Annotated in this window: 52 protein-coding genes and 3 pseudogenes (2 of these 55 running past the window's edge); 30 read left to right on the top strand and 25 right to left on the bottom strand. The window is 72.4% G+C overall.

What is annotated here, in order from left to right:
* The 4 genes from NP777_RS33190 to NP777_RS33175 all read right to left on the bottom strand — a co-directional run.
* Positions 1-9, bottom strand: partial view of a DMT family transporter gene (locus tag NP777_RS33190; protein ID WP_256653872.1) — the beginning only. Its footprint begins 909 nt before the window's first position; 9 of the gene's 918 nt are visible here — the first part of the coding sequence; the start codon lies at positions 7-9; the stop codon falls past the left edge of the window.
* A 258-nt stretch (positions 10-267) separates the two neighbouring features.
* A complete protein-coding gene (locus tag NP777_RS33185; protein WP_308405290.1) occupies positions 268-1,263 on the bottom strand; it encodes a Ppx/GppA phosphatase family protein in 996 nt (331 codons plus the stop codon).
* Positions 1,264-1,384: 121 nt separating this feature from the next.
* On the bottom strand, positions 1,385-1,585 hold the full coding sequence (locus tag NP777_RS33180; protein WP_391858627.1) for a CDGSH iron-sulfur domain-containing protein: 201 nt from the start codon (positions 1,583-1,585) through the stop codon (positions 1,385-1,387).
* A 7-nt stretch (positions 1,586-1,592) separates the two neighbouring features.
* On the bottom strand, positions 1,593-2,252 hold the full coding sequence (locus tag NP777_RS33175) for a HemK2/MTQ2 family protein methyltransferase (RefSeq protein ID WP_256653870.1): 660 nt from the start codon (positions 2,250-2,252) through the stop codon (positions 1,593-1,595).
* A gap of 236 nt (positions 2,253-2,488) precedes the next feature.
* Between NP777_RS33175 and NP777_RS33170 the strand changes: the two genes are divergently transcribed.
* The 9 genes from NP777_RS33170 (at position 2,489) to NP777_RS33125 (ending at position 15,674) form a co-directional block, all read left to right on the top strand.
* Positions 2,489-4,807 carry a WD40 repeat domain-containing serine/threonine protein kinase gene (locus NP777_RS33170; protein ID WP_256653869.1) on the top strand — a complete coding sequence of 773 codons (2,319 nt, stop codon included), beginning with the start codon at positions 2,489-2,491 and terminating at the stop codon, positions 4,805-4,807.
* Positions 4,808-4,873: 66 nt separating this feature from the next.
* Entirely contained in the window at positions 4,874-5,689 is an 816-nt protein-coding gene (locus NP777_RS33165; protein WP_256653868.1) for an alpha/beta fold hydrolase, read from the top strand.
* 24 nt (positions 5,690-5,713) lie between these two features.
* Positions 5,714-6,562, top strand: coding sequence for a MerR family transcriptional regulator (locus tag NP777_RS33160; protein WP_256653867.1), 849 nt, complete (start codon positions 5,714-5,716; stop codon positions 6,560-6,562).
* A 10-nt stretch (positions 6,563-6,572) separates the two neighbouring features.
* Positions 6,573-7,334: a class I SAM-dependent methyltransferase gene (locus NP777_RS33155; RefSeq protein ID WP_256653866.1), complete on the top strand. Its 762-nt coding sequence runs from the start codon at positions 6,573-6,575 to the stop codon at positions 7,332-7,334.
* A 177-nt stretch (positions 7,335-7,511) separates the two neighbouring features.
* Positions 7,512-9,314: a thiamine pyrophosphate-requiring protein gene (locus tag NP777_RS33150; RefSeq protein ID WP_256653865.1), complete on the top strand. Its 1,803-nt coding sequence runs from the start codon at positions 7,512-7,514 to the stop codon at positions 9,312-9,314.
* A gap of 18 nt (positions 9,315-9,332) precedes the next feature.
* Positions 9,333-12,464: an FAD-binding and (Fe-S)-binding domain-containing protein gene (locus NP777_RS33145; protein WP_256653864.1), complete on the top strand. Its 3,132-nt coding sequence runs from the start codon at positions 9,333-9,335 to the stop codon at positions 12,462-12,464.
* Between the two features lie 10 nt (positions 12,465-12,474).
* Entirely contained in the window at positions 12,475-13,608 is a 1,134-nt protein-coding gene (locus NP777_RS33140; RefSeq protein ID WP_256653863.1) for an enolase C-terminal domain-like protein, read from the top strand.
* Between the two features lie 187 nt (positions 13,609-13,795).
* On the top strand, positions 13,796-15,034 hold the full coding sequence (locus NP777_RS33130; RefSeq protein ID WP_308405289.1) for an Acg family FMN-binding oxidoreductase: 1,239 nt from the start codon (positions 13,796-13,798) through the stop codon (positions 15,032-15,034).
* A 79-nt stretch (positions 15,035-15,113) separates the two neighbouring features.
* On the top strand, positions 15,114-15,674 hold the full coding sequence (locus NP777_RS33125; protein ID WP_256653862.1) for a GNAT family N-acetyltransferase: 561 nt from the start codon (positions 15,114-15,116) through the stop codon (positions 15,672-15,674).
* Between the two features lie 131 nt (positions 15,675-15,805).
* On the opposite strand, the gene NP777_RS33120 is transcribed toward NP777_RS33125, so the two are convergent.
* Positions 15,806-16,783 carry an EamA family transporter gene (locus NP777_RS33120; RefSeq protein WP_256653861.1) on the bottom strand — a complete coding sequence of 326 codons (978 nt, stop codon included), beginning with the start codon at positions 16,781-16,783 and terminating at the stop codon, positions 15,806-15,808.
* 80 nt (positions 16,784-16,863) lie between these two features.
* Here NP777_RS33120 and NP777_RS33115 point away from each other — a divergent pair, with 80 nt between their 5' ends.
* The gene (locus NP777_RS33115) at positions 16,864-17,745 is read left to right on the top strand and encodes a LysR family transcriptional regulator (RefSeq protein WP_256653860.1); all 882 of its coding nucleotides are present in this window, start codon (positions 16,864-16,866) and stop codon (positions 17,743-17,745) included.
* Positions 17,746-17,974: 229 nt separating this feature from the next.
* On the opposite strand, the gene NP777_RS33110 is transcribed toward NP777_RS33115, so the two are convergent.
* The gene (locus tag NP777_RS33110) at positions 17,975-18,109 is read right to left on the bottom strand and encodes a hypothetical protein (protein ID WP_256653859.1); all 135 of its coding nucleotides are present in this window, start codon (positions 18,107-18,109) and stop codon (positions 17,975-17,977) included.
* A gap of 119 nt (positions 18,110-18,228) precedes the next feature.
* A pseudogene (locus NP777_RS33105) lies at positions 18,229-18,402 on the bottom strand (hypothetical protein); the annotation flags it as partial.
* On the opposite strand from NP777_RS33105, the gene NP777_RS33100 reads away from it, so the two are divergent.
* Positions 18,386-18,946: an NADPH-dependent FMN reductase gene (locus NP777_RS33100; RefSeq protein WP_256653858.1), complete on the top strand. Its 561-nt coding sequence runs from the start codon at positions 18,386-18,388 to the stop codon at positions 18,944-18,946. The pseudogene NP777_RS33105 and the gene NP777_RS33100 overlap by 17 nt on opposite strands.
* A 34-nt stretch (positions 18,947-18,980) precedes the next feature.
* Here NP777_RS33100 and NP777_RS33095 read toward each other — a convergent pair whose 3' ends face one another.
* Entirely contained in the window at positions 18,981-20,549 is a 1,569-nt protein-coding gene (locus NP777_RS33095) for a sensor histidine kinase (protein ID WP_256653857.1), read from the bottom strand.
* 270 nt (positions 20,550-20,819) lie between these two features.
* Complete coding sequence (locus NP777_RS33090) at positions 20,820-21,494, bottom strand: HAD family hydrolase (protein ID WP_256653856.1); 675 nt, start codon at positions 21,492-21,494, stop codon at positions 20,820-20,822.
* Between the two features lie 138 nt (positions 21,495-21,632).
* Between NP777_RS33090 and NP777_RS33085 the strand changes: the two genes are divergently transcribed.
* From NP777_RS33085 to NP777_RS33065, 5 genes and pseudogenes are all read left to right on the top strand, one after another.
* Positions 21,633-23,030, top strand: a complete 1,398-nt coding sequence (locus tag NP777_RS33085) for an FAD-dependent oxidoreductase (RefSeq protein WP_256653855.1) — start codon at positions 21,633-21,635, stop codon at positions 23,028-23,030.
* A gap of 45 nt (positions 23,031-23,075) precedes the next feature.
* Positions 23,076-25,124 carry a transketolase gene (gene tkt / locus NP777_RS33080; RefSeq protein WP_256653854.1) on the top strand — a complete coding sequence of 683 codons (2,049 nt, stop codon included), beginning with the start codon at positions 23,076-23,078 and terminating at the stop codon, positions 25,122-25,124.
* 27 nt (positions 25,125-25,151) lie between these two features.
* On the top strand, positions 25,152-26,186 hold the full coding sequence (gene gnd / locus NP777_RS33075; RefSeq protein ID WP_256653853.1) for a phosphogluconate dehydrogenase (NAD(+)-dependent, decarboxylating): 1,035 nt from the start codon (positions 25,152-25,154) through the stop codon (positions 26,184-26,186).
* Positions 26,183-27,673, top strand: a complete 1,491-nt coding sequence (zwf, locus tag NP777_RS33070; protein ID WP_256653852.1) for a glucose-6-phosphate dehydrogenase — start codon at positions 26,183-26,185, stop codon at positions 27,671-27,673. The genes gnd and zwf overlap by 4 nt, the downstream gene beginning before the upstream one ends.
* Before the next feature lie 13 nt (positions 27,674-27,686).
* Positions 27,687-27,755 (top strand): annotated as a pseudogene (locus NP777_RS33065) (hypothetical protein); the annotation flags it as partial.
* A gap of 83 nt (positions 27,756-27,838) precedes the next feature.
* Here NP777_RS33065 and kdpC read toward each other — a convergent pair.
* The 6 genes from kdpC to NP777_RS48630 form a co-directional block, all read right to left on the bottom strand.
* Positions 27,839-28,468 (bottom strand): potassium-transporting ATPase subunit KdpC, encoded by a 630-nt coding sequence (kdpC, locus tag NP777_RS33060; protein ID WP_256653851.1) that lies wholly within the window; start codon positions 28,466-28,468, stop codon positions 27,839-27,841.
* A gap of 39 nt (positions 28,469-28,507) precedes the next feature.
* A complete protein-coding gene (kdpB, locus tag NP777_RS33055; protein WP_256653850.1) occupies positions 28,508-30,574 on the bottom strand; it encodes a potassium-transporting ATPase subunit KdpB in 2,067 nt (688 codons plus the stop codon).
* Positions 30,574-32,238 carry a potassium-transporting ATPase subunit KdpA gene (kdpA, locus tag NP777_RS33050; protein WP_256653849.1) on the bottom strand — a complete coding sequence of 555 codons (1,665 nt, stop codon included), beginning with the start codon at positions 32,236-32,238 and terminating at the stop codon, positions 30,574-30,576. The genes kdpB and kdpA overlap by 1 nt, the downstream gene beginning before the upstream one ends.
* On the bottom strand, positions 32,238-32,327 hold the full coding sequence (gene kdpF / locus NP777_RS33045) for a K(+)-transporting ATPase subunit F (protein ID WP_078640107.1): 90 nt from the start codon (positions 32,325-32,327) through the stop codon (positions 32,238-32,240). Before kdpF ends, kdpA begins: the two co-directional genes overlap by 1 nt.
* Positions 32,328-33,101: 774 nt before the next feature.
* Positions 33,102-34,457, bottom strand: coding sequence for a diaminopimelate decarboxylase (gene lysA, locus NP777_RS33040; protein ID WP_256653848.1), 1,356 nt, complete (start codon positions 34,455-34,457; stop codon positions 33,102-33,104).
* 11 nt (positions 34,458-34,468) lie between these two features.
* Positions 34,469-35,137 carry an SAV_915 family protein gene (locus tag NP777_RS48630; RefSeq protein ID WP_391858626.1) on the bottom strand — a complete coding sequence of 223 codons (669 nt, stop codon included), beginning with the start codon at positions 35,135-35,137 and terminating at the stop codon, positions 34,469-34,471.
* A 250-nt stretch (positions 35,138-35,387) separates the two neighbouring features.
* On the opposite strand from NP777_RS48630, the gene NP777_RS33030 reads away from it, so the two are divergent.
* From NP777_RS33030 to NP777_RS32985, 10 genes are all read left to right on the top strand, one after another.
* Positions 35,388-37,865 carry a DUF4118 domain-containing protein gene (locus NP777_RS33030; protein ID WP_256653847.1) on the top strand — a complete coding sequence of 826 codons (2,478 nt, stop codon included), beginning with the start codon at positions 35,388-35,390 and terminating at the stop codon, positions 37,863-37,865.
* Between the two features lie 71 nt (positions 37,866-37,936).
* Positions 37,937-38,263, top strand: coding sequence for a gas vesicle protein GvpO (locus NP777_RS33025; protein WP_256653846.1), 327 nt, complete (start codon positions 37,937-37,939; stop codon positions 38,261-38,263).
* 206 nt (positions 38,264-38,469) lie between these two features.
* Positions 38,470-38,844, top strand: coding sequence for a gas vesicle protein GvpJ (gene gvpJ / locus NP777_RS33020; RefSeq protein ID WP_138917512.1), 375 nt, complete (start codon positions 38,470-38,472; stop codon positions 38,842-38,844).
* Between the two features lie 2 nt (positions 38,845-38,846).
* Positions 38,847-39,608 (top strand): GvpL/GvpF family gas vesicle protein, encoded by a 762-nt coding sequence (locus NP777_RS33015; protein WP_256653845.1) that lies wholly within the window; start codon positions 38,847-38,849, stop codon positions 39,606-39,608.
* Between the two features lie 16 nt (positions 39,609-39,624).
* Positions 39,625-39,888, top strand: coding sequence for a gas vesicle protein GvpG (locus tag NP777_RS33010; protein ID WP_256653844.1), 264 nt, complete (start codon positions 39,625-39,627; stop codon positions 39,886-39,888).
* A complete protein-coding gene (locus NP777_RS33005) occupies positions 39,885-40,304 on the top strand; it encodes a gas vesicle protein (RefSeq protein WP_256653843.1) in 420 nt (139 codons plus the stop codon). Before NP777_RS33010 ends, NP777_RS33005 begins: the two co-directional genes overlap by 4 nt.
* Positions 40,301-41,164, top strand: a complete 864-nt coding sequence (locus tag NP777_RS33000) for a GvpL/GvpF family gas vesicle protein (RefSeq protein WP_256653842.1) — start codon at positions 40,301-40,303, stop codon at positions 41,162-41,164. The genes NP777_RS33005 and NP777_RS33000 overlap by 4 nt, the downstream gene beginning before the upstream one ends.
* Positions 41,161-41,424, top strand: coding sequence for a gas vesicle protein (locus tag NP777_RS32995; RefSeq protein WP_308405288.1), 264 nt, complete (start codon positions 41,161-41,163; stop codon positions 41,422-41,424). The genes NP777_RS33000 and NP777_RS32995 overlap by 4 nt, the downstream gene beginning before the upstream one ends.
* 30 nt (positions 41,425-41,454) lie before the next feature.
* Positions 41,455-41,766: a gas vesicle protein K gene (locus NP777_RS32990; RefSeq protein WP_256653841.1), complete on the top strand. Its 312-nt coding sequence runs from the start codon at positions 41,455-41,457 to the stop codon at positions 41,764-41,766.
* 241 nt (positions 41,767-42,007) lie between these two features.
* Positions 42,008-44,332 (top strand): glycosyl hydrolase family 95 catalytic domain-containing protein, encoded by a 2,325-nt coding sequence (locus NP777_RS32985; protein WP_391858625.1) that lies wholly within the window; start codon positions 42,008-42,010, stop codon positions 44,330-44,332.
* A 16-nt stretch (positions 44,333-44,348) separates the two neighbouring features.
* Here the strand turns inward: NP777_RS32985 and NP777_RS32980 are convergent, their stop codons facing one another.
* On the bottom strand, positions 44,349-44,801 hold the full coding sequence (locus NP777_RS32980) for an ATP-binding protein (protein ID WP_256653839.1): 453 nt from the start codon (positions 44,799-44,801) through the stop codon (positions 44,349-44,351).
* Positions 44,802-44,963: 162 nt separating this feature from the next.
* Here NP777_RS32980 and NP777_RS32975 point away from each other — a divergent pair, with 162 nt between their 5' ends.
* Together NP777_RS32975 and NP777_RS32970 are read left to right on the top strand one after the other, a co-directional pair.
* Positions 44,964-45,821 (top strand): helix-turn-helix domain-containing protein, encoded by an 858-nt coding sequence (locus NP777_RS32975; protein WP_256653838.1) that lies wholly within the window; start codon positions 44,964-44,966, stop codon positions 45,819-45,821.
* The gene (locus NP777_RS32970; protein WP_256653837.1) at positions 45,818-46,003 is read left to right on the top strand and encodes a DUF397 domain-containing protein; all 186 of its coding nucleotides are present in this window, start codon (positions 45,818-45,820) and stop codon (positions 46,001-46,003) included. The genes NP777_RS32975 and NP777_RS32970 overlap by 4 nt, the downstream gene beginning before the upstream one ends.
* Before the next feature lie 51 nt (positions 46,004-46,054).
* On the opposite strand, the gene NP777_RS32965 is transcribed toward NP777_RS32970, so the two are convergent.
* The 4 genes from NP777_RS32965 to sfnG form a co-directional block, all read right to left on the bottom strand.
* On the bottom strand, positions 46,055-47,212 hold the full coding sequence (locus NP777_RS32965) for an LLM class flavin-dependent oxidoreductase (RefSeq protein WP_256653836.1): 1,158 nt from the start codon (positions 47,210-47,212) through the stop codon (positions 46,055-46,057).
* 35 nt (positions 47,213-47,247) lie between these two features.
* Positions 47,248-48,447, bottom strand: coding sequence for an SfnB family sulfur acquisition oxidoreductase (locus tag NP777_RS32960; protein WP_256653835.1), 1,200 nt, complete (start codon positions 48,445-48,447; stop codon positions 47,248-47,250).
* A gap of 2 nt (positions 48,448-48,449) precedes the next feature.
* Positions 48,450-49,004 (bottom strand): NADPH-dependent FMN reductase, encoded by a 555-nt coding sequence (ssuE, locus tag NP777_RS32955; protein ID WP_256653834.1) that lies wholly within the window; start codon positions 49,002-49,004, stop codon positions 48,450-48,452.
* A 110-nt stretch (positions 49,005-49,114) separates the two neighbouring features.
* Positions 49,115-50,224 carry a dimethylsulfone monooxygenase SfnG gene (sfnG, locus tag NP777_RS32950; RefSeq protein WP_256653833.1) on the bottom strand — a complete coding sequence of 370 codons (1,110 nt, stop codon included), beginning with the start codon at positions 50,222-50,224 and terminating at the stop codon, positions 49,115-49,117.
* 521 nt (positions 50,225-50,745) lie between these two features.
* Between sfnG and NP777_RS32945 the strand changes: the two genes are divergently transcribed.
* Positions 50,746-51,675, top strand: coding sequence for a LysR family transcriptional regulator (locus NP777_RS32945; protein WP_256653832.1), 930 nt, complete (start codon positions 50,746-50,748; stop codon positions 51,673-51,675).
* On the opposite strand, the gene NP777_RS32940 is transcribed toward NP777_RS32945, so the two are convergent.
* Both NP777_RS32940 and NP777_RS32935 read right to left on the bottom strand, forming a co-directional pair.
* Positions 51,662-52,627: an LLM class F420-dependent oxidoreductase gene (locus NP777_RS32940; protein ID WP_256653831.1), complete on the bottom strand. Its 966-nt coding sequence runs from the start codon at positions 52,625-52,627 to the stop codon at positions 51,662-51,664. The two genes, NP777_RS32945 and NP777_RS32940, sit on opposite strands and share 14 nt — an antisense overlap.
* 49 nt (positions 52,628-52,676) lie before the next feature.
* Positions 52,677-53,132, bottom strand: a complete 456-nt coding sequence (locus tag NP777_RS32935) for a GDSL-type esterase/lipase family protein (RefSeq protein WP_391858628.1) — start codon at positions 53,130-53,132, stop codon at positions 52,677-52,679.
* Between NP777_RS32935 and NP777_RS48625 the strand changes: the two are divergent.
* A pseudogene (locus NP777_RS48625) lies at positions 53,059-53,322 on the top strand (IclR family transcriptional regulator domain-containing protein); the annotation flags it as partial. The gene NP777_RS32935 and the pseudogene NP777_RS48625 overlap by 74 nt on opposite strands.
* Before the next feature lie 18 nt (positions 53,323-53,340).
* Here the strand turns inward: NP777_RS48625 and NP777_RS32925 are convergent.
* The 3 genes in view from NP777_RS32925 to NP777_RS32915 are tightly spaced (at most 34 nt apart) and all read right to left on the bottom strand, a layout consistent with a single transcriptional unit that may run on beyond the window.
* The gene (locus tag NP777_RS32925; RefSeq protein WP_256653830.1) at positions 53,341-54,891 is read right to left on the bottom strand and encodes a GMC family oxidoreductase; all 1,551 of its coding nucleotides are present in this window, start codon (positions 54,889-54,891) and stop codon (positions 53,341-53,343) included.
* A gap of 34 nt (positions 54,892-54,925) precedes the next feature.
* The gene (locus NP777_RS32920; protein WP_391858624.1) at positions 54,926-56,146 is read right to left on the bottom strand and encodes an APC family permease; all 1,221 of its coding nucleotides are present in this window, start codon (positions 56,144-56,146) and stop codon (positions 54,926-54,928) included.
* Positions 56,134-56,802 carry the end of an aldehyde dehydrogenase family protein gene (locus NP777_RS32915; RefSeq protein ID WP_256653828.1) on the bottom strand. The gene runs 801 nt beyond the window's last position, so 669 of the gene's 1,470 nt are visible here — the last part of the coding sequence; the start codon falls outside the window, past its right edge; its stop codon occupies positions 56,134-56,136. Before NP777_RS32915 ends, NP777_RS32920 begins: the two co-directional genes overlap by 13 nt.

Genomic DNA, 56,802 nt, shown 5'->3' with positions numbered 1-56,802 from the left:
CAACGCCATGGGCACCACTCCCGGGCTCGCGCTTCTTCGTCACGGTGCGCTCCCTCGGACCTTCGGCCAGGCTACGCCTTCCGGGGGAGCGCCCGGGATCGCGCGGGAGCGCCTGGGATCGCGCGGGAGCGCCTGGGAGCGCCTGGGATCGCCCGGGATCGCACGGGGCGCCCGGCCTCCGCCGACAACCGGCGGAGGCCGGGCGCCGTAGCCGCGCTGAGTCAGATCACGCGGCCCCGGCGTCCCGGAGGCCGGCGGCGACGTCCGTTACGAGCGCGGGCTGAGTGCCGGGAATTTCGTCCGGTCATAGGAGGACCCATTGGCGGTCATGAACTCCGGATATCCGCCGTCGAGACGGGAGAGATGGTCGAGCAGAATGCCCTCGCGCAAGGCCCATGGGCAGATGGTGAGTCGTTTCACCGCCATGACCTCCATGGCGGCCTCCGCGACGATGGCACCGGCCAGACATTGATGCGCCCTGGAGGCGGAGATGCCACGCAGCTTCGCCCGCTGCCCGTCCGTCCTGACCGCCAGCCGTGACACCCAGGGCACCAGTTCCTTACGGCTGAGACTGTCGGCCGCGGGCAGACCGTTGCCGGGCCGCGGGGTTCCGGCGAGGCGGGCCAGTTGCGCGAACGTCCTGGACGTGGCGACGCAGGTGAGGGGCGTCGGCTGGGCGCGCAGTTCGGCGGTGGCCTGGCCGAGGGCGGAGCGTACGTGCCGGCGCAGCGCCTTGACGTCCCGCTTCCGCACCGGCGTGGCATCGGGCAGATGGTGGCGGGTGAGCCGGTCGGCTCCCAGCGGCAGGGAGATCGCGAGAGCGGGGTCCGTGCCGCTTCCGCAGGCGATCTCCAGGGAGCCGCCACCGATGTCCAGGAGCAGTATCCGCCCCGCCGACCAGCCGAGCCAGCCGCGTACCGCCCGGAACGTCAGCCGTGCCTCCTCCACGCCGCTCATGTAACCCACGCGGATACCGGTGGCGGCCTCGATCTCGTCGAGCACCGCGTCCCGGTTGGTCGCGTCCCGCACCGCGGAGGTGGCGAAGGGGATCAGGCGGTCGACGCGGTGGGCGGACGCGGCCGCGGCACTCGCGGTGACGGCACCGACCAGGGACCGGATGGCCGCGCGCGGGATCACCCCCTGGCGATCGGTCGCGTCGGCCACGCGGACCGGCTGTTTCCACGAGCTCACCGGCTCCGGAGGGCTACCGGGGAACAGGTCGGCGATCTTGAGATGGACGGTACGGGATCCGATGTCGAGCACTCCACAACGCATCCGTGATGAGTGCCCTGGCCTGACATGTTCCAGACGTCGGATGATCGCTTGCCGTCCGGGGATCCGCGGCGTTCCGCTCCGCCGGGCCCGCCGCCGGCCCGCCCCGCCGCTACTCCGGGCCCGCTCCGCGCCGTGGCCTCGGCGGCCTGCGGCGGTGGCTGGTGTCGCACCACGGATAGCGTGCGCTGCGGCCGCACAGACACACGGCCGCCATGAAGCGGTCGGAGCGCACCACGCTGCCATCGGGCAGGGTGACCTCGACCGGTCCCTCGATCAGCATCGGGCCGTCGGTCCCCAACCGCACGCTCACCGCCTGATCACACCTGTCGTTCGGCACGGATCACCACCAGCTCTTCCTTCGTCTCGCCCGGGGCGATCAGCCCATGGGCCGCCAGCCAGGGGGCCTGCTCGCGCAGCACCGGCCCGAAGGGGATCGTGCGGCGGTCGGCCACGGCCGCCCGCAGTCCCGCCCCCGCCGACTCCAACCGTTCCACCGTACGATCCGGGCCGCACAGCCCCGAGTGCACCAGGAGCAGCACCCCGCCGGGGCGCAGCAGCGGTGGCGCGTCGCGGCAGATCCGGTCGACCACCGCCCGCCCGTCCGCACCGGCCCGCCAGGCCACGCCACGGCCCCGGCGGCTCCGCCGCCCCGCCACCGGCACATACGGCGGATTGGCCACGATGAGATCGAACCTGCGGTCGGCGACCGGTGTCAGCAGATCGCCCTGGAGGACACGCACCGGCAGCCCTTTGAGGCGGGCCCGCAGCCATGTGGCGCCCACGGCGAGCGGCGAGACATCGACCGCGGTCACCTGGGCCGCGCCGCGCCCGGCCGCGGCGAGGGCCAGGGCCCCGCTGCCGGTCCCCACGTCCAGCACCGCCGTCTCGGCCGTGATGTCCTCCCGCAGCAGGGCCTCGGACAGCAGCCATGTGTCGTCCTGCGGGGCGTACACACCTGGAGGCGTCTTGAACATCATCAGCGGCGAGTACCCCCGACGGGCCGTGACGTGCGCGTGGGATGTGATGCGCTGGTACGCCCTGCGGTCCGGCGTCCGGCCCGAAGTCGTCGAAGCGCGGGGTGCCCGCGTCCTCGAGCATCACGGCCCACCGGTCTTCGTGTCGCTTCTCCTCCAGGGGGAGAGCTGTTGGGGGGTTGGTGGGTTCGTTTACGCTGTCGCTCGCTCGAACGGCGAGAGACGGGGTGACGGGGAGCATGTCCCGACCGGACCATGACCGTGGTCGCTTGGCGGTTCCACCCGTTGGGGTGGGGCGGCAACCGGGGTGGCCGACAACTCCGCCACCACACCGCCCCTTGGGGGCCGCCGATCCCGCCACGGCCGGTCCGTACCGGCTGGAGGCGGTGCTGGGCGCGGGGGGAATGGGCCGCGTCTACCTGGCGCGTACGCCGGCCGGCAGCGCGGTGGCGGTCAAGGTCGTGCACCGCGAATACGCGGGCGACGCGTCGTTCCGTAAGCGCTTCGAGCAGGAAGTGGCCGCGGCCCGGCGGGTCCAGGGTCTGTACACGGTGCCGGTGGTGGACGCGGATCTGCGGGCCGAGGAGCCCTGGCTGGCCACGGCGTACGTGCCCGGACCGTCCCTCCAGCACGCGGTCGCCGAGAGCGGGCCGCTGCCGGCCGACGCGGCGCTGGGGCTGATCGCCAGGGTGGCCGAGGCCCTGCAGTCCATCCACGCCGCCGATGTGATCCACCGTGATCTGAAGCCCTCCAACATCATCCTCACCGCCGAGGGACCCAAGGTCATCGACTTCGGCATCGCCCGAGCCGCGGATGTCACCGCGGTGACCGCCACCGGGATGCGCACCGGAACGCCCGCCTATATGGCGCCCGAATACATCAGGGGGCAGGACGTCACCGAAGCCGGTGATGTGTTCGCCCTCGGTGTGATCGCCAGTTTCGCGGCCACCGGACGGCTCGCCTTCGGCGGCGGCTCCGACCACAGCGTCATCTACCGCATCCTGGAGCAGGATCCCGACCTCGACGGCTGCCCCGAGCCCCTCCGGGCCATCGCCGCCCGCTGCCTGGAGAAGGACCCGGCGCGGCGGCCGACCCCGGCCCAGGTCATCGAGCAGTGCGGCCGGGCCGACACGACGGGAGTCGCCGACGCCGTCGCCGACGCCCACACCCGCACCGTGGTGTCGCCGTCAGGGCCCGAGCGCGCGACACCCGGCCCGCCCAGCGCCCCCGGCCCGCTCCACGCCCCCGGCCCGCCCAGCGCTCCCGGCTCGCCCGACGCCGAGACCCGCACATCACCGCCGCCGCGCGGATCCGGGCCCGCCGCCCCCGTACCGCCGCCGTCCGCCCCTGCCGCGCACGACCCGGACCGGGGCGCCGCTCCCGGCGGTCCCGCGACCCCACCGGGCCCGGACACCTCGCCGAACCCGCCGGTCCCGGACCCGCTCACCACACCCGCGCCGGGGCTGCCCGTCCTGCTCAGCGGGGTCGGGATCCTCGTCCTCGCCGTCGTCCTGATCGCCGTCTACCTCCCCGGCTCTTCCCCCGACCGCGGGCCCAGCCTCCCCTACCGCACGATCGGGCCCACGTCCTCCCTCGGCCCCACCGGCAAGTCCAGGACGGCCGAGGGGCTGGCGATCAGCCCGGACGGCAAGACGCTCGCCACCGGCAACGACGAGGGCGAGGTGCGGCTGTGGAATGTCGCCGACCGCAAGCCGGGAGCCACCTTCACCCAGCGCGACAGCGTCGGCAATAAGGGGTTCGCGAACCGCGAAGTGGCGTTCAGCCCCGACGGCAAGCTCCTCGCCGCCACCAATACGACCGGCTGGCTGACCATGTGGGACGTGGCCGAGCACCGGCAGATTCGCTTCCTCGGCACCACGGTCGATGCCGGCGAAAAGGTGGCCTTCAGCCCGGATGGCAAGCTGTTCGCCACCGGCAGTCAGTCCGGCCCGGTGTTCCTGTTCGACACCAACAGCCGCAAGGACAAGATGCTCGCCTACTTCGACCAGGAGGCCGATGTCACGGGCGTGGCCTTCAGCCCGGACGGCCGGACGCTGGCCTCCGCGGGCGACGACTCCGGCAGCAACCTCACCCCGAAACACTCGGTGCGGCTGTGGGACGTGGTACACCGCGATCCGGAACCTTACGGCCAGGGCGATCCACGCGTCACCATCTCCCCCGCGCAAGGAGTCCTGAGCCTGGCCTTCAGCCCGGACGGCAGGACGCTCGCCACCGGCAGCTACGACCGCAAGGTGCGGCTGTGGGACGCGAAGACCGGCCGTCAGCGAGCCACCCTCAGCGACTCCCTCATCGCATCGGAGGTCAACCACCTGGCGTTCAGCCCGGACGGCAGGACGCTCGCCATCCCCTCCGAATACGGACTGCTGCTGTGGAACGTGGCCACCCGCAAACCGCGCGCCTTCCTGTCGACCAGCGAGAAGGGGGCGGCCAACGTGATCCAGGACGTGGCCTTCAGCCAGGACGGCCGGCTCATCGTGGGCAACGACAGCAAGCACCGCAGGGTGTACCTGTGGAAGAACCCGTACCGGGCGCGCTAGGGCCTGTCCGGGGTCGCCCCGCGGCGGTTGACCCTGACGCAGGGGCAACCTCGCAGCATGGCCGGCATGACGACGACGCGCCACTTCACCGTCCACCACGACGGCGTCACGATCCCGGTGTCCCGCGGCGGCCGGGGACGGCCACTGGTCCTGTGCCCCGGCCTCAACTCCACCCAGGCCGATCTGCGCGAGCTGATCGAGCTTCTGCGGCGCGACCACGACGTGGTGACCTTCGACCTCCGGGGCCATGGCCTCGCCTCCGCCGCCGACCGGTACTCCTTCGACGCGTTCCGGAGCGATCTCTTCGCCGTGCTGGTGGGGCCGGGACGCCTTCACCTCCCCTCGCCGCCCGTACTCGTGGGCTACTCGCTGGGCGCGGATCTGGCCGTGCACTACGCCTCCGAGTGCCCCGACGCGGTCGCCGGGCTCGTCCTCATCGACGGGGCGAACCCGCTGCCCGAACCGTTCATCACCGACGCCGACCTGCCGGAGTTCCGCGCGATGGCGGAGGACCCGGCCATGTGGCGGGAGATCGAGCGGGCCAGGGGCACCGCGCGGCAGGTGTCGCTCAGCGCCCGGGACATCCTCGATCTACAGCTCGAGATGGATGTGGTGCGGGCCGGAATCCTGGACCGGTACCGGAAGATCGACCGGCCGATCCACATGATCATGTCGGCCGCGATCGCGGGCGACGGCACCGAGGGGCGTGCGCCCCGGCACAACCGGCTCTGGCGCGCGGGCGTCGACCGGCTTGTGCATGAGCGGCCGGACACCTCCGCGACCTGGCTCGACACCGGCCACCGGCTGGTGTTCACCCACGCCAGGGAGATCTCGGAGATCATCCGCCGCGCACACCCCCCGGCCGACGAGACGGCTTCATAAGCGACATCCAGGAGAAATGATCCGATGCTGACCATCGGTGAGCTGGCGTCGTACGCCGGAGTGACGGTGCGCGCGGTGCGGCACTACCACGCCAAGGGGCTGCTGCCCGAGCCGGAGCGGGACCACTCCGGCTATCGGCGGTACGGCGCCGACGCAGTCGTCGAGCTGATCAGGATCCGGACCCTCGCCGAGGCCGGGGTTCCGCTGGCGCGCGTACGGGAGCTGCTCCGGGCCGGTGAGGAGGAGTTCGCCGCGGCGGTCGCGGAGATCGACCAGCGGCTGCGGGCGGAGATCCGGGAGCGGCAGCGGCACCGCGCGCGGATCGCCCGCCTCGCCTCCGGGGACAGCCTGGCGCTGTCCCCGGAGGTGGTGGAGTTTCTCGACCGGCTGCGGGCGCTCGGGGTCGACGAGCGGATCGTCCAAGTGGAGCGCGACGGCTGGATCCCGCTGGCCGCGCACGCACCCGAGCGGGTCCCGGAGTGGATGGCGCGCAAGCGGGAGCAGATCGCCGACCCGCGGTTCATCGGCTTCTACCGCACCCTGGGCCAGGCGCTCGACCGCGCCGACGACGATCCACGGCTGGACGGGCTGGCCGACGAGCTGGCCGCCTACCTCACCGGGATGGCCGAGGAGCGGGGCGAGGACTACATCGACGACGCCGAGATCGAGCCACCGCTGGTCAGGGTGATGGACGCCCTCGCGTTCGACGCCATGCCGTCGGCCCGCCGGCTGATCGAGCTGCTGGGGCAGCGGGGCTGGACCGGCTGGACCAAGGTCGGGCGCGTCGCCCCGGATGCGGCCGGACCACGGGGGGCTGAGCAGAAACGGGGGCCTCGGCGGATGGGGCCTCGGCAGATGGGGCCGAACGGGTGAGGATGGGCGCATGACCGCCACCTCGCGTGCCCATTCGTTCAACGCGGCCGCCGCCCAGTACGCCGCGAACCGCCCCTCCTACCCGCCCGCGCTCTTCGACGCCGTCGAGGAGCTCGCCGGACGCCCCCTCGCGGGCGCACGCGTCGCCGATGTCGGCGCGGGCACCGGAATCGCCACCGCCCTGCTGCGTGAGCGCGGCGCCGAGGTGATCGCCGTCGAGCCGGGCGCGGGCATGGCGGCCCAGCTCCGCCGGACGCTTCCGGACGTGCCGATCGTGCGGGGCGACGGCAACGCCCTGCCGCTCGCCGACGCCTCCCGCGACCTGATCACGTATGCGCAGTCCTGGCACTGGACCGACACCGGCCGGTCCGTTCCGGAGGCGCTGCGGGTGCTGCGCCCGGGTGGCGCGCTGGCGGTCTGGTGGAACACCACCGCCTTCGACGTGCCGTGGATCGCCGCCCAGGCCGAGCGCGTCGCGGCCCACTCCGGTGTGACGTCGACCCCTCATGTGGGTCCGGACGACAGCCGCGCCGCCCGGCTCGCGGGCCTCTCCGGTCTCCGTGTCACCCGCCGCCATGTGCGCTGGAGCCGCGTGGTCTCCCTCGACACCCACCTGGCCAACGTCACCAGTCACTCGGCGTTCCTCGTCCTCGGCGAGTCCGGCACCCAGGCGTTTCTCGCCGACGAGCGCGACCGGCTGCGCGAGCTCTTCCCCGACGAGAGGGTGGAGGAGACCTATCTGGTGGACCTCCTGGTGGCCGCCCGGCCCTGACCGGCACCCGGGTGCCCCGGCCCTGACCGGCACCCGGGTGCCCCGGCCCTGACCGGCACCCGGGTGCCCCGGCCCGCCGCGACCCGTGCCCGCCACGTTTACCGGCCCGGTCGACGGCTACTCCTGTGACGTGCGTCGTGCAGCACTGCCTTCGGGCAGCACTACCGAGGAGGTGCCGTGGCTCAGGTATCGGATTTCGTGCTGACTCGGCTGCGGGAGTGGGGGGTGGCGCGGGTCTTCGGCTATCCAGGGGACGGGATCAACGGTCTGCTCGGGGCGTTCGACCGCGCCGCCGGCGACCCCGAGTTCATCCAGGTCCGGCACGAGGAGATGGCCGCGTTCATGGCCTGCGGCCACGCCAAGTTCACCGGCGAGGTCGGAGTCTGCGCCGCCACCTCGGGCCCCGGCGCCGTCCATCTGCTCAACGGCCTCTACGACGCCAAGCTGGACCACCAGCCGGTGGTGGCCATCGTGGGCCAGCAGAAGCGGCTCAGCCTCGGCACCCGCTACCAGCAGGAAATCCACTTGGACCGGCTCTTCGCGGACGTGTGCGAGTACTGCGAGATGGTCACCCACCCCGGCCAGGCGCGGCATGTCATCGACCGCGCCTTCAAGACCGCGCTGACCACCCGCGGCGTGGCGACCATCGTGATCCCCAACGACATCCAGGAGGAGGACGCCCAGCCCTCCCCGCCCAAAGCACACGGCTCGGTGTTCTCCAGCGTGGGCTGGAGCCGCCCCCGCGTGCTGCCCGACCCCGATGAGCTCCGCCGTGCCGCCGATGTCCTCAACGAGGGCGAGCGGGTCGCCATCCTCGTCGGCCAGGGCGCGGCCGACGCCGCGGGCGAGGTGGTCGGAGTGGCGGAGCTGCTGGGCGCCGGGGTGGCCAAGGCGCTGCTGGGCCGGGATGTCCTCCCCGACGACCTGCCCTATGTGACCGGGCCGATCGGTCTGCTGGGCAGCACCGCCAGCGACAAGATGATCAAGGAGTGCGACACCCTCTTCCTGATCGGCACCAGCTTCCCGTATTCCGAGTGGCTGCCCGACGAGGGGCAGGCCCGAGGCGTCGAGATCGACATCGACGGCCGCATGATCGGTATGCGCTACCCCATGGACGCCCATCTGGTGGGCGACGCGAAGGAGACCCTCAAGGCGCTCCTGCCGCTGCTGCGGCGCAAGGAGAAGCGGAGCTGGCGGAAGAAGGTCGAGAAGGATGTGCGGGAGTGGCTCACCATCTGCGACACCTGGGCCGGCCAGCACTTCGGGGACACCATCAACCCCCAGTCGGTGGCCGCCGAGCTCTCCTCGCGGCTGCCGGACCGGGCGATCCTCACCGCCGACTCCGGGTCGGCCACCAACTGGTGGGCGCGCCATCTGAAGCTGCGCGACGGGATGGACGCCTCGCTGTCCGGCACCCTGGCCACCATGGGGCCCGGGGTGCCGTACGCGATCGCGGCGCGCTTCGCGCATCCCACCCGCCCGGTGATCGCCTTCGTGGGGGACGGTGCCTTCCAGATGAACGGCATGAACGAGATGATCACCGTCAAGCGCTATCTGGACCGGCTGGCGGGCGGCCCGCCACTCGTCTTCTGCGTCTTCAACAACCAGGACCTCAACCAGGTGACCTGGGAGCAGCGCGCCATGGCCGGGGACCCGAAGTACCCCGCCTCCCAGGTCATCCCCGACATCCCCTACGGGGCGTACGCCGAGCTGCTGGGGCTGCGGGGGATCCGCTGCGAGTCCCCGAAGAAGGTCGGCAGGGCCTGGGACGAGGCGCTGGCCAGTGACCGGCCGGTCGTCCTGGAGTTCCTGGTCGACCAGGAGATCGCCCCGATCCCGCCCCATCTCATGGTCCCCATGGCGAAGAAGACCGTGAAGGCCGCGCTGCACGACCCCGAGCTGGCCGGGATCGCCCACCGGGGCATCCGGCAGAAGGTGGCCCAGTACGCCGAGCGCCTGCCGGGACGCGGGCACGCCTGACGGAAGGGGAAGTGCGGCATGCGTACCTCGAGCGGGCTTGAGGGGGCGCTGCGTGCGGAGGTGGACGCCGAGGTCAGGTTTGACGCGGGCAGCCGGGGCGCGTACGCCACGGACGGCTCCAACTACCGCCAGGTGCCCATCGGCGTCGTCGTCCCGCGCGGTGTGGAGGCCGGGGCGCGGGCGGTGGAGGTGTGCGCCCGCTTCGGCGCGCCGGTGCTGTCGCGGGGTGGCGGCACCAGCCTGGCCGGTCAGTCCACGAACACCGCCGTGGTGATCGACTGGAGCAAGTACTGCCACGCCCTGGTCTCGGTGGATCCCGAGGCGCGCACCTGTGTGGTGGAGCCGGGGCTGGTGCTGGACGAGCTCAACCGTCAACTCGCCGACCACGGGCTGCAGTTCGGGCCGAAGCCGTCCACCCACAGCCACTGCGCGCTGGGCGGAATGATCGGCAACAACTCGTGCGGAGCCTCGGCGCAGGCGTATGGCAAGACCGTGGACAACGTGCGCCGCCTGGAGGTCCTCACCTACGACGGCGTGCGCATGTGGGTGGGGCCGACGTCCAGGGCGGAGCGGGCGCGGATCGCCGCGGCGGGCGGCCGCCGGGCCGAGATCTACGACGGGCTGGACCGCGTCGTCGGCGAGTACCTCGCGGACATCCGGCGCGGCTACCCGAAGATCCCGCGCCGGGTCTCCGGCTACAACCTGGACTCGCTGCTGCCGGAGAACGGCTTCGACGTGGCCCGCGCCCTGGTGGGCAGCGAGGGGACCCTGGTGACGGTGGTACGCGCCGAAGTGGACCTGGTGCCCGTACCCCCGTACCAGTCGCTGCTGGTGCTCGGCTACGACGACATCTGCGCCGCCGCCGACGATGTGCCCCGAATCCTGGAACGCTGCACCCCCGGGGAGCTGGAGGCCCTGGACGGGCGGATGGCCCAGCTGATGCGCGAGGAGCACGCGTACCTCGAATCCCTCAACTCCCTCCCCGAGGGCGGCAGTTGGCTGATGGTGCAGTTCAGCGGGGACACCCAGGAGGACGTCGACGGGCAGGCACACGCGCTGCTGCGCTCGGTGGGGCGGGACGAGAAGGACGCCACGGTGGCCTTCTCCGACGACCCCCGGCGCGAGCAGCGGATGCTCAGGGCCCGCGAGGCGGGACTCGGGGTGACGGCGCGCCCGCCGGACGACCGGGAGACCTGGGAGGGCTGGGAGGACTCCGCCGTCCCGCCCGAGCGCCTGGGGGACTATCTGCGCGATCTGAAGGACCTGTTCGCGGAGTTCGGCTACGACCATCCGTCGCTGTACGGCCACTTCGGGCAGGGCTGTGTGCACACCCGCATCCCGTTCGGGATGACGACCGCCGACGGCGTGGCCGACTTCCGCCGCTTCCTGGAACGCGCCGCCGACCTGGTGGTCTCGTACGGCGGCTCGCTGTCCGGCGAGCACGGGGACGGCCAGGCGCGGGGCGAACTGCTCACCCGCATGTTCGGCGAGCGCCTGGTGACCGCGTTCGGCGAGGTGAAGGCGGTGTTCGACCCGGGGAACCGGATGAACCCCGGCAAGGTCACCGGCCCGAACCCGAGCCCTGGCGAGTCCACCGGCCCGGATACGGCCACCGGCCCGGATACGGCCACCGGCCCGAACCCGGTCGACGGTCAGCTGCGCCTGGGCCCGGGGTGGCGGCCGACGACCCCCGGCACACACTTCGGCTACCCCGACGACGAACACTCCTTCACCCGCGCGGTCATGCGCTGTGTCGGCATCGGCAACTGCCGCGGCCACCACGGCGCCGTGATGTGCCCGTCGTACCGGGCCACCAAGGAGGAGGAACACTCCACCCGCGGCCGGGCCCGGCTGCTGTTCGAGATGCTCGACGGCCACCCGGACTCCGCCGTCACCGACGGCTGGCGCTCGACCGAGGTCCATGACGCCCTGGACCTGTGCCTGGCGTGCAAGGGCTGTAAGTCCGACTGCCCGACCGGTGTCGACATGGCGACGCTCAAGGCCGAGTTCCTCGCCCATCACCACGCGGGCCGCCCGCGCCCGGCGGCGCACTACTCCATGGGCTGGCTGCCGGTGTGGGCCCGGCTGTCCCGCATCGCGCCCTCGCTGGTCAACACCGTGGCCAGGGCGCCGGGTGTGGCCGGTCTCGGCAAGCGGCTGGCCGGTGTGGACGGCGCACGCCAGGCGCCCGTGTTCGCACCGCGGTCCTTCCTCCAGTGGTGGCGCGCCCGCGCCACCGAGGAGCCGGACCCGGCCGATCCGCGGACCGTGGTGGTGTGGCCCGACACCTTCAGCACCTACTTCCACCCCGCGGTCGCCATCTCGGCCGTCCGGGTGCTGGAGGACGCCGGATTCCGGGTCGCCGTACCGGCCGAGCCGGTGTGCTGCGGTCTCACCTGGATCTCCACCGGGCAACTGGCCACGGCGAAGAAGGTGCTGCGGCGCACGCTGCGGGTGCTGCGGCCCTACCTCGAGGCGGGCACCCCGGTCATCGGCCTCGAACCCTCCTGCACCGCGGTGTTCCGGGCCGACGCACCCGAACTGATGCCCGCCGACCAGGACGTGGGGCGGCTGGCCGGACAGTTCCGCACCTTCGCCGAACACCTCGTCCACCACGCCCCCGACGGCTGGCGGCCACCCGCGCTCACCCGGCAGGCCGTCGTCCAGACCCACTGCCACCAGCACGCCATCATGAAGGACGACGCGGACCGCGAACTCATGCGCCGCGCCCACCTCGTCACCGACGTCCTGGACGAGGGCTGCTGCGGTCTGGCCGGAAACTTCGGCTTCGAACGCGGCCACCACGAGGTCTCGATGGCCATCGCGGAACAGGGTGTCCTGCCCGCCGTGCGCGCGGCCGCCCCCGGCAGCCTGCTGCTCGCGGACGGCTTCAGCTGCCGCACCCAGATCGAGCAGGGCGACACCGGCCGCGGGGCCCTCCACCTGGCCGAGGCGCTGGCCCTGGGCCTCGACACCACCCTGCCGAGCGAGCGGCCCGAACGCCTGGCCCAGCGCGCGGCCCCGCCCTCCCGCGCGGCCCGCTGGGCGACCACCGCCGGTGCCGCCACCCTCACGGCGACGGCCGTGGCGGGGGCCGCGGTGGGGGTCGGCCGCGCCGCCTCGCGACGCACGCGCCGCGGGCGAAGGTGACCGCGCGGTGGTGACGGGCCGCGTCGTGGCAGGAGGCGCGGGCGAGCACGTCGTGGACGGGGTGGACAGCGCCGTCTACACGGTGCCCACCGACGCCCCCGAGGCCGACGCCACCCTCGGCTGGGACAGCACCACCCTCGTCCTCACCACCGTCCGGTGCGGCCGGGTCACGGGACTCGGCTACACCTACGCCCCGGCCGCCACGGCCCTGCTCATCGACGATCTGCTGGCCGATGTGGTCACCGGCACCCCGGCCCTCGACGTACCACGCGCGAACGAGGCCATGCACCGCGCCGTGCGCAACGCCGGGCTGCCCGGCGTGGCCGCCCAGGCCATCGCCGCCGTGGACATCGCCCTGTGGGACTGCAAGGCCCGCCTGCTCGACCTGCCCCTGGTCCACCTCCTGGGCAGGGCGCGGGACGAGGTGCCCGTGTACGGCAGTGGCGGCTTCACCACGTACGACGCCGAGCGCCAGGACCGGCAACTGCGCGGCTGGACCGAGGAAGCGGGCATCCCCCGCGTCAAAATCAAGATCGGCGAGTCCTGGGGACGGTACGAGGAACGCGACCGGAAACGCGTCGCCGAGGCCCGTACCAGCATCGGCGACACCACCGCCCTGTACGTGGACGCCAACGGCGGCTACGACGCCAAACAGGCCATCCGCATGGCCGGCACCCTCGCCGAACACGGTGTGACCTGGTTCGAGGAGCCCGTCTCAGCCGACCACCTCGCCACGCTCGCCACCGTCCGTGACCGCGTCCCGATGGAGGTCACGGCCGGTGAGTACGGCTACACCCTGCCGTACTTCGCGCGGATGCTCGCCGCCGGAGCCGTGGACTGCCTCCAGGCCGATGTCACCCGCTGCGGCGGCATCACCGTCTGGCTGCGCGCCGCCGCCCTCGCCCACAGCCAGGGCCTCGAGATCTCCGGACACTGCGCCCCGCACGCCCACGCCCACGCCGCCGGGTCCGTGCCCAACCTGCGCCACCTGGAGTGGTTCCACGACCATGTGCGCATCGAGCGCCTGCTGTTCGACGGCGCCCTCGCACCCGACGGCGGCAGCCTCGTCCCGGGCCACGACGGGGCGCCCGGCCTGGGGCTCACGCTGAACAGCGAGCGGGCACGGCCGTATCGGGTGGCGTGAATGCGTGCCAGACGCCGCACGCTGATCCGACCGGGGATATGACACAGGCTCTGAGCCGTACGGCAGGACGCTCCCGGCCACCCGGCCCGCCACGGGGCCATCCGGCCCCTCGCCCGAGGGCGTTCCGCCCCCAGGACACCGCGCACCGGCGGTGTCACAGTGGACGGCGTCAGGCAGGAAAGGCGGGATGTCGATGCGTGCCCATGTCGGCGACCAGCTGATTGTCGAAAGCCCCACCACCGGTGCCACCACACGGGACGGTGAGATCGTCGGACTCCACCACGACGACGGGACACCCCCCTATGACGTGCGGTGGTCGGACTCGGACCAGATCACCCTGGTGTTCCCCGGCCCGGACGCACACGTTCACCCCATCGGGCAGGAACCGGAACGGCGCCGGGAGGGGACGGGCCGGCGCGGCTCCGCGGCGACCCACCGCACCGCTCGTTCGCTCTCCGAAGCGGTTGTCCTGTCGTTGGTGGCGGACGCCACGGCCGCGCCCTCGATGCACAACACCCAGCCCTGGCGGTTCCAGTACTCCCGGCGCGGCCGCGTGTTCCGTCTCAGGGCCGACCTGCGGGGTGCCCTGCCGCACACCGACCCCGAGCTTCGCGCGCTGCACATCGGCTGTGGCGCCGCCCTGATGAACCTGCGGGTCGCGGTGGCGCACGAGGGCTGGGAGGCGGCGACCCGGCTGCTGCCCGACCCCGTGGACCCCATGCTGCTGGCCTCCGTAACACTGACCCGCCCGCTCGGTGACGAGGCCGATCCGGCCGCCCTGTACCCGGCCGTGCGCACCCGCCACACCAGCAGGTTCCCCTTCGCCGAGACCGAGATCCCCGCGTCCGTGCGGAGCGCCCTCGTCGACGCCGCGCACCGGGAGCACGTCGCGCTGTCCTTCGTGTCCGGCTGGCATCTCCAGTACGTCGTGGACCTGGCGCTGGAGGCCGAGGCCCGCAACCTCACCGACGCCGGGGCCGCCGCGGACCTGGCCCGCTTCACCCGCGCCGCCGACGACACCCGACCGGCCACCGAAGGCGTTCCGGAGTACGCCTTCGGACCCCGGCGCCGGATCGGCAAGGCCCCCGTACGGGACTTCGCGGGCGGCAGGTCCATCCCCGGGCGCCCGACCGCCGACTTCGAGACCTTCCCGCACCTGGTGTTGCTGAGCACCGCCCGCGACCGTCCGGTGGACTGGCTGCGCACCGGCCAGGCGGTGGAGCGGGTGCTGCTGCGCGCCACCCTGGCGGGACTGTCCGCCTCGTTCGTCACCCAGGCCCTCGAATGGCACGACCTGCGCTGGCCACTGCGCGACCCGACATCCGCCATGGCCCATGTGCAGATGGTGCTGCGGCTGGGGTACGGCCCCCGGGGCAGGCAGACCCCGCGGCGGCCGGTCCACGACGTCCTGGACATCGAGCCGTAGAGCTGACAGCCCCGGCCCCCTTCGGCCCGCCGCGCATATCCGGTGGCGGGCCCGGCCGTCCGGCGGTGAGGATCGCGGCATGCATGTCTTCCTGGAGACCGAACGGCTCGTGCTGCGCCCGTTCACCGACGCCGACGCCGACCACCTGTTCGCGCTCGACAACGACCCCGACGTCATGCGCTTCCTCACCGGTGGCAAGCCGACGAGCCGGGAGACGATCCTCGCGAAGACCCTGCCACGGTTCCTCCACGACCACCCGGGCCTCGGGGTCCGCGGCTACTGGGCCGCCGAGGAGAAGGCCACCGGAACCTTCCTGGGCTGGTTCGAGTTCCGCCCCCTGGACGACCACAGCCCCGCCGTGGTGGAGCTCGGCTACCGCCTGAACAAGGCCGCCTGGGGCAAGGGCTACGCCACGGAGGGATCCCGGGCGCTGATCCACAAGGGGTTCACCGACCTCGGCGTGGAACGGGTCACCGCGGACACCATGGCGGTGAACACCGGGTCCCGGCGGGTGATGGAGAAGTCGGGCCTGTCGTTCGTCCGCAGCTTCACCGAGGAGTGGCCGGAGGCGATCGAGGGATCCGAACACGGCGAGGTCGAGTACGAACTCACCCGGGCCACCTGGGAGCGGCGCCGGTAGCCGGTGTGCCGGGGGAGGGACGACCTGGCGCGGCGCCGCCTTTGGCCGGGATCACGTCGAGCGCCCCGGACCCGGCCGGTGGCCGTGGGCCCGGCCCGGGTTCCGCAGGGCGGCTCCGACGGCGGCGATCTTCATCTGGGTGCCCCTTCCGGGGCGGGGGTGGGGACGGAGTCGTGCTGGGGCGTCTCGGGGCGGGCTCGGGTGCGGGTACGCGGCGCAAGCTGTCCCGCGACGATCGCGGCGAGCGAGAGCGCGAATCCCACGAGCTGGACCGGGCCGAGTGTCTGGTCGAGCACGATGGCGCCGAGAACGGCGGCCACCAGCGGCGACAGCAGGGCGAGAACCGCGACCGAGGCGACGGGCAGGCTGGTGATGCCCTGGAACCACAGGGCGTAGGTGAGCAGACCGCCGACCAGCCCCAGCCAGAGGTAGCCGAGGACGGCGGGCGGGTCGATCGCGGGAGGCGCCCCCTCGACGAGGAAGGTGAGGGGCAGCAGGAAGAGCCCTCCCGCCGAGAGTTGCCACCCGGCGAAGGTGGTGGCGCCGACCCCGGCGGGGCGCCCCCAGCGCTTGGTGAGCGTCACGCCGAGCGCCATCGTGACCGCGCCCGCGAGCCCCGCCACGACCCCGACGGTGTCGAGTGCCGCGTTCGGCCCGATCACCACGAGACCGACGCCGACGACGCCCGTCACACCCCACAGGAGGCGCCACAGCGAAAGGCGCTCATGGAGCACGGTGACCGCCAGGACGGCCACGACCAGCGGCTGGGCCGCCGCCAAGGTGGCGGCCACACCACCCGGCAGGCGTTCGGCCGCGATGAACAGCAGCGGGAGGAACAGCCCGATGTTCAGCACGCCGAGCGCCGCGGCCTTCCCCCACCAGGCGCCGCGCGGCAGCGTCCGGGTGAGGGCCAGCGCGATCAGCCCGGCGGGCAACGCGCGCAGGAACCCCGCGAAGAGCGGATGTCCCTCGGGGAGCAGCTCGGTGGTGACGACATACGTCGTGCCCCACACCGAGGGAGCGAGCGCCGTCAGCGCGGTGCGTGGCAGGTTTCCGTGGCGAACACCGCCGGCCCCGCCGGAAGCCACGTGTGTGGTGTGCCGTGTCATGCCTCGAAGTCTCATCTCGGAGCCATTGATGAGTCCAACACATGTTTGTCACCACATCGATCTCGATTCACGATGGATCCATGGAGCTTCAGCAGATGCGGTACGTCGTCGCCGTCGCCGAGACGAACAGCTTCACCCGGGCCGCGGAACGGTGTCTGGTCGTCCAGTCCGCCCTCAGCCACCAAATCGCCCGGCTGGAGAAGGAGTTGGGCGCGAGACTCTTCGAGCGCACCAGCCGCCGGGTGCGGCTGACACCGGCCGGTGCGGCCTTCCTCCCGGCCGCCCGGCAATGCCTGGACGCCGCCGAGCGCGCGGCCGCCGAGGTCGCCGCGGCCGTCGGGGAGGTACGCGGACGGCTCGCCGTGGGCCTGATCCCCACCGTCACCGCGGTCGACATCCCGGGCGCGCTGCGCGACTTCCACGAGCGGTACCCGCGCGTGCGCGTCAGCCTGCGGGTGGGCGCGAGCGACGACCTCGTCGAGCAGGTCAAGGAGGGCGCCCTCGACGTGGCGTTCCTCGGTCTGCCGACCACCGCCCGCCCGCAGGGTGTCGCCGCCCATGAACTCGCGCGTGACCGGCTCGTCGCCGTGGTCGCGCCGGACCACCCCCTCGCCGGGGAGTCACAGGTCGACCTGCGCAGGCTCTCCGCCGAGGTGTTCGTGGACCTCCCGGCCGGGACCGCCGGGCGCGCCCAGTCCGACCTGGCCTTCGAGGCCGCGGGGCTCACCCGTGACGTCGCCTTCGAGGTGACCAGCGCCGAGTTCATCGCCCGGCTCGTCGGGCCGGGCCTCGGCGTGGCGATGCTTCCCACCGCCTACGCGCCTCATCTCGCGGGCGTCGTCACCATCGGGGTCGCCGACGCACCGGCCCGGGTCGAGTACGTCATCTGGAGCCGCTTCAGCCGCACACCGGCGGCGACCGCCTTCCTCACGGCGCTGGACATCACGCCCACGGAAGCCTGACGGACGCGACGGACCCGGGCCGCCCCGCCCGTCAGGACGGCGCGCGGCCGCCGCCAGGACCCGACGGCCGCACGGGTCGTACAGCCCGAACACCGCGTCCGGCCGGCCCTCGCCGGTCAGCAGGGCGTCCAGCCCCCGTCCCGCCGAGTCGTCATCGTCGAACGGGACCACGCACGGCCGCACCCCGGCCCGCGCGACGTCAAGCGGCTGCGCGATGTCGAGGCCACCTTCATGGCGCCCGCAGATCGCCGGGACGGCCGTCGAACACCAGCGGCAGACCGCGGGCGCGCAGCACCCGCAACACGGGGTCGCCGGGCGGGCCGTCCGGCACCACCACCCCCGCGGCGGGCAGCGTGCGCCACATGTGCTCGGCGGGCCCGAGTCCATCGCCGTCACCGCGAGCCCCAGGGTGCGCCCGCCGCTGCCCGCCGGGCCGTGACCGAGCGCGCCGGCCATCGCCCGCACCCGGGCCCGCGTCGCCTCCGAGACCCGGCCGGTGCCGTTGAGTACGTTGGACACCGTCGTGGTCGACACCCGCTGACGTGGTGCATGGGGGGTGGGCGATCGGGGACGGCGGTCGACCGGATGAGTTACGGGCCCGACTCCGGGAACGCGCCACGGAACGGAAAGGACGACGCAAATGCCCAAGATCGCCATCATCCTCGGCAGCACCCGCCCCGGCCGCAACGGCGAGGCCGTCGCCCGGTGGGTCTTCGATATTGCCCGGCAGCGCACCGACGCGGAGTACGAGCTCGTCGACATCGCCGACTACCGGCTCCCCCTCCTGGACGAGGCGGTCCCGCCGTCGCGGGGCCAGTACTCACAGCCGCACACCAAGGTCTGGGCGGAGAAGATCGCCTCCTTCGACGGCTATGTGTTCGTCACCCCCGAGTACAACCACTCCATCGCCGGCGCACTGAAGAACGCCATCGACTTCCTGTACGCCGAGTGGAACAACAAGGCCGCCGGTTTCGTCGGCTACGGCGGCGCCGGTGGCACCCGCGCGGTCGAACACCTGCGCCTGGTCATGGCCGAGTTGCAGGTGGCCGATGTGCGTGCGCAGGTCGCCCTGTCCCTGCTCACCGACTTCGAGAACTTCAGCCGATTCACCCCCGCCGAGCACCACACCGGGGCCGTGCACACCCTGCTCGACCAGGTCGTCAGCTGGAGCAAGGCGCTGGCCACCGTCCGCGCCGCCTAAGCGCTCCGCGGGAAGTGCCGCGAGGTGCGGTCGTTCATCCGCGGCTGCGTCGTGGCCGGTCGCGCAGTTCCCCGCGCCCCTGCGGGGCGACACGGGTGACCCGCGGGTCGGTGCGGTCCGGTGTGCCGGACCTGGCCGGCAGCGGATGGCGGCCGGTCAGCCAGTCCCGGCGCAGCAGCGGCAGGGTGCGCTCCACGTCCCGGACGCCGGTGACCGGCAGCCGCACCTCGAACCGGGTGCCGGGGCGTCCGTCGGGCCGGTCCAGGACGGTGATCCGGCCCCGGTGCAGGGCGATCTGCTGGGCGACCAGGGTCAGGCCGAGGCCGGAGCCGGGGCTGTCCGGGCCGCGCCGGAAGCGCTGGAAGACCTCCTCGCGGCGCTCGGGTGGGATGCCGGGGCCGTGGTCGTCCACGGTGAGCACGGCGAGCGGCCGCCCCGGGTCGCCGGAGTGGCGCAGGGCCACCTCGATATGGGCCGTGCCGTCGGTGGCGCGGCCATGGGTCCTGGCGTTGGCCAGCAGGTTGTCCACCGCCGAGCGCAGCCCCTCCTCCCAGCCGTGCACCAGCAGCCCCGGCGTGGCGCGCACGGACACCTCGGCGTCCGGATGGGTGCGCCGCAGGTCGGAGACGGACGCGTCCACCACCTCCGTGAGGTCCAGCGACGCGAACGCGTCCGCCTCGACCAGGTCGCCCTGCGCGAGCGCCCTGAGCATCACCAGCAGCCCCAGCAGCCGGGCGTGTTCGCGGCCCAGGTCGTCGACCACCTCCGCCCGGTCGGCCGGGTCAAGGCCGGGGTGGTCGGCGAGGATGTCGATGTTGGTGCGCATGCTCATCAGCGGGGTGCGCAGTTCGTGGGACGCGGTCGCGGCGAACGCGCGGGCGGTGGCGAGTGCCTCCCCGGTGCGTTCGACCTGCTCGTCGTAGCGGGCGAGCACGGTCTGCAGCGTGTACGCCAGGTCGTCGACCTCGCCGATACGGGTCGGCGTGTGCTCCAGGCGTACGGCGCTGGTCCTCGGGTCCAGGCCGCCGGCGCGCCGCTGCAGCCGCCGCAGCGGCAGGACCGCTCGGGCGGCGATGGCCCAGGTGGTGGCCCCGGCCAGGGGCGCGGCCAGCAGCGCCCCGAACACGACCCGTTGGCGCACCAGCGCCAGTTGCTCCTCGGCGGTGTCCGGCGAGAACAGCCACAGATTCGGCGTGGTGCCGTTTCTCGCGTCGCCGACACGCAGCGACAGGACCAGCCAGTCCGTGTCGCCGGAGGTCACGGTGACCGGCTTCGGGGCGTTGCGGGGCAGCGCGGGGAACGGATCGGGCCGCGGCCCGGCCGAGATCGTGCCCCCGGGCGCGTCCAGCCGGATGCCCACGTCCCGCGCGGAGTTGACCAGCCGGCGCTGCCGGGCCCGCTCCATGACCGGGCGGTCGGTCCCGGCGACCTCGAGGTACGCCTTGGTGTTCTTGGCGACGACCGTGGCGCGAGCGCGCAACTGGGAGTTCTGGTGTGCGCGCAGGTCGTCGCCGACCAGGCGCAGCAGCAGCCATCCGGAGGCCAGCACCAGCAGCGGCACGCTCAGGCCGACCGCGAGCGCGATACGGGTGGACAGCCTCATGGCGCCTCCCCGGATGCCGTTTCCCCGGGCAGTCCGTGGTTGCCTGCCATGCGCACCTCTGTTCCGCGGCGGTCGAACGCGTCCGTCCGAGGATCAGATCAAAGCATCGACACGGCCCGTGTCTCCAGACCGAACCGGCGCGGCACCGGCGACCGCCGCCCGCGCCCCGCTGTCAGGAGCCGAGAGCCCCGGTGAGCGCGTCCGTGAAGCGGGACGCCGCCCGCACAAGGCTGGGCCGGGGGTCGGCTCCCGCTCGTTCGCACGCCGTTCTCATGTGTGCGGGAACGGCTCGGTCAGCGACGCGAGCACATGGTCGGCCGCCGCGGCACGCAGTTGCTCCACGGAGTAGTGGCCGCTCGCGACCCCCACCGCCGTCGCGTTCGCCGCCCGCGCGGCCTCGATGTCGAGAGGGGTGTCCCCGACCACGTAGACATCGGAGCGGCCCAGATCGTGCCCGTGCAGCCGGGCGGCCTTCGCCATCGCCAGGCGGGTGATCTCCGCGCGGTCCGGGGAGTCCGAGCCGTAGGCGCCGAACACGAAATAGCGGCCCAGCCTGCCCGGTTCCATCTTGATCCGGGCCGCGCCCTCCATCGCGCCGGAGATGAGCCCGAGGATGATCCCCGCGTCCGTGATCCGCCGCAGGGTGTCTTCGACGCCGTCCATGACGCGATACCCCTCCGAGGTCCGGATGTCCTCCGAGAGATGCCACAGATACGCCGCGTACAGGCGGGCCATCTCATCGTGACTGGGGTCGCGGCCGAGCACGGCCCGGAATGTCTTCCGGCCGACCTGCGGATCCGTCTCCCCGGCCGATGTGTGCGTTCCGATGTCGGCGGCCACGCCGTGCAACCGGGCGAAGGCCCAGGCCCAACTCCGCGCCCCCGAGCCTCCGGTGTGGACCAGGGTTTCGTCGATGTCGAAGAGCACCGCTGTCGGTCCGGCCATCACACGTTCTCCTCCGGTTCCGCCTGTTTCCAGGGTGCGTGGTGGCACCGGAGGCGGCCAGTTGCGGGGCCGCGGGGTTGGTGGTGCCGTGGAAATGACGGAGGCAGTGCGCCCGAAGGGCCGAGAAGGGAAGCGACCATGGGCACCACCAACCGCAGCCTGCGAGCCGACCTGCTCGTGATCGGTTTCGGCAAGGGCGGCAAGACGGTGGCCGCCACGATGGGTGGACTCGGCAAGCGCGTGGTGCTGGTCGAGCGGTCGGCGCGGATGTACGGCGGCACCTGCCCGAACGTCGGCTGTGTGCCGACCAAGGCACTGGTCCACCACTCCCGCAAGCGCCGCCCGGAGGATGCGCCACAGGAGTGGTACGAGCGTTCCGTCGGCGAGGTGCAGGCGCTCACCAAGCTGTTCCGCGGTGGCAACTACGACGGGCTGAGCGACATGGACACCGTCTCGGTGATCACCGGGACCGCCGCGTTCACCGATCCGCACACCGTGCGCGTCGAGACCGCCGACGGCCCCCTGACGGTCACCGCCGAGACGATCCTCATCAACACCGGATCGGAGCCGATCGTCCTCGACATCCCCGGCCTGCGGACCAGCCAGTACACCGTCACCAGCACCGAACTGATCGACACCACCATCCTCCCGGAACGGCTGGCGATCATCGGCGGCGGCTATCTCGGCCTCGAATTCGCCTCCATCTACGGGCAGTTCGGCTCCGAGGTCACCGTGCTCGAGGCGGCCCCGAAGGTGTTCGGGCTGGTGGACGACGACGTTGCCGCCGTCGCCGAGGGCATCCTGGTGGACGAGCGCATCGAGATCGTCACGGGGGCCGCCGTCACGGAGGTCCGGGACGGCGAAAGCTCCGCGACCGTCGTCTACGAGACGGACGGCCGACAGCACACGCTGGAGGCCGACGCCGTCCTGGCCGCCACCGGCCGCGCACCGGCCACCCGCGGCCTGGCGCTGGACGCCGCCGGAGTGCGCACCACCGAGCGCGGCGCGGTCGAGGTCGACGAGCATCTGCGCACCAGCCGGCCGCATGTCTTCGCCCTCGGAGACGTCAACGGCGGGCCGCAGTTCACCTATATCTCCCTCGACGACAGCCGTATCGTCCTCGACCAGCTCCTCGGCGAGGGCAAGCGGTCCACCGACGACCGGGTCGCCATCCCGCACACCGTCTTCATCACCCCGCCGCTGGCGACCGTCGGGCTCACCGAGAAACAGGCCCGTGCCGCCGGGCACCGGGTGCGGATCGCGAGTCAGCCGGTCGCCGAGATCGTCGCCATGCCGCGTGCGTACATCGTCGAGGACACCCGTGGGGTGATGAAGTTCGTGCTGGACGCCGAGACCGACGAGATCCTGGGCGCCGCCCTGCTCAGCGTGGACGCGCAGGAACTCATCAACACCGTCGCGCTCGCCATGCGCCACGGCATCCGGGCGGCCGAGCTCCGCAACGCCGTCTACGCCCACCCCACCTCCACCGAGGCCTTCAACGATGTCCTCGCGACGATCGTCCGATCCGACACATAGCAGGCCGCACAGACACCCATCGAGCGCACGGAGGGCGGCGTCGCCATGACCGACCTGGACACGCTGTCGGTGAACACGATCCGCGGACTGTGCATGGACGCGATCCAGAAGGCGAATTCGGGGCACCCCGGAACGCCCATGGGGATGGCGCCCGTCGCGTACACACTGTGGCAGCGGTTTCTGCGCTTCGATCCCGCCGATCCCATCTGGCCGAACCGCGACCGCTTCGTGCTCTCCGAGGGCCATGCCTCCGCCCTGCTCTGGTCGCTGCTGCATCTGACCGGTGTGCGCACGGTCGACCCCGAGTACGAGGTGCTGGGCCGTCCGGCGGTGACCCTCGACGATCTGAAGTCCTTCCGGCAGCTCGACTCGCGCTGCCCCGGCCACCCCGAGTACCGCTGGACGAGCGGCGTCGAGACGACCACCGGCCCGCTCGGCCAGGGCGTCGCCACCTCCGTCGGCATGGCGATCGCCGGTCGGTGGCTTGCGGCGAGGTACAACCGCGACGACTTCACGCTCTTCGACTTCGATGTGTACGCGCTCGCCGGGGACGGCTGCATGATGGAGGGCGTCTCCGCCGAGGCGGCCTCGCTCGCCGGACACCTGCGGCTGTCCAATCTGTGCTGGATCTACGACTCCAATCGGGTCACCATCGAGGGCCACACCGACATCACCTTCACCGAGGACCTCGCCGCGCGCTTCCTGGCCTACGGCTGGAACGTGACCACCGTGGCCGACGCCAACGACCTGGGCCGGATCGGCCGCGCCTGCCACTCCTTCCGGGCCGAGGCCGAGCGCCCGACCCTGATCCTCGTCCACAGCCACATCGGGTACGGCTCGCCGGTCGAGGACTCGCCGCAGGCACACGGGTCGCCGTTCGGACCGGAGGGGGTCAAGGCCACCAAGCGGGCACTCGGCCTGCCACCCGACGCCGACTTCCACATCCCCGACGGTGTGCCCGACTGGTTCGCGCGGGGCATCGGCGCACGCGGCGGCCAGTTGCGCAACCACTGGGAGAAGACGTTCGACGCCTACCGGGGCGCGTACCCCGAGCTCGCCGACGAGCTGGAGCGGATCCAGCGCCGTGAGCTGCCGGACGGCTGGGAGACCGCGCTGCCCACCTTCCCGGCCGATCCGAAGGGCCTGGCGAGCCGCGACTCCTCGGGCCAGGTGCTGAACGCGGTGGCCAAGGCGGTGCCCTGGGTGCTCGGCGGCTCCGCCGACCTGGCGCCGTCGACCAAGACCCGCCTCACCTTCGGCGGTGCGGGCGACTTCCAGCCGTACGACCGCGCCGGGCGCAATCTGCACTTCGGCGTGCGGGAGCACGCCGCCGCCGCGGTGGCCAACGGGATGGCGCTGACGAAGCTGCGTCCGTACTGGTCCGGGTTCCTGATCTTCTCCGACTACGCCAAGGCGGCCATTCGCCTCTCCGCGCTGATGGAGATCCCGACCGTGCACATCTTCACCCACGACTCCATCGGGGTCGGCGAGGACGGACCCACCCACCAGCCCGTCGAGCAGCTCGCGGGGCTGCGCGCCACGCCCGGACTGCTGGTGTTCCGCCCCGCCGACGCGAACGAGGTCACCGAGACATGGCGGGTGGTCGCCGGTCTCCGCCGGGCGCCGGCCGCGCTGGTCCTCTCCCGGCAGCCCCTGCCCACCCTCGACCGCACCCGGCTCGGGGCGGCCAGCGGTGTCGCGTGGGGTGCCTACGTCCTGGCGGACACGGACCGCGGCGAGCCCGAGGTGATCCTGCTCGCCACCGGCTCCGAGGTGGCGCTGGCCCTGGCCGCACACGAGGAGCTCACCGCCGAGGGCATCGCGTCCCGGGTGGTGAGCATGCCCTGCTGGGAGCTGTTCGACCGGCAGCCGCGTGAGTACCGCGACCGGGTGCTGCCGCCCGCGGTCACCCGCAGGGTCGCGGTCGAGGAGGGCTCCACGTTCGGCTGGGACCGCTATGTCGGCGCGGACGGGGCCATCGTCGGCATGCACACCTTCGGCGCCTCCGCACCCCTCAAACAGCTGCTCACGAAGTTCGGATTCACCCCCGAGCGCGTCGCGCAGGTGGCGCGCGAGCTGGTGGCCCGGGGCTGAGCGGGCAATGACGCGACAGGAGAGCACATGGCTACCGACACCCCCATGCGGCTCGGCATGATCGGGCTCGGCCGGATGGGCGCGAACCTCGTGCGCCGGCTGATGCGCGACGGCCACCGCTGTGTGGTCTACGACGTCAACGAAAACACCGTACGGGAAATGGCGGGCGAGGGCGCCGTCGCCGCCCGCTCGCTCGGCGACCTGGTGACGAAGCTGGAGCGGCCACGGGCGCTCTGGCTCATGCTGCCCGCCGCCGTCGTACAGCCCACCCTCGACCAGCTCACCGAGCTACTCGACCCGGACGACGCCATCATCGACGGTGGCAACTCCTACTACCGCGACGACATCACCCGCGCGGCACAGCTCGCCCCGCACCGCATCCACTACCTGGACTGCGGAACCTCCGGCGGGGTCTGGGGACTTGAGCGCGGCTACTGCCTGATGATCGGCGGTGCGGACGGGCCCGTCGCCCGGCTCGACCCCATCTTCCGCACCATCGCGCCCGGCAGCGGCTCCGCCGAGCCGACACCGAACCGGCACACCGACGGAACGGCGCCGCAGGGCTATCTCCACTGCGGCCCGAGCGGAGCCGGCCACTTCGTGAAGATGGTCCACAACGGGGTCGAGTACGGCATGATGGCCGCGATCGCCGAGGGGCTCAGCATCATCGACCACGCGGACGTCGGCCTGCGCAAGCGCGCCGCCGACGCGGAGACCACCCCGCTGCGCGAGCCGGAGGCGTACCAGTACGAGATCGACGTCGGCGAGGTGGCCGAAGTGTGGCGCCGCGGCTCGGTCGTGGGCTCCTGGCTCGTCGACCTCACCGCCGACGCGCTGGCCCGGTCGCCGAAGCTGGACGAGTTCACCGGACATGTCTCGGACTCCGGCGAAGGGCGCTGGACGGTACGGGCGGCGGTGGACGAGGGCGTGCCCGCCGCCGTGATCAGCACGGCGCTCACCGACCGCTTCCAGTCCCGGGGCCTGGGCGAGTTCGCCGACCGGGCGCTGTCCGCGATGCGCAGCGAGTTCGGTGGACACGCCGAGAAGGGGAGCGGGCGATGACGGCACCGGACGATCATGTGATCGTGCTCTTCGGCGCCACCGGCGACCTCGCCAGGCGCAAGCTGCTCCCCGGGCTGTTCCACCTGGCCGCCGCGGGCCTCCTCCCCGACGGTTACCGCATCGTGGGCTCGTCCCCGTCCCGGTCGGCGATGAGCGACGACGCGTTCCGCACCCTCGCGCATGACGCGGTCGCCACCTTCGGCCGGTCCAAGCCGACCGGGCCGGTGTGGAAGTCCTTCGAGGAGTCGCTGTCCTACGGCGCGGCCGACCCCGAGCAGCCCGGCCCGCTGCTCGCGGCCGTACGGGCGGCGGAGGACTCCCTCGGCGGGCCGTCCCGCAGACTGTTCCACCTGGCCATTCCGCCCTCGGCGTTCGCGTCCAACATCGGCATGCTCGGCGACACGGGCCTGGCCGAGAACGCGAAGGTGATCGTGGAGAAGCCCTTCGGCACCGATCTGGCCTCGGCGCGGGCGCTCAACGAGACGATCAACGCGGTCTTCGACGAATCCCGGGTCTTCCGCATCGATCACTTCCTCGGCAAGGAGTCGGTGGACAACATCCTCGCCCTCCGCTTCGCCAATGGCATGTTCGAGCCCAACTGGAACCGGGACCACATCACGTATGTGCAGATCGACGTCCCCGAGACGCTCGGCCTGGAGGGCCGTGGCCACTTCTACGAGGGCACCGGGGCCTTCCGGGACATGATCGTCACCCATCTGATCCAGGTGCTCGGCATCGTGGCGATGGAACCGCCGGTCTCGCTCGCCGCCCAGCCGTTGCGCGACGAGAAGGACAAGGTCTTCGCGGCGTTGCGCCCCATCGGGCCCGGGGATGTCGTGCGCGGCCAGTACGAGGGCTACCTTGACGAACCCGGGGTGGCCCCCGACTCGACGACCGAGACGTTCGCCGCGCTGCGGGTGGAGGTGGACAACTGGCGGTGGGCCGGGGTCCCGTTCCATCTGCGCTCCGGCAAGAACCTCGCACAGCGCCGCCAGATGATCACCCTCGGACTGCGCGAGCCGCCGCTGCGGATGTTCCCCACCGACCTCGCCGACCAGGAGCGGAACCGGGGCAACAAGATCATGATCGACTTCGGGGACCCCGGGTGGATCGCCACCCGCTTCCTCACCAAGGAGCCGGGCCCCGCCATGCGGCTCGAACCGGCCACGATGGCCTTCGGCTACGCCGGGTCGTTCTGCGAGGAGAACGGGCTCGAGGGCTATGAACGCCTGATCCTGGACGCCATGCTGGGCGACCAGTCGCTGTTCACCCGGGCAGGCGGCATCGAACACATCTGGGCCGCGTCGACCCCCCTCCTGGAGAACCCACCGCCGGTCCAGCCCTACGCCGTCGGCTCCTGGGGCCCCGAACCGGCCGTCAGCGAACTGATCGCGCCCCACCCGTGGCATCTGCCGGACGCCGCCGAGGTCATGCCCGGAACGTTCGGGACGCCCGGAGCGTCCGGGGGGCCAGGAACCGGCTCATGACGGGGACCGGCGCATGACCGACCCGCGCTGCCCATGGGCGCTGAGCTCCGCGGCGATGGGGGCGTACCGCGACACCGAGTGGGGCCGTCCCTCGCACGACGATCGGCACTTGTTCGAAATGCCGCGAGCACGGGTGACCACGACCGGCGCGAAACAGCGGGCGCCTCATCCGCGGCCGGCCAGCGCCGCGTTGAGCTGGACGACGTTCACCCGCCGCTCGCCCAGGAAGCCGAGGACGCGGTCCTGGACATGGGCGGTGACGAGCGCGTGCACGGTCGCCGGACGCAGACCGCGCGCCCTGGCCACCCGGTTCACCTGCTCGTAGGCGTACGCCGCGGAGATGTGCGGATCCAGGCCGGAGCCGGAGGCGGTGACCGCGTCCGCGGGGACGTCCCCGGGGGCGACACCGTCGAACCGCGCGACCGCGGCGCGCCGCGCCTCGACCGTCCGCACCAGGACCGGGTTGTTGGGGCCGAGGTTGGAGGCGCCGGAGGCCAGCGGGTCGTATCCGCCGGCGGACGGACGGGGCTGGAACCACGCGGGATCGGGCCGGGGCGCCCGGCCGGAGCCCCCCGGGCGCTCCCCGGGCAGGGCGAAGTTCTGGCCGAGGAGGGTGGAGCCCATGACCGTGCCGTGCCGGGTGATCCGTGAGCCGTCGGCCTGGTACGGGAAGGCGCCCTGGGCCACGCCGGTGACGGCCAGCGGATAGAGGGCGCCGGTGACGAGGGTGAGCACGATCAGGATCCGCAGGGCGGTCAGGTGGTTGCGGACCACGAGGGGAAGCGACTTGGCCATGGTGGCGCCTTCTGCCAGACCGTCCTGGCGGGTCGTCGGTCAGCGCAGTCCGGGGATGAACTGGACGACCAGGTCGATGAGTTTGATGCCGAGGAAGGGCAGCACGAGCCCGCCGAGGCCGTAGACCCGGATATTGCGGCCGAGCAGGTCCGTCGCGGAGGAGGGCCGGTAGCGGACACCGCGCAGGGCGAGCGGGATCAGCGCGACGATGATCAGCGCGTTGAAGATGATCGCGGAGGCGATGGCCGAGGTCGGGCTGTGCAGCCGCATGACATTGAGCCTCTCCAGGCCCGGATGGACCACGGCGAACATGGCGGGGATGATGGCGAAGTACTTCGCCACGTCGTTGGCGATGGAGAAGGTGGTCAGCGCACCGCGGGTGATGAGCAGCTGTTTGCCGATCTCCACGATCTCGATGAGCTTGGTGGGGTTGGAGTCCAGGTCCACCATGTTCCCGGCCTCCTTGGCGGCCGAGGTGCCGGTGTTCATGGCCACGCCGACGTCCGCCTGGGCCAGTGCGGGGGCGTCGTTGGTGCCGTCGCCGGTCATCGCCACCAGCTTGCCGCCCGCCTGCTCGCGGCGGATGAGCGCCATCTTGTCCTCGGGCGCGGCCTCCGCCAGGAAGTCGTCCACCCCGGCCTCGTCCGCGATGGCCCGCGCGGTGAGCGGATTGTCGCCGGTGATCATGATCGTGCGGATGCCCATCCGCCGCAGCTCCTCGAACCGCTCCCGCATACCGTGCTTGACCACGTCCTTGAGGTGGATGACCCCGAGCACCCGGGCGGCCGTGCCGGTGTGCTCGGCCACCACCAGCGGGGTGCCGCCCTGCTGGGAGATCCGGTCCACGACCGCCCGGACATCCGGGCCGGACCGTCCCCCGTGGCCGGCCACCCACTCGGCGACGGCCGAGGCGGCGCCCTTGCGCACCTGGCGGCCCCCGATGTTCACCCCGCTCATCCGGGTCTGGGCGGTGAAGGGCACGAACCGGGCCTCGCCCAGCTCGCCCTCGTCCCGCGCCCGCAGTCCGTACGTCTCCTTCGCCAGGACCACCACCGAACGGCCCTCCGGTGTCTCATCGGCGAGCGACGACAACTGGGCGGCGTCCGCCAGCTCTTCGACCGCGGTGCCGCCCACGGGCAGGAACTCGGCGGCCTGGCGGTTGCCGAAGGTGATGGTGCCGGTCTTGTCCAGCAGCAGGGTGTTGACGTCCCCGGCGGCCTCGACGGCGCGGCCGGACAGCGCGAGGACATTGCGCTGGACGAGGCGGTCCATACCGGCGATGCCGATCGCGGACAGCAGCGCGCCGATGGTGGTGGGGATGAGCGCGACCACCAGCGCGACGAGGACCACGATGGACTGCTCGGCCCTTGCGTAGATCGCGAACGGCTGAAGGGTGACCACGGCGAGCAGGAAGATGATGGTGAGCGAGGCGAGCAGGATGTTCAGCGCGATCTCGTTCGGCGTCTTCTGCCGCGCCGCGCCCTCCACCAGCGCGATCATCCGGTCGATGAACGTTTCCCCCGGCCTGGAGGTGATCTTCACGACGATCCGGTCCGACAGCACCTTCGTACCGCCGGTGACCGCCGAGCGGTCGCCGCCGGACTCGCGGATCACCGGCGCCGACTCGCCGGTGATCGCCGACTCGTCGACCGAGGCCACGCCCTCGACCACATCCCCGTCCCCCGGGATGACCTGCCCCGCCTCGACCACCACCCGGTCGCCCAGCCGCAGCTCAGCGGCGGGCACCTCCTCCTCCGCCACCTCCACCGCCCCCGGCCGCCAGTCCACGAGCCGGCGGGCGACCGTGGCCGTCTTCGTCCGCCGCAGCGTCTCCGCCTGGGCCTTGCCCCGCCCCTCGGCGACGGCCTCCGCGAGGGTGGCGAAGAGCACGGTCAGCCAGAGCCAGACGGTGATGACCCAGGCGAAGACGCTGGGGGTGCGGCAGGCGAACGCGGTGGTGAGGAGCGCGCCGACCTCCACCACGAACATCACCGGGTTTCTGACCATGCCCCGCGGGTCCAGCTTCCTGGCGGCGCCGGGCAGGGAGGCGATCAGCTGCCCGGGGTCGAGCAGACCGCCGGAGACGGGACGGGACGGTGCGGACATCACTGGAGCCCTTCCGCGAGCGGTCCCAGCGAGAGAGCGGGGAAGTAGGTGAGGCCGACGACGATGAGGACCACGGCCGTCAGCAGACCGACGAACTGCGGCCGGTGGGTGGGCAGGGTCCCGGCCGTGACCGGCACCGGAGCCTGCCCGGCGAGCGAACCGGCCAGCGCCAGGACGAACACCATCGGCAGGAATCGGCCGAAGAGCATGACCAGGGCGAGCACGGTGTTGTACCAGGCGGTGTCGACGGAGAGCCCGGCGAAGGCGGAGCCGTTGTTGTTGCCCGCCGAGGTGAAGGCGTACAGCACCTCGGAGAAGCCGTGCGGCCCGGGATTGAGCATCCCGGCGCGTTCCCCCGGCCGCGCCATCGCGAGACCCGCGCCGATCAGCACCACCGCCGGGGTGGCCAGGATGTACAGGGAGGCGAACTTCATCTCCCGCCCGCGCAGCTTCTTGCCCAGGTACTCGGGGGTGCGCCCGACCATCAGCCCGGCCACGAAGACCGCGACGACCGCGAGGACGAGCATGCCGTAGAGGCCGGATCCGGTGCCGCCGGGCGCGATTTCGCCCAGCATCATGTTGAGGATCGTCATCCCGCCGCCGAACGGCGAGTACGAGTCATGGGCGGAGTCGGTCGCGCCGGTTGAGGTGAGGGTGGTGGCGGCGGCGAAGAGGGCCGAGGCCCAGACGCCGAACCGCTGCTCCTTGCCCTCCGCCATGCCGCCCGCCGCATGGCCCGCCCGGCTGCTGACGCCGTGCAGTTCGTTGACGGTGACGACGGCGACCGAGGCGGCCCAGATCAGCGCCATGACCGCCACGATCGCGTACCCCTGCCGGTGGTCGCCGGCCATCCGGCCGAAGGTGCGCGGCAGTGCGAAGGCGATCGCCAGCAGCAGATAGATCTCCAGCCAGTTGGTGAAGGCGTTGGGGTTCTCGAAGGGGTGGCTGGAGTTGGCGTTGTAGAAGCCGCCGCCGTTGGTGCCCAGCTCCTTGATGACCTCCTGGGAGGCCACCGGGCCTCCGACGACGCTCTGGTGCTCCCCGGCGATGGTCGGGATCGACTCCACACCGTGGAAGTTCTGGATCACACCGCCCGCCACCAGCACGATCGCGAAGACGAACGCGAGCGGGAGGAGGACCCGCAGCACGATCCGCGTCAGATCCACCCAGAAGTTGCCGACTCGGTCGGTCTCGGTACGGGTGAAACCGCGGATCAGCGCGGCGACGACGGCGATGCCCACGGCCGCCGAGACGAAGTTCTGCACCGCGAGCCCGGCCATCTGCACCAGATGCCCCAGGGCCGACTCGCCGGAGTACGACTGCCAGTTGGTGTTGGTGACGAAGGACGCGGCCGTGTTGAAGGACTGGTCCGCGGGCATCGGCGGTCTGCCGAGCGACAGCGGCAGATGGCTCTGCAGCCGCAGGAATCCGTACAGGAAGAGCACCGACACCGCGGAGAACGCGAGCACCCCGCGCAGATAGGCGCTCCACCGCTGATCGGCGTTCCCGTCCACCCCCGCCAGCCGGTAGACCAGCCGCTCGGCGCGCAGATGCCGGGGCGCGGTGAGGACGTGGGCGATCGCGTCGCCCAGCGGCCGGTAGGTGAGGGCCAGCGCCGCCACCAGCGCCAGGACCTGGAGCCAGCCCGCGAGGGTGCCGCCCACTAGAACCTCTCCGGGAAGATCAGGGCCAGCACCAGATAGCCGAGCAGGGCGGCGGCCACGATCAGCCCGACGAGGTTGTCGGCGCTCACAGCCGCTCGGCGCCTCTCCCGACGGCGCCGATGACGGCGAACACGGCGACGGTCAGGACGATGAACACCACATCTGACATACGGACACCACCCCGGGCGGCTGAGGGTCGTAAGGGCGTGACCGCTCACCACCTCGGCCACCGACGACCCTTGTTAGCGCGACCCCGACGCCCCGCCCGAGACGTCGGCGGTGTCCCCGCGCAAATCAGGCCGATGGAGTGAACGGGCGGTGGCCCGGGGCCCCCTCCACACCACCGGCAGCCGGAATTCCCGGCACCGGGCGCCCGGGGCTCGACGCTCCCCCGACACCGGCCGCGTAGGTCCGTCAACGCCGCGTCAATCCCCGGGGGCGGGGCGTCAGAGCGGCGACAAGGCCCATGGCTCGCGCCGCCGCGCCGTGCGAGGTTGGGATCTCGCGGCGGAGAGAGCCGCGGAACGGCCGCTCAGCGGTGTGAGGTGTCAGCGCGGTGTCCAGCACCATCGCCGCTGGACACCGCGGCCCGGTGCGTTCACGGTGCCCGGCACCGTACCTGAGTGCGCGTCGGTCCCCGTGGGAACGCCGCCTTCCGCCCTCCCCGCTCTCTCCGCCGCGTACCACCGGCCCCGGGGGCCGGGCACCGGGCACCCCGAGGAGGGGCGGCGCGACAGCCGCCCCTCCTCGGGGCACGGGGCATGGGGCTCGGGGCATGGGGCATGGGGCATGCAGCATGGGAGTGCCGTGTCACGGGAGCGGCTGCCGCTCGGCGCGGCTGCCGCTCCCGTGGCCACGGGTGGCTACAGACCGACGTCGCGGCCGCGGATGTCGTCCAGCGACTCACGCCGGATCAGCAGCCGCGCCCTGCCGTCGGCCACTGCGACCACCGGCGGGCGGCCGACCAGGTTGTAGCCGGATGCCATGGACAGGTGGTACGCGCCGGCCACCGGTACCGCGAGCAGATCGCCGGGGCGGATGTCGCCCGGCAGCTCCGCCTCGCCCGCCAGCACGTCCCCGGCCTCGCAGTGGCGCCCGGCCACGGTGGCGGGGGCGGGCGGCGCCGTGCCCGCGCGGCCCACGAGCCGGGGCGCGTAGCGCACTCCGTACAGCGCCGGGCGGGGGTTGTCGCTCATCCCGCCGTCCACGGCCACGAAGGTGCGGTGTCCGGTGCGCTTGACGGCCAGGACCCGGTAGAGCGCGACCCCGGCCGGCCCGACGACGGCACGGCCCGGTTCGATGATCAGCCGTGGCACGGGCAGTCCGGCCGCCGCGCAGCCGTCGGCGAGTTCGGCGCGCAGCCGGGGCCCGAGCGCGGCGATGTCGAGGGCGGGCTCGCCGGGGCGGTAGGCGATGCCGTGCCCACCGCCCAGATCCAGCTCGGGGAGGGTGACCCCGTGCTGGTCCCGGACCCTGGCCAGCAGCCCGACCATGCGCCGTACCGCCGCCAGATAGGGCTTGGCGGAGGTGATCTGGGAGCCCAGATGGCAGTGCAGGCCCACCAGTTCCAGGCGCGGCTGGTCGAGGATCCGGGCGATGGCGTGGTGCGCCGAGCCGTCGGTGAGCGACAGGCCGAACTTCTGGTCGTCGGTGCCGGTACGGACCTTGGCGTGGCCGCCCGCGGCGATGCCCGGCGCGACCCGGACCATGACCTTCTGGCGGCTGCCCTCGGGTACGGCGACGGCCAGCCGGGCGATCTCCGAGGGGCTGTCGATGACGATGCGCCCGACCCCGAGGCGCAGGGCGGTCTGGAGGTCGTACGGGCTCTTGGCGTTGCCGTGCAGCACGATGTGCTCGGGCGGGAAACCGGTGGTGACCGCGAGCTCCAGCTCTCCGGCCGAGCACACGTCCAGGCCCAGGCCCTCCTCCTCCGCCCAGTGCGCCATCGCGCGGCAGAGGAACGCCTTGGCGGCGTAGAGGACGGCGGTCTCCGGGAAGGCGTCGCGGTAGGCGCGGCAGCGGGCCCGCACCTCGGCCTCGTCGAGGAGGTACACCGGGGTGCCGAAGCGGTCCGCGAGTTCGGTGAGCGACACTCCGCCGACGGCCAGGTCGCCATCGGCGAGCGGGACGGTGGAGGCGGGCCAGACGGACAGCGCGCCGTCGCGGGGCGGGGTGTGGGGCGCGGGGTGCGCGGGGCCCGGGATCAGTGGCGTGACCATGGCGTCCTCCCTCAGCCGAGCCATGCGCCGAGAACCCCGGCGAGCGCCGCGACCCCCGCCACCCGCATGGCACCGACGGCCCGCGGGCGCCATGCGGACGTGGTGACGCGGCGGCGCGGAGGCGCCGATGGTGCCGGTGGTGCCGATGGTGCCGGTGGCGCCGGTGGTGTGAGTGCGGGTGTGGTGGTGTGGCGGTGTTCCGGGGTCGGGGGTGTGGCGGCGAGGGCGGTGGCGCTGCGGCACTCCGGGGTCCGAGACGCGGGCGTGGTGGTGTGGCGGCGCTCCGGGGTCGGGGGTGTGGCGGCGAGGGCGGTGGTGTGGCGGCGCTTCGGGGTCCGAGGCGCGAGGGCGGTGGTGTGGCGGCGCTCCGGGGTCGGGGGTGCGAGGTCGCGGACCGTGAGCCGCGGGTCCACGGTGAGCGAGACGGCGCCGAGCGGCTCGGCGAGGGCGCGCAGCGCCGGTTCGCCGAGCCGGACCCACGGCTGCCGGGCGCCGAGGACCGCGGCCAGCCGCCGCCGGGTGGAGAAGCCGACCGCGGTGCGGCCACCGTGCGGCGTACGGAAGAGACGCACGGCGCAGCCGGCGGGTCCCGGCCGGACGGGGACGTACAGGACGCGTCCCCGTCCGGCCGGGACGGGTTCGTCGGGCTCGGGGTCGTCTCCGTACAGACGGTCGTTCATGACGTGCCTCCAGGGGCGAGGGGAGGGCCCCGCACCGGACAGGGGGACCGGAGCCGGGGCCGGGACAGGACGCTAATTCCCGCGCCCCACCCCGGGGCCCCGTCCCTGACGGGACGCTGACGCGGGGACGGGAAGTCTTGACGCGACGCTGGCACGGCCCCCCCGGGCGCACCGACGCCGGCACGGCCCCCCGGGCGCACCATGGAAGTGCGAGAGGCGTGGCCGCGGCAGGGTGCACAGGAGGCCGTCGATGACACGCGGACGATTGCGGATCCATCTCGGGGCGGCGCCCGGGGTCGGGAAGACCTACGCCATGCTGCGGGAGGGCCAGCGGCTGCGCGCCCAGGGCGCCGACGTGGTGATCGGCCTGGTCGAACCGCATGGGCGGCGGCCGACCGCGGCCCTGGCCGAGGGGCTGGAGACCGTCCCCCGGCGCACCCTGACGCACCGGGGAGCCGCCTTCACCGAGCTGGACCTGGACGCGGTGCTGGCCCGCCACCCCCAGGTGGCCCTGGTCGACGAGCTGGCCCACACCAACGTCCCCGGCTCGCGCAACACCAAGCGCTGCCAGGACATCGAGGAACTCCTCGACGCCGGGACCGATGTGGTCACCACCCTCAACATCCAGCACCTGGAGTCACTGAACGACGTCGTACGGCAGATCACCGGCGTCGTCCAGCACGAGACACTGCCCGACGAGGTGGCGCGCCGCGCCGACCAGATCGAGCTGGTCGACCTGTTGCCGGAGACGCTGCGCCGCCGTCTGGTGCACGGCGACGTCTACCCACCGGATCGCGTCGAGGGCGCCCTGACCCACTACTTCCGGCTGGGCAACCTCACCGCGCTGCGCGAGCTCGCGTTGCTGTGGCTCGCCGACCGGGTCGAGGAGGGGCTGCAGCGCTACCGCGCCGAGCACGGCATCACCGCCCCCTGGGAGACCCGGGAGCGCATCATGGTCGGCCTGACCGGCGGCCCCGAGGGCGAGACGCTGATCCGCCGCGCGGCCCGGATCACCGCCCGGACACCCGGCAGCGAACTGCTGGCCCTGCACGTGGCCCCCGGCGACGGGCTCGCCCAGCCGACCCCGGGGGCGCTGGCCGGGCTGCGGGCCCTGGTGGAGTCGCTGGGCGGCAGCTACCACCAGACCACGGGTGAGGACGTCCCCGAGGCGCTGCTGCGGTTCGCCGAGGCCGAGAACGTCACCCAGATCGTGCTGGGCGCCAGCCGCCGCGGGCGGTTCTCGCTGCTGCTGCGGGCCGGTGTGGGACAGCGGACGATCCACGGGTCCGGCCCCATCGACGTCCACATCGTCACCCACGAGCAGGCCGCCGGGGCCGCCTCGCCCCGGCTGCCCCGGCCGCCGCGGGGCACCGGACCGGCGCGGCTGTGGTCCGCGACGGCCGGAGCCGCGGTGCTGCTGCCCCTCCTCACGCTGGTACTGATCGCGGTGCGCGACCGGGTCGGTCTGCCCGGCGCCCTGATGAGCTATCTGCTCGCCGTGGTCGTGGCCGCACTCGTCGGCGGTGTGTACCCCGCGCTGGCCACGGCGGTCGTGGCGGGGCTGCTCGCCGACTACTACTTCACCTCGCCGCTGCACTCCCTGAAGGTCATCCGCCCCGTCGACATCGTGGCGCTGGTCGTCTTCCTCACCGCCGCATGGCTGGTCGGGGCCGCCGCGGGCACGGCCGCCCGCCGCACCAGACAGGCGCTGCGCGCCACGTCCGAGGCACGCGCCCTGAGCCGGCTCGCGGCCGCCATGGCGCGCGGCCAGGATCTGCCCGCCCTGCTGGAGCAGGTGCGGGAGTACTTCTCCCTGACCTCGCTCAGCCTGCTCCAGCGCGAACCGGGCCATGCCGCCGAGCCCCGCTGGTACGTCGTCGCCAGCACCGGTGAGCGACCGCCCGAGCGGCCCTACGAGGGCGAGGTGGAGGCCCCCATCGCCGACGGCCTCACCCTGGCCGCCCGCGGCCATGGCCTCAGCGGGGACGACCAGCGCATCCTCACCGCCTGCGCCACGCAGATCGGCATCGCGCACACCCAGGGCCGGCTCACCCGGCACGCCGCCGAGACCGACACCCTCGCCGCCGCCGAGCGCACCCGCGCCTCGCTGCTCCTCACCGCGAGCCACGATCTGCGGGCGCCGCTGCGCGCGGCCGAGGAGGCGCTCGTCCGGCTGCGCCCCGGCTCGGCCGCGGAGATCCGGCGCGTGGCCACCGCCCGGTCGGCGGTGCGCCGCGCCACCCAGCTCCTCACCGACCTGGACGACCTCGGCCGGTTGCACGCCGGGGCGCTGGACCTCTACCTCCGCCCGGTCGACCTGGACGAGGCGCTGACGGCCGCGCTGGACGACCTCGGGACCGGCGGCCACACCCTCGTCCTGCGGCTTCCGGAGCAGCCGCCGTACGTCCTCGCCGACGCCGCGCTCCTCACCCGCGTCCTCACCGCGCTCGCGGCCGACGCCCTGCGCCACAGCCCGCCCGAAGCGCCCCCCACCCTCACGGCCGAGGCCCGGCGGGGCCGTCTGAGGATCCGCATCACGGACGGCTCCGCGCCCGGGGCGGCCCGCGCCCCCGCCCGGGGCGACACCCTGCCCCTGCGGCTGTCCCGCGACCTCGGTGAGGCGATGGGCGGCACCCTGGAGCACACCACGACCGGCGGCGCCTTCTCCGTGACCCTCACCCTGCCGACGGCCGCGCACCGCGTGGCGCCGTCACGGGCCGGGCAGTGACGCGGCGACTCCGGGCCGCCGCTTTGGTGATCCGCACACCACGTGCCCGGCGGACTTGGCACGGTAGGACCATGACGAGCATTGAGCCGGACACACCGGCCACGGGCACCTCCGAGACCTCCGACGCGCGGCCGCGCCGCGTACCCGTGGCCCAGGCCATGCGGGGCGCCGCCCGGCAGTTGGGGGAGTTGCTGGGTACCACGCCGGAGGCGGTTTCCGCGATGCGGCCGACGCCGGACGGATGGGTGGCCGATGTGGAGGTGGTGGAGCTGGAGCGGGTGCCGGAGACCATGACCATCATGGCCACCTACCGTGTGACCCTCGACTCACAGGGACAGCTCCTCGGCTACGAGCGGCAACACCGCTACGCCCGCGGCCGGCTCGACCACGGACGCTAGACACCGGCGCCGGACCAGGCACGGCCGGTCTTTTGCCGGGTTTCCTCCCATGGCCCCGCGCCGGTGCTGCCCGTGGCGCGGGGCCGTGCCATGCGTGCGCGCCATGTGTCATACGCGCCGACATCGGTGAACGCCCCCGCCACCGCGCCCGTATCAGACGCGGACAGGCGACCGAGCGCGACCGAGAGGAAGCACACGTGACCGTGATGACGCAGACCGGCGGGCTGCCTGCCACCGCATCGACCGGTTCAGGGACCGGAAGCCTCTTCGACATCCTCGAACTCATCCTGGACCGTGGCCTCGTCATCGACGTGTTCATCCGGGTCTCCCTCGTCGGCATCGAGATCTTGAAGATCGACATCCGGATCGTGATCGCCAGCGTGGACACATATCTGCGCTTCGCCGAGGCGTGCAACCGCCTCGACCTGGAATCGGGCCGGAAGGCCCCGGACAAGCTGAGCGACATCGTCGGCAACATCGTCGAGGGCGGCGCCCGGGGCAAGACCGAGGGGGCGATCAGCGGCGCCCTCGGGGCCATCGGCGATGTCTTCGACCGCGACCGCGACGACGAGGACAGGTGACCATGTCGACCACGTCCACGTCCACATCCCCGTCCCAGTCCCCGGCCCCGTCCCTCTACATCTACGCGATCACCGGGTCCGACCATCCGCTGCGGCTGGCGGGACTGCGGGCCGTGGGCGGCGTGTCCGGCGCGCTGCGCGCGGTCACCGGCGGACCGCTGGCCTGCGTGGTGAGCCCAGCGCCGCCGGACCTGCGCCCCAAGCGCCGTGACCTCGCCGCCCACCAGGAGGTCCAGGAGCGGCTGATGGCGGACGGCGCGGTGCTGCCGATGCGGTTCGGCATGCTGGCGCCCGACGACGCCGCGGTCACGGCGGCGCTGGACGGCAAGCGCGCCGAATACGTCCGCAGGCTCGAGGAGTTGCACGCCACCGCGGAGTTCAACCTCAAGGCGGCCCGCTCGCAGGACGGTCTGCTGCGGGAGGTGCTCACCGAGTCCGACGACGCCCGGCGCCTCAACGAACGCACCCGCGACGGCGGCGGCACCTACGCCGACCGGGTGGCCCTCGGCGAGCTGGTCGCCCACCAACTGGACGCACGGCAGCGGCTGCTGGCCGACCAGGTCGTCGGGCGGCTGGCGGAGCTGGCCCGCGGCAAGGTGGTGGCGGCCCCGGCCGGGGACGACTTCCTCAACGCCTCGTTCCTGGTGGAGCGGGGGCGCGCCGAGGAGTTCTCCCGGGCCGCGCGGCGGCTCGCGCGGGGCTACGGAGAGGGCTACGACTTCCGGCTGCGCGGCCCCTTGCCGCCGTACAGCTTCGTGGCCTGATGAGGACGGGACCGCCATGGGACTGCTGACCGGGCTGCTCACCTTTCCGCTGGCGCCGGTGCGCGCCACCGTATGGGCCGCCGAGCAGATCGCCGCGGCCGCCGAGCGCGAGTACTACGACCCGGCGCCGGTCCGGCGCGCCCTCGCCGAACTGGAGCGGGACCTGCTGGCCGGGCGGATCGACGAGGACGCGTACGACCGCCGCGAGGACGAGTTGCTCGACCGGCTGGCCCAGCTGGAACGCCGGGAACGGCCGGACGAGGGGAGACGAGCCCCATGACGACGACGGAACCGGTGGCGGGCAGGCTGGGCCCGCCACGCCTGCCCGCCACCCCGTACGGCCAGGGCGCCGAGGGCGCCACGTCGCTCGCCGACATCCTGGAGCGGGTACTGGACAAGGGTGTGGTGATCGCGGGGGACATCCGCATCAACCTGCTGGACATCGAACTGCTCACCATCAAGCTCCGGCTGCTCGTCGCCTCCGTCGACAAGGCGAAGGAGATGGGCATCGACTGGTGGGAGCACGATCCGTCGCTGTCCTCCCGCGCCCGCAACCGGGCCGTGGCGGACGGCGGGGACAGCGGGGACAGCGGGGACGACGGCGCGGAGCGGTCCCTCACCGAGGAGAACGCCCGGCTGCGCGCCGAGATCGCGGCGCTGCGGGCACGGGCCGAGGACAGGAGCGTGGACGGTTGACCGAGAGCGCACGGCGACAGCACATGGTGTACGCCTACGCGGTGCTGCGCCCCACCCCGGAGGCCGCGCGGGCGGTGGCCACGCTGCGCGGGGTGGCGGACGAGCAGGTGGGGCTCGTGGAGACGGGGGACCTGGCCGCGGCCGTCGGCCCGGTCCCGGCCGAGGAGTTCGAGGAGGGCGCGCTGCGGGCGGGTCTGGAGGAGCTGCCCCGGCTGGAGGCGCTGGCCCGCGGCCACCACGGGGTGGTGGCGGGGCTGGCCCCGCTGGGCGCCGTACTGCCGCTGCGGCTGGCCACCGTCTACCGGGACGAGGACCGGGTGCGGCGGGTCCTCCAGGAGCGCCGCGACCAGTTCCTGCCGCTGCTGGAACGGCTCGCCGGGCATGTCGAATGGGGTGTGAAGGTCTACACCGATCCCACGGACTCCCTGGCGGGGGACGCGGCGGCGCCCGCCGGGGCCACGGGCGGGCAGGAGGCGCTCAGCCCCGGCCGGGCCTATCTCGCCGCCCGCCGCCGGCGTCGGCGCGGCGCCGAGGAGGTCTGGCAGACGGCGGCGCGTACGGCCGCGCGCATCGCCGAGGAGGCCGGGGCCCTGGCGGTGGGCAGGGTCGCCCACCGGCCGCAGCGCGGTGAACTCGCCCAGGCGGCCGGTGGTGGGACGGTGGGTGGCGGGAAGCCCGGTGGCGAGAACATCGCCAACGACGCGTATCTGGTGCCCGCCGACCGCGCCGAGGAGTTCCGCTCCCGCGTCCTGGCCGCCGCCGAGGGGCGGCCCGGGGTGCGCGTCGAGGTGACCGGCCCCTGGGCGCCGTACTCCTTCGCCCTTCCGCCCGAACCGGCGGCCCGGCCGGAGCCGGTATGAGCGGGGTGCTGGACGAGGCCCGTGTGCCGGCCGCGCTGGACGGGGCCCATGTGCGCGGCGCGCTGGACGAGGAGGACGCGCGGGCGCTCGCGGGCCGCGAGGTCGCCCTGATCGACCTGCTGGACCGGCTGCTCCAGGGCGGGGTCGTGCTCGCCGGGGACCTCGTCCTGTCCATCGCGGACGTCGATCTCGTACGGATCGACCTGCGCGCGGTCATCGCCCCGGTCGACGCCGAACACCCCGCCCCGCCGCTGCTCTGACGTAAGGCCCCGACGAAAGGAAACCCGCGCATGTCAGCCCCCTCCGGCGCCGCCGCCCAGCGGCTGCGCACCGACGCGGACACCGTCGAGCGCGATCTGGCCAAGCTGGTGCTGACCGTGGTCGAGCTGCTGCGTCAGCTGATGGAGCGCCAGGCGCTCCACCGTGTCGACAAGGGCGATCTGACGGAGGAGCAGGAGGAGCGCGTCGGCATGACGCTGATGATCCTCCAGCAGCGCATGGAGGAGATGTGCGCCCGGCACGGCCTGCGGATGGCGGACCTCAACCTCGACCTCGGCCCGCTCGGCACCCTGCTCTCCCCGGCGGGCCCGTCCTCCCGGTAGGAATCCCCACGTCGTCGCACCGCACCGCGCGTCAGTGCCCGCAACCGCGCTGCGGCCGCACGGGCCGCCGAAGATAAGACATCGGCTCACTCTGGCTCTCAGCGGCTCAATGTGAGGAACTGAGTCCACCTCATCTGCGATTACGTCGCCAGCTGAATTTCTATACGTCGGAGGTATTCCCAGGTGCCCAAGTGCCCTGCACCATGCCGGTAGTTCACCACCGGATATGGGAGGCACATACGTGACCGCGCCAACAGGGAACGGGATCTCTCGAAGAGGTGTGATCGGCACCGCGGCCGCGGTCGGCGCCGGGGGCTGGTTTGCCGGATCCGGCACCGCCTGGGCCGCGCCCCAGGCGTCCGGCGGAGCGGCGGCCCTGCCCGAGCGGATGGCCAGGGCCGCCGCCCCGCGGTGGCGGCGGATGCCCGGCGACTGGAAGGACGGCCCCTTCCTGGCCAACGGCCTGCTCGGCGCGGTGGTGTACCAGGGCGCCACGCCCAACTCCGTGAAAGTCATGCTCAGCCACGGTCAGGTGCAGGACCAGCGGCCCCAGTGGCGCGCCCCGTACGGCTACTCCCGGCTGCCCATCGGCCACTTCGACCTCACCCTCGCCGGGGCGGTGACCGGGGTCGACTGGACCCTCGACCTGTGGGACGCCGAGCTGCGCGGCACGATCACCACCACCCGGGGCAGCGTCCGCTTCACCCTGCTGGTGCACAACGCCCGTACCGCGCTGCTGATCTCCACCCGGCCCAGCGCGGGCGAGGAGAGCGCGGCCTGGTCGTTCACCTGGATGCCCGCGGCCTCACCCAGGACCAAGGACAAGCCCGCCGACTACACCGGCAACCCCGACCCCCGCACCGGCTCCACGGGCGACACCCACTACGTGGAGCAGCCGCTGATCGCGGGCGGCGGCTGGACCACGGCCTGGCGGGAACGGCGGGTGGGCACCGGCAGGCTGCTGGCCGCCCACATCGTCTACCGCCACCCCGGGGACCTGTCGCGCACCACCGAACTGGCCGTCGCCGAGGTGGCCCGCACCCTCGCCGCCGACCCCGACGACCTGGTGCGCCCACACCGCGCCTGGTGGCACGGCTACTACCAGCGCAGCCTGCTCTCCCTACCCGACAAGCGGCTTCAGCACTTCTACTGGATCCAGCTCTACAAGGCCGCCTGCGCCACCCGCGCCGACGGGCCCTCGATGTCCGAATGGGGGCCGTGGTACCCGGAGACCGGCGGCAGCTGGACCGCGGTGTGGTGGAACCTCAACGTGCAGATCGCCACCTGGCTGATCCACGGCTCCAACCACCTCGAACTCGACTCCGTGACCTCCACCTTCCGGGACTTCGAGAAGAACCTGCCGCTGTCCGTACCACCCGAGTACCAGGACGGGGACACCTACGCCCTCGCCCACCCCTCCGACTGGCTGTTGCGCCCCGGTGCCAAGACCGTCGGCATCCCCGGCACCTCCACCAAGACCGACAACAACGGCAATCTCATCTGGGCCATGCACAACGTCTGGCTCAGCTACCGCCACACCCTCGACATCCGCATCGTGCGCGACGTCCTCTACCCGATCCTCGCGAAGGCGGTGAACTTCTACGACCACTTCCTGTACGAGGGCGGCGACGGGAAACTGCATCTGCCGCTGACCCGCTCACCGGAGTGGGCGGACGCCGAGGACTGCACGTACGACCTCTCCCTGCTCCGCTGGGGCTGCGCCACCCTCCTGGACTGTCTGCGCGTCCTGCGCACCGACCACCCCCGCGCCCGGCGCTGGCGCGAGATCCTCGACCGCCTGGTGGCCTACCCCCGCGATGCCACCGGCATCATGATCGGCGCGGAGAAGCCGCTCACCGAGTCCCACCGCCACTTCTCCCATATGCTCTGGCTCTACCCGCTGCACGAGCTGGACTGGGACCGCCCGGCCGACCGGGACATCATGCGCACCACCTTCGACCACTGGGTCAAGGACCGAAGCCTGTGGGCCGGTTACAGCTACGCGGTGGCCTCCTCCATGGCCTCGCGCATGGAACGGCCCGAGGATGCGCTGGACCACCTCACCTTCCTCATCGGCGGCAACAAGGTGAACAACGCCTGGATCACCCCGAACACCATGTATGTCGAGGGCGGCAACCTCGCCACCGAGAGCCCCTTGACCGCGGCCCAGTCGGTGCTGGAGATGGCCGTCCAGAGCCACAACGGCGTGGTGCGGATCTTCCCGTCCGTCTCCCGCCGCTGGCCCGACCTCTCGGTCCACTCCCTGCGCACCCAGGGCGCCTTCCTCGTGGACGCCGACCGCGCGGCCGGGCGCACCCGCTGGATCCGCGTCCACAGCGAGGCCGGCGCCCCGCTCGTCCTGCACCACGGCATCCCCGGCCCGATCGACGTCCGCGACCACCGGGGCCGTCCCCTCCGCCACCGCACCACCGGCCCCGGTCGCATCGAGATCCCCCTCGCCCGCGGCGAGACCGCCCTCGTCACTCCCCGGGGCCACCGCCCGGACCCGGCCCCGCGCGATGTTCCGGCCGTCGGCGACGCCAAGCCATGGGGGCTGCCGGACTGAACCGCGGCCGGAGGACCTACGGCACTGACCGTCGGCCGGGGCGGGAGTCCAGCTCCGCCCAGACCGTCTTGCCCACCGGATGGTGCGGCTCGGTGCCCCAGCGGTCGGCGAGCGCATCGACCAGCAGCAGGCCACGCCCGGTTTCACGGTCCGGGGGAGGGGCGGGCCTGCGGGTCGGCCGCCGCTCGCCCCGGGTGTCGGTGACCTCGATGCGGAGGGTTTCCGCGGCGTCGTCGAGAGCGAGGCCGAGCCGGAAGTCGCGGCCCGGTACGCGCCCGTGGAGTGCCGCGTTGGCGCTCAGTTCGGCCGTGATCGCCACGGCGCGCTCGGCGACGCCGGGTGACACGGGCCAGGTGCGGAGCTGCTCCACGGTGAGCAGCCGGGCCAGCCGGGCCCCACGCCGGGTGGAGGACAGGCGTTGGGTAAAGGTCCAGCTCGTGGCGGGGAGTTGGGGCGTGCTTGGGTTCATGGGGCCACGGTGGCGGGTGGTCATCGGCCTTGGCCAGCGCCGCGCCGCGTACGCAGCGTCAGCGTACATGCGCGTTCGGTGGACGGTACGCCCGGTGATCCGTCACCCTGGGTGAGTCGAGCGCGGGGGCCCTCGCACGTACGCACCTGGAGGTGGCCGCGTATGACGACCGACAACACCTGTATGGCCGGGGACGGTGACTGGGAACGGGAGCCCGACCCCTCCGACAGTCTGCGCACCTTCGGGGCCGTGGTCCAGGCCCTCCGCGAACACGCGGGTCTCACCCGGGCTCAGTTCGGGGAGCTGGTCCGGTTCTCGAAGCACACCGTGGCGTCGGTGGAGCTGGGGCGGCGCATGCCGGACGAGTCGTTCGTGGAGCGGGCGGAGGAGGTCCTGGGCAACACGGGCGCGCTGCGGAAGGCGGCCCAGCATTTGTCGCGCGGCGAGCCGGGTCTTGCGGCGTGGTTCCGGCGGTGGGCGCGGCTGGAGCGGGTGGCGGTGAGCCTGTACACGTATGAGTGTCGGCTGGTGCCGGGGCTGTTGCAGACGGAGGACTACGCGCGGGCGGTGTTCGACGGCACCATCCCCCTGCTGACGGATGAGCAGTTGGAGGCCCAGCTTGTGGCGCGGACCGAGCGGCAGAGGATGCTGCGCGAGCGGCCACACGTCCCGTTCAGCTTCATCGTGGAGGAGGCCGTGTTCCGGCGCGGGTTCGGCGACAGGGAGCAGCGGCGGGCCTTGTTCGACCATGTGCTGGAGCGCAGCGCGCTGCGCAATGTGAAGCTGCAAGTGGTCCCGCTGGAAGCTGAGTTGCATGCGTGTCTGGACGGACCTGTTCGGCTGTTGGAAACGCCGGAGGGGCGGCGTCTCGCGTACTCCGAAGGGCAGCAGAACGGACGGCTGATCGCCGACCGGAAAGAGGTGAGCCTGCTCTGTCAGCGCTATGACACACTGCGCTCGCAAGCCCTGACTCCCCAAGACTCGCGGGGCTTGCTGGAGCGACTGCGAGGAGAGCTATGAGCGCGACGGAATTTGCCTGGTTCAAGTCCAGTTACAGCGGCAGTCAGGGAGACGACTGCGTGGAGGTCGCCGTCACCGAAGGGGCCGTCCACGTACGGGACTCCAAGGACGCGGCGCGCCCCGGTCTTGCCGTCAGCCGTGACGGCTGGGCGCGGTTCGTCCGGTTCGCCGCACACGGCTGAGCCGGAGGCGCGCCCGCGAACTCACCGCGGGCGCGCCACCGTCGCGGGACATCAGCTTGCGGTCGCCGCGAAGGGCACCTGTGCGGCGGTCGGTTCGGGGGCGGCGGGCTGGAAGGGGTGGGTCCACAGGCCCTGCCCGCGCAGCAGGGGCAGCACGCCCTCGCCGAACCAGTACGCCTCCTCCAGGTGCGGATAGCCGGACAGGATGAACTCGTCGATGCCGAGGCGGTGGTACTCGGCGATCCGCTCGGCCACCTCGGCATGGCTGCCCACCAGGGCCGTGCCCGCGCCGCCGCGCACCAGGCCGACACCGGCCCAGAGGTTGGGGTAGATCTCGAGGTTGTCCAGGCTGCCGCCGTGCAGGGCGAGCATGCGCTGCTGGCCCTCGGACTCGCTGCGGCCGAGGCCGGACTGGATGGAGCGCACGGTCTCCGGGTCGAAGCCGTCGAGCAGTCGGCGCGCCTCGGCCCATGCCTGCTCGGCGGTGTCGCGGGTGATGACGTGCAGCCGGATGCCGAAGCGGATCGTACGGCCCTGCTCGGCGGCGAGGGAGCGGATCCAGGCGATCTTCTTGGCCACCTGGGCGGGGGGTTCGCCCCAGGTGAGGTAGACATCGGAGTGGCGGGCCGCGACCTGACCGGCGGCGGGGGAGGAGCCGCCGAAGTAGACATCCGGGACCGGGTCGGGGAGCCGGGCCAGCTTGGCGCCCTCGACATGGAGGTGTTCGCCGGTGTGGTCGACGGTCTTGCCGTCCCACAGGTCGCGGACGATGCCGAGGAACTCGCCGGTGCGGGCGTAGCGGGCGTCCTTGCCGAGGAAGTCGCCGTAGCCGCGCTGCTCCTGGCTCTCGCCGCCGGTGACCACGTTGAGCATCAGCCGCCCGCCGGTCTGCCGCTGGTAGGTGGAGGCCATCTGGGCGGCGAAGGTGGGCGAGAGGAAGCCGGGGCGGAACGCCACCAGGAACTTCAGCCGCTCGGTGTGCTGGCTGACCATCGCGGTGGTCAGCCAGGCGTCCTCGCACCAGGCGCCGGTCGGGGTCAGCGCGCCCTCGAAGCCGAGGTGTTCTGCGGCGCGGGCGATCTGGGAGAGATAGCCGACGGACGGCGGGCGGTCGCCTCCGGCCGAGGTGACGGGCGTGCCATGGCCACCGCCGACGACATGGCGGCTGTCGCCGTTGGTGGGCAGGAACCAGTGGAAGGTGAGGGACATGGTGCGACTCCGTTCAGGTGGCGCGGTGGCGGGGGCTACAGGAGGCCATGACGGGGTGGTCTCGTTCCGTTGAGCACATAGCGGCCGATGTGCTGGATCTTCCAGCGGGCCGGGTCGTGCAGGGTGTGCGTACGGGCGTCCCGCCAGTGGCGGTGCAGTCCCAGGGCGTCCAGGGCCGAGCGGGTGCCGGAGACCTCGAACAGCGAACTGCCCGTCTCCACGGCCGCGTCGGCCGCCGCCACCTTCGCGGCGGCCACCGCGATCGACGCCTCGGCGGCGGTGTCGTCGTCGAGGTGGCCACGGGCGGTGTCCACGGCCCGCGCGGCGGCGGACAGCAGCGCCTCGGCGCCCCGGACCCGGAGCGCCAGCTCGCCGAAGCGCTGGATGAGCAGCGGATCCTCGGCGGCGGTCTCGAAGCCGCTCTCGAACCAGGGGCGGCTCTTGGTGCGGACGAACGTCACCGCCTCCGCCAGCGCTCCCGAGGCGATCCCCACGTCGATGGCCGCGTGCAGCAACTGCGCGGCGGCGCCGTGCAGTTGGGGCCCGCGGAAGGTGAGGTGGTGCGGTACGACCCGGTCGGCCGGGACCGGCACGTCCTCCAGCCGGACGGTGCCGCTCGCGGTCGTCCGCTGGCCCATGCCGTCCCAGTCGTCCACGACGGTCAGACCGGGCGCGTCCCGTGGCACATAGGCCACATGGAGTTCGTCGTGCTCCGCGCGGGCCAGCACCGGGATCCAGTCGGCGAACAGCGCACCGGTGGAGTAGTGCTTGACTCCGGTCAGGCGGTACGAGCCGTCGGCGGCCGGGGTGAGGCGGGTGCGGATGTCCTGGAGGTGCCTGGTGCCCGCCTCGGACTGGGCGTTGCCGAACCGCTTCCCCGCCAGCACCTCCCCGAAGAAGAACGCCTGCTGGCCTTCGGTGCCCTGACGGCGCAGCACATTGACGTACGAGAAGTGGCTCTGCGGGATCTGGGCGAGGCTGGCGTCTGCGGACGCGAGCAGCCGGAACACCTCGGCGAGGGTCACGGCGGACACGTCCGCGCCGCCGTGCCCGGCCGGGACGGTGACGGCCAGGAGCCCGGACGCGGACAGCCGGTCCAGTTCGGCCCGCGGCAGCCTGCGTTGTGCGTCGCGCTCGGCGGCGCCCGTACGGAATTCCTCGGCCAGCGCCGCGGCCACCTTCAGCGCCTCGGTGTCATCGGCGATGACATGGGCGGGCTCGGGCAGGGACGGCACGGTCAGCTCGCCGCGGCCAGCACGGTGGGGTGGCCGAGCGCCGCCGAGAACTGGTCGACCACCTGCTCCAGCGCCTCGGCGGCCCCGGCGGCCACGCTCACCCCGCCGTCCTGCTCCACCGTGATGTCCTTGTCCAGGGTGAACCAGCCCTGGACGATATGGGACGCGCCCATGGAGGACAGCACCGGCCGCAGCGCGTAGTCGATGGCCAGGACATGGGCGGTGGAGCCGCCGGTGGCCAGCGGGAGCACGGTCTTGCCCGCCAGCGCGTACTGCGGCAGCAGGTCCAGCAGGGACTTCAGCAGCCCGGAGTAGGCGGCCTTGTAGACCGGAGTCCCCACCACGAGCCCGTCCGCCTGCTCGACCAGCGCCTTGGCCCGGACGATGGCCGGGTGCGAGAAGTCCGCGCCGAGCAGCGCGGCGGCGGGCAGGGTGCGGACGTCGAGCGGGACCACATGATGGCCCTGGGCGGTCAGCCGGGCGTCCAGGTGGCGCAGCAGCCGGGCGGTGCGGGAGGTGGCGGAGGGGGAGCCGGAGAGGGACAGGACGGTGGCCATGAGCAACCCTTCGTGAAGCGGTCGGGGCGGTGGGGTGGGGAGCGGGTGGGGCCGGTGGGGCCGGGAGCCGTGGGGCCGGGAGCCGGTGGGAGCGGTGGGAGCGGTGGCGGTCAGATGAGCGCGGGCACGGGTTCCGGCAGCTCCGCCTCGAGCTCGCGGACCAGCGGCAGCACCCGCTCGCCGAAGTACTCGACCTCCTCCAGGTAGTGCAGGAAGCCCAGCAGGAAGAGGTCGACGCCGAGCCGCTTGTAGGCCACGACGCGCTCGGCGATCTGCTCGGGGGTGCCGATCAGCCCCGTACGGAAACCGTCGTTGTACTGGACCAGGTCCTCGAACGAGGAGTCCTGCCACATGCCCTTGCCGTCGGCGGTGGACCGGCCCGCCTGCTGGACGGCGCCCCGGAAACCGGCCACGGCCTCGGTGTCGGCCTTGGCGACGATCTCGCGGAGGGTCTCGCGGGCCTCGGCCTCGGTGTCGCGGGCGATGAGGAAGGCGTTGAGGGCGAAGCCGGGCGCGGGGCGGCCGGCGGTGGCGGCGGAGGCGCGGACGTCCCTGATCTGCTCGGTGACGCCGTCGAAGTCCTTGCCGTTGCTGAAGTACCAGTCGGAGACCCGGCCCGCCATGGCGCGGGCGGCGGTGGAGTTGCCGCCCTGGAAGATCTCCGGATGCGGGCGTTCGGGGGTGCTCAGCGGCTTGGGCTTGAGGGAGAAGTCACGGATCCGGTAGAAGTCCCCGGCCAGCTCGGCGTGGTCTTCGGTCCAGATGGCGCGCAGCGCCCGGATGAACTCCTCGGAGCGGCGGTAGCGCTCGTCGTGCTCCAGCCAGGGCTCGCCCAGCGCGGTGAACTCGCCCTTGAACCAGCCGCTGACGACGTTCACCGCGAACCGCCCGTCGGACAGGTGATCGGCGGTGGCGCCCAGCTTGGCCAGGACACCGGGGTGCCACAGCCCGGGGTGGACGGCGGCGATGACCTTCAGCCGCTGGGTGGCCAGCAGCAGCGCGAGGCTGAAGCTGGTGGACTCGTGCTGGTACTCGGCGCCGTAGGCGGCCATGTAGCGGACCTGGCTGAGGGCGTAGTCGAAGCCGTTGTTCTCGGCGAGCACGGCCAGATCGCGGTTGTAGTCATAGCCCCAGTCGGTGCGCTGCTCGACGGTGCTGGTGACCAGGCCACCGCTGACATTGGGCACCCAATAGGCGAAACGGAGGGGTTCTGCGGGCATGGGGAACTCCCGGTGGAGCAATTACGGGCATGGGGAATCGGCGCCCCGGCGGTGGGCGGAATTCACCGTGGCGGGGGCGCGGAAAGACCGGGAGCGCGAAGGGGCGCCGCAGGCGATGCGGTGCGGCCGCAATTCCTCGATGGCGGCGGCTAAAAGCCTTTCCCGATCATGGGAGGCGACGGGGAGCGAAGCGGAGGCGGTTCCTCAGAACTCGCTCGGACCCGTACGGGGGGTCAGGCCGGACAGCAACAGGACGCGCTGGAGACACGCGCGAGGTCGACGTGGCGCCGCCGCGTGAGATCCTGTCGCTTCATGTCACCGATCCAACCAGGGGGAAGTCCTGCCGGTCAAGAAGGCCCGGGTGCCATTCCATATCCCGGACGCATGGGCCGGGCCGCGAAATTCCGCGGCGCCCGCTTCGAGATTACCCGGGAGACCGGCCGGGGAGTGAGTCGGTATTCATGAGACCGTGATAGGGATCCCCTTGAAGCGGGCGGGCTCGCGCGGGCATGGTGCGGCATGTGCGAATTGAACAGCTCGAATACATCGCCGCCGTCACCCGCCTCGGATCGCTCCGCCGCGCCGCCGAGGAACTGCATCTGTCCCAGCCGGCGCTCAGCGAGACGGTGCGCAATCTCGAACGCGAACTCGGCGTGGATCTGCTGGAGCGCAAGCGCTCCGGCGCGACGATCAGCGCGGAGGGACGGGAGCTGCTGCCGCATATCGCCGGCGTCATCGAGGCCGTCGACCGGCTGCGCGACGCCGCCGGTGACCAGCACCGGGTCAGCCGGATGATCCGGCTGGGCACGGTCAACACGGCGACCGTCCCGCTGCTGATCCCGGCCGTCCGGGAGTTCCGCGCCACCCACCCGGTGACCCAGGTCGAGGTGGTCGGCGCGCAGCAGGCCGAGATCCACCGGGCGCTGCTGGAGGGGAGTTTCGACCTGGGCCTGGTCAACTGCCTCCAGGGCGACGACGTTCCGCCCTCCCTGGAGACCACCGTGCTGCTGCGCGGCCGCCCGGTGGTCTGTCTGCGCCCGGACAGCCCGCTGGCCGACCGGCCGACGGTGAGCACGGCGGATCTGCTGGACGGGCGGGAGCCGCTGATCGTGATGCGCTCCGGCTATCTGATGCACCGCTTCATCCACCGGCTGCTGGCCGGGCGCACCCCGTCCTTCTCGTACTCCACCGACGGGGCCGAGATGGGCAAGCTGATGGTGGCCGAGGGGCTCGGCGTCACCGTGCTCCCCGACTTCAGCGTCATCGGCGACCCCCTGGAGCGCGGGGGCGCGATCACCCACCGGCCGCTCGCGGACGGCGAGGCCACCGAGGTGCTGCTGATGATCCAGCGCCGCCGCTCGGGATCGGTGCCGCGCGCCGTACGCGATCTGCACGAGCTCTTCGTACGGCGCGCGGACACCCCTGGAACTCCCCGGGCTACAGCTCCCTGAGCGCGGGCAGCAGCCGCTTCTCGGCCCAGTCCAGGAACGGCCGCTGATGGTCGCCGCCGATCTGGACGAGCGCGACATCCGTGAAGCCTGCGTCCACGAAGGGCCGGATCAGCTCGGTGAACTCATCGACGTCATCGCCGCACGGAATGGACGCGGCCACGTCCTCGGGCCGGACGAACTGGGTGGCGCCCGCGAAGGAGGCGGGCCCCGGCAACTCCGAGTTGACCTTCCAGCCACCCCCGAACCAGCGGAACTGGTCATGGGCGCGGGCGATCGCCGCGTCCCGGTCGGGGTCGTAACAGACCGGGATCTGGCCGATCCGAGGCTTTCCGCCGCCGCCGTTCGCCTCGAAGTCCGCCAGCAGCTCGGACTTGGGCTCCACGGCGATCAGGATGTCGGCCAGCCGCCCGGCCAGCCGGCAGGACCGCGGCCCGGAGACGGCCACGCCGATGGGCGGCGGCTGGTCCGGCAGATCCCACAGCTTCGCCGAATCGACGTCGTAGTGGGTGCCGTGGTGGGTGACATGGCCACCGCCGAACAGCGCCCGGATGATCTCGATCGCCTCTTCCAGCATCTCGAGCCGCACATCCGCCGACGGCCAGCCCTGCCCGACCACATGCTCGTTCAGGTTCTCACCGGACCCGAGCCCCAGCCGGAACCGCCCCTCGGACAGCAACTGGAGTGTCGCCGCCTTCTGCGCCACCACCGCCGGGTGATAGCGCACGGTGGGGCAGGTGACATACGTGGTCAGCGGGATCGAGGAGGTGGCCTGTGCGGCGGCGCCCAACACGCTCCAGGCGTACGGGGCGTGCCCCTGGGAGTCCAGCCACGGGAAGTAGTGGTCGGAGGTCACCGAGAAGTCGAACCCGACCTGCTCGGCCCGGACCACGTCGTCGACGAGCTGACGTGGCCCGGCCTGCTCGGTCATCATCGTGTATCCCCATCGAACCATGGCTCCCGAGTACCGTCCCCCACGCCGTCCAAACGGGACAAACGGCTGGTCACCGTGGGTTGTGGCGGCTCACCTGCGGTAGACCCGGGAGGTGCTGGGAGATGACCGGGGCCAGGCGGTCGGCGATGGTGCGGTGGCCCTTGTCATTGGGGTGGACCGAGTCCGAGAGGTCGTCGGCGGCGAGCCAGCCGGTGGTGTCGACGTAGGAGGCCCTGGCGTCGCCGGAGGCGGTCACGGCGGCCTTGGTCTCGGTGCCGAACCGGCCGCTGAAGGTGCGCAGCGCGAAGATCCAGGCGTTCGGATAGGCGGTGCGGACCTTGCGCAGCAGACCGGCGTAGGACGCCTGGAACTGCGCCGGGGTCACCCCGCGGCCCACATCGTTGGTGCCGAGGTTGATGACCACCGCGCTCGCCTGGTAGCGGGAGAAGTCGGCGCTGCTCGCCGAGCGGATCGACGGTGAACTTCCGCTGGAGAACGGCAAGTTGGCGTCGATGACGCCCAACACCCACCGCACCCGGGCCTCGCTCCTGGCCGATCTGAAGCGGACGCGGGAGCGGGGCCACGCCATCGACCGGGAGGAGGGGGTCCTGGGCATCGTGGGCTTCGGCTTCGCCCTCCGGTACGACGTCCCGGCGGTGGACGCGATCAGCTGCTCGGTGCCGACGGCGAGGCTGACCGAGGGGCGGGAGGAGCGACCGGAAGTCAAGCGTCGCTCAGGGACGGCCGCCCTTGATCATGTCCGCGCATTTCTCGCCGATCATCATCGTCGTGATGCACGGATTGACGGCGATGAGATACGGCATCGCCGAGCCGTCCGCCACCCGCAGCCCCGTCACCCCCTTGACCCTCAGCCGCGGATCCAGCGGGGCGTCCGGGTCGTCGGCCGCGCCCATCCGCACCGTGCACGCCGGGTGGTAGACGGTGTTGTGGGTCTGGCGGATGTACCCGGCCAGCTCGTCCGCGCTGTTCACATCGGCCCCGGGGGCCAGTTCGGCGCCCGCCCACATGGCCAGCGCGGGCCGAGCGGCGATCTTGCGCGCCAGGAGCAGACCGCGGGTCATGATGTCCATGTCGTAGGAGTCGGTGAAGTAGCGGGGATCGACGCGCGCCTTGTCGCGGAAGTCGCGGGTGGCCAGCCGCACGGTGCCACGGGAGCGGGCCCGGGTGACGTTCGGGGTGAGGCAGAAGGCGTTCTCCGAAGTGGGGTAACCCCGGCGGTAGGTGTTCATGTCGAAGGGCGTCGAACCGTAGTGGAACATCAGGTCCGGGCGGTCCAGATCGGGCTCGGTGGCGGTGAAGATGCCGATCTCCCACCACTGGGTGGAGCTCTTGATCATGGGTTGCTCGGCGTTCCACATGATGACGCCCTCGGGGTGGTCCTGGAGGTTGCCACCGACCCCGGGGGAGTCCACGACCACCTCCACCCCCGTCTCCCGCAGATGTGCGGCCGGGCCGATCCCGGAGAGCATCAGCAGCTTCGGGGTGTCGATGGCGCCGCAGCAGACGATGACCTCGCGCCGGGCGTGCACCGTCAGGGTGTGGATCAGGTCGGGGGAGAGGTAGTCCACCCCGGTACAGCGCCGGTCCTCGTCCAGGACCAGCCGTCTGGCCTGGAGTCCGGTGCGCACCTCCAGATTGGGCCGGGAGTCCAGGACGGGGTGGAGATAGGCCACCGAGGCGGAGCAGCGGGTGCCGTCCTCACGGGCGTTGATCTGGAACCAGTGGGCTCCGCGCACCACCGTCGTCCCGGTGTTGAACGGCGTGATGGGGATGCCCACCTCCTCGCAGGCCGCCAGCACCGCCCTGCCGCACGGGTCCTCGGGCGGCACGGTGCGGATCCGGACCGGGCCGCCGCGGCCGTGGTGGTCGCCGGGCGCGTCGTTGTCCTCGAGGCGCCGGAAGAGCGGGAAGCAGTCGGCGGCCGACCAGCCGTCCAGGCCCAGGGCGGCCCATTCGTCGAGGTCCTCGGCGGGGGCCCAGAAGGCGATGCAGGAGTTGTGCGAGGAGCAGCCGCCGAGCACCTTGGCGCGGGCGTGGCGCAGAAAGCTGTTGCCCTTCTCCTGCGGTTCGACGGGGTAGTCCCAGTCGTAGCCGGAGCCCAGCAGCCCCATCCAGCGGTTCAGCCGCAGCACGTTGTCGTCCCCGAGGTCCGACGGGCCCGCCTCCAGCAGGCAGACGCGCACCGAGGGGTCCTCGGACAGCCGGGAGGCGACCACCGATCCGGCCGTACCGCCGCCGACCACCACGTAGTCGAACTGGTCCACGGGCCTCTCCTCCTCTCCTCCTCACCTCACGTCCTCACGGGGCGGTGGCGGCCGCGTGTTCGGCGAGCACACCCGTACGGGCCCGCTGGACGAACCAGTAGGAGGTGAAACCGCCCAGCGCGATCGCGCCGACGAACAGGACCGCGCCCCAGCGCAGATACCAGTGCTGCGGGCCGGTGGCGTTGTAGACCTGCGCCCTGGGCCAGGCGAGGTTCACGGTCATCGCCGTGCCCCACAGCACGGCCAGCGCGTTGACCGTCAGGCCAAGCCGCCCCAGCGAGAAGCGGCCCTCGGCCGGGCGCCACTGGCTCCTCAGCCGCCGTACCAGCATGGGCAGGGTGACCATCAGATACGCGAAAAAGAGCAGGATGAGCCCGCCGAGGGCGAACGAGGCCACCAGCGCCCGCAGAATGGCGCGCGGCGCGTTACGGCCCGGGTCCAGCGACTCCTCGCCCAGCGAGGACGCCGTGTCGAAGCCGTACATCACATACGCCGAGGCGAGCGAGACATACGCCGAGGCGAGCGAGGCGGTGAGGAACGCGCCGAGGTAGCCCAGCGATTCCCCCTGGCCACGGCCCAAGGTGTCCAGCGCCACCGACGGGCCGCGGGTGATGTTCGCGGCCAGCAGCAGGATCAGCACGACGGTGGCGATCAGCTCGATGGCCACGCCCGCGGAGTTGATACGGGCCATCAGCTTCACCCCGAAGCCGTTGACCAGCGTGGTGAACAGGACCAGCACACTGCCGAGCAGCACCGCGTTGGCCGCGCGCTCGGTCCCGGTGGAGCCGTCGCCGATCACCTGGAACCACGCCGAGACCTGCTCCAGCGTCACCTGGTAGGCGAGCGCCACGGCCGCCGGCGACACCATCGACGCCGTCATCATCATCCAGCCGCCCAGCCAGCCCACATGGGGACCGCCCAGCAGCTTGGACCAGTTGTAGACCGAACCGGCCACCGGATAGCGGCCCGCCAGCTCGGCGAAGCACAGCGCCACCATCAGCTGCCCGGTGAACACCATCGGCCACGACCACCAGTACGCCGGACCGCCGTGCGCCACGCCGAAGTAGAAGAGCTGGAAGGTGCCGGTCAGGAGGGAGATGTAGCTGATCCCGGCGGCGAAGGTGTGGAAGTTGCCCAGAGTGCGCTCGAGTTCCGGACGGTAGCCGAGCTCGGTGAGCGAGTCGTCGTCGTGCGCACCGTCCGGCCGTGGCTCCGGCGGCGGTCCGTCCGGCTCGGTCGCCGTCAATCGAACCACCGCTGCGGACGCGGCGCGGTGTTGCGCCAGACGTGCTTGAGTTCCTGGTACTCGTGCAGCCCCGACGGACCCAGCTCCCGGCCGACACCGGACTGCTTCATCCCGCCCCACTCGGCCTGCGGGACATACGGATGGAAGTCGTTGATCCATACGGTCCCGGCCCGCAGCCGGGACGCCACCCGGTGCGCCTTCTCGGTGTCCTGCGTCCACACCCCGCCCGCCAGGCCGTACACCGTGTCGTTGGCGAGCGCCACCGCCTCGTCCTCGTCCCGGAACCGCTCCACGGTGAGCACCGGGCCGAACGACTCGTCCCGCACCACCGACATGTCCGGGGTGCAGTCGTCCAGCACGGTCGGCAGGTAGTAGAAGCCCTTCGCCAGGTCCGGGTCGTCGGGCGGGGTCCCGCCGCAGCGCAGCACCGCGCCCTCGTCGATGCCCGCCACCACATAGTCGGTGATCTTCTGGCGGTGCTCGGCGGAGATCAGCGGCCCGGTGCGGGCGTTCTCGTCGAACGGCCCGCCCAGCCGGATGTTCCGGGCCCGGTGGACGATCTCGTCGACGAACGCGTCGTGCAGCTGCTCCTGGACCAGCAGCCGGGCACCGGCCGAGCACACCTGCCCGGAGTGCAGGAACACCGCCGTGAGCGCGTAGTCCAC

Source organism: Streptomyces rugosispiralis, from assembly GCF_024505145.1.
Lineage (GTDB): Bacteria > Actinomycetota > Actinomycetes > Streptomycetales > Streptomycetaceae > Streptomyces > Streptomyces rugosispiralis.
The sequence above is the reverse complement of the archived record's forward strand: the minus strand, read 5'-3'. Positions and strand labels throughout refer to the sequence as shown.

Excerpts from the sequence above, each read along its gene's own strand:
- NP777_RS33175 (WP_256653870.1), bottom strand. The coding sequence starts at position 2,252 with ATGATGTTCAAGACGCCTCCAGGTGTGTACGCCCCGCAGGACGACACA.
- NP777_RS33170 (WP_256653869.1), top strand. The coding sequence starts at position 2,489 with ATGTCCCGACCGGACCATGACCGTGGTCGCTTGGCGGTTCCACCCGTT.
- NP777_RS33165 (WP_256653868.1), top strand. The coding sequence starts at position 4,874 with ATGACGACGACGCGCCACTTCACCGTCCACCACGACGGCGTCACGATC.
- NP777_RS33160 (WP_256653867.1), top strand. The coding sequence starts at position 5,714 with ATGCTGACCATCGGTGAGCTGGCGTCGTACGCCGGAGTGACGGTGCGC.
- NP777_RS33155 (WP_256653866.1), top strand. The coding sequence starts at position 6,573 with ATGACCGCCACCTCGCGTGCCCATTCGTTCAACGCGGCCGCCGCCCAG.
- NP777_RS33145 (WP_256653864.1), top strand. The coding sequence starts at position 9,333 with ATGCGTACCTCGAGCGGGCTTGAGGGGGCGCTGCGTGCGGAGGTGGAC.
- NP777_RS33130 (WP_308405289.1), top strand. The coding sequence starts at position 13,796 with ATGTCGATGCGTGCCCATGTCGGCGACCAGCTGATTGTCGAAAGCCCC.
- NP777_RS33125 (WP_256653862.1), top strand. The coding sequence starts at position 15,114 with ATGCATGTCTTCCTGGAGACCGAACGGCTCGTGCTGCGCCCGTTCACC.
- NP777_RS33120 (WP_256653861.1), bottom strand. The coding sequence starts at position 16,783 with ATGACACGGCACACCACACACGTGGCTTCCGGCGGGGCCGGCGGTGTT.
- NP777_RS33115 (WP_256653860.1), top strand. The coding sequence starts at position 16,864 with ATGGAGCTTCAGCAGATGCGGTACGTCGTCGCCGTCGCCGAGACGAAC.
- NP777_RS33110 (WP_256653859.1), bottom strand. The coding sequence starts at position 18,109 with ATGTGGCGCACGCTGCCCGCCGCGGGGGTGGTGGTGCCGGACGGCCCG.
- NP777_RS33100 (WP_256653858.1), top strand. The coding sequence starts at position 18,386 with ATGCCCAAGATCGCCATCATCCTCGGCAGCACCCGCCCCGGCCGCAAC.
- NP777_RS33095 (WP_256653857.1), bottom strand. The coding sequence starts at position 20,549 with ATGAGGCTGTCCACCCGTATCGCGCTCGCGGTCGGCCTGAGCGTGCCG.
- NP777_RS33090 (WP_256653856.1), bottom strand. The coding sequence starts at position 21,494 with ATGGCCGGACCGACAGCGGTGCTCTTCGACATCGACGAAACCCTGGTC.
- NP777_RS33085 (WP_256653855.1), top strand. The coding sequence starts at position 21,633 with ATGGGCACCACCAACCGCAGCCTGCGAGCCGACCTGCTCGTGATCGGT.
- tkt (WP_256653854.1), top strand. The coding sequence starts at position 23,076 with ATGACCGACCTGGACACGCTGTCGGTGAACACGATCCGCGGACTGTGC.
- gnd (WP_256653853.1), top strand. The coding sequence starts at position 25,152 with ATGGCTACCGACACCCCCATGCGGCTCGGCATGATCGGGCTCGGCCGG.
- zwf (WP_256653852.1), top strand. The coding sequence starts at position 26,183 with ATGACGGCACCGGACGATCATGTGATCGTGCTCTTCGGCGCCACCGGC.
- kdpC (WP_256653851.1), bottom strand. The coding sequence starts at position 28,468 with ATGGCCAAGTCGCTTCCCCTCGTGGTCCGCAACCACCTGACCGCCCTG.
- kdpB (WP_256653850.1), bottom strand. The coding sequence starts at position 30,574 with ATGTCCGCACCGTCCCGTCCCGTCTCCGGCGGTCTGCTCGACCCCGGG.
- lysA (WP_256653848.1), bottom strand. The coding sequence starts at position 34,457 with ATGGTCACGCCACTGATCCCGGGCCCCGCGCACCCCGCGCCCCACACC.
- NP777_RS48630 (WP_391858626.1), bottom strand. The coding sequence starts at position 35,137 with ATGAACGACCGTCTGTACGGAGACGACCCCGAGCCCGACGAACCCGTC.
- NP777_RS33030 (WP_256653847.1), top strand. The coding sequence starts at position 35,388 with ATGACACGCGGACGATTGCGGATCCATCTCGGGGCGGCGCCCGGGGTC.
- NP777_RS33025 (WP_256653846.1), top strand. The coding sequence starts at position 37,937 with ATGACGAGCATTGAGCCGGACACACCGGCCACGGGCACCTCCGAGACC.
- gvpJ (WP_138917512.1), top strand. The coding sequence starts at position 38,470 with ATGACGCAGACCGGCGGGCTGCCTGCCACCGCATCGACCGGTTCAGGG.
- NP777_RS33015 (WP_256653845.1), top strand. The coding sequence starts at position 38,847 with ATGTCGACCACGTCCACGTCCACATCCCCGTCCCAGTCCCCGGCCCCG.
- NP777_RS33010 (WP_256653844.1), top strand. The coding sequence starts at position 39,625 with ATGGGACTGCTGACCGGGCTGCTCACCTTTCCGCTGGCGCCGGTGCGC.
- NP777_RS33005 (WP_256653843.1), top strand. The coding sequence starts at position 39,885 with ATGACGACGACGGAACCGGTGGCGGGCAGGCTGGGCCCGCCACGCCTG.
- NP777_RS32995 (WP_308405288.1), top strand. The coding sequence starts at position 41,161 with ATGAGCGGGGTGCTGGACGAGGCCCGTGTGCCGGCCGCGCTGGACGGG.
- NP777_RS32990 (WP_256653841.1), top strand. The coding sequence starts at position 41,455 with ATGTCAGCCCCCTCCGGCGCCGCCGCCCAGCGGCTGCGCACCGACGCG.
- NP777_RS32980 (WP_256653839.1), bottom strand. The coding sequence starts at position 44,801 with ATGAACCCAAGCACGCCCCAACTCCCCGCCACGAGCTGGACCTTTACC.
- NP777_RS32975 (WP_256653838.1), top strand. The coding sequence starts at position 44,964 with ATGACGACCGACAACACCTGTATGGCCGGGGACGGTGACTGGGAACGG.
- NP777_RS32970 (WP_256653837.1), top strand. The coding sequence starts at position 45,818 with ATGAGCGCGACGGAATTTGCCTGGTTCAAGTCCAGTTACAGCGGCAGT.
- NP777_RS32965 (WP_256653836.1), bottom strand. The coding sequence starts at position 47,212 with ATGTCCCTCACCTTCCACTGGTTCCTGCCCACCAACGGCGACAGCCGC.
- ssuE (WP_256653834.1), bottom strand. The coding sequence starts at position 49,004 with ATGGCCACCGTCCTGTCCCTCTCCGGCTCCCCCTCCGCCACCTCCCGC.
- sfnG (WP_256653833.1), bottom strand. The coding sequence starts at position 50,224 with ATGCCCGCAGAACCCCTCCGTTTCGCCTATTGGGTGCCCAATGTCAGC.
- NP777_RS32940 (WP_256653831.1), bottom strand. The coding sequence starts at position 52,627 with ATGGTTCGATGGGGATACACGATGATGACCGAGCAGGCCGGGCCACGT.